A 53,696-nucleotide genomic window follows, 5' to 3' on the forward strand; every position below is an offset into this window, starting at 1 on the left:
GCGGAATCGGGGCCGGCGAAGCAGCTGAGCGACAGCATCCTCGCCAACGGCTGGGCGATCGACGGACCGGGCCGCGCGAACACCGTCGTGATCGAACGCCTCGGAGTGGTCGCCAAGCTCGGCGCCGAGGGCGTCATGGTGATGGCGACTCCGGACGGCGCCTCGGTGGCGGTGAAGATGCTCGACGGCAGCCTCCGCGCCGCGTCGCTCGTGGCCCTCACACTGCTCGCGCGCCACGGCTCGCTGACGGCCGAGGAGGTCGAGGGCATGACCGCCGAGCTCGAGCTCACCGTGTACGGCGGGTCGGCCGCGGTCGGCACGATCAGGGTGTCGCCGGGCCTCTGAGGTTCGGGGCTCAGGTCGGGCTCGAGCACGCGCTCGGCTCGGCTCGGGTTCGAGCGAGCTCGCCGGCGGGGTCCCGCGCGGATGACGGGGTCGCGCGCTGGCAGAAGGCCGCACTGGTGGCGAGGTCGCGGCGCGCTGGTGACGGGACGGCTCGGGTCAGCGCACGTCGAAGTACTGGTCGCCGATGCCGACGCGGGTGCCGCGGAAGACGCGCTGCGCACGGCCGGGCACGAGGTCGATCGGCTCGAGCAGGTCGAGGCCGACGCGGGTGCCGTTCGAGGATCCGCGGTCGGCGACCCAGAGCTCGCCCTCGTCGATGCCGAACCGCAGGTGGGTCTTCGAGACGCTGCGCTGGGGGTCGACGATCTGCACGAGGTAGTCGACCCGCTCGCCCGCGTCGGGGACGGGATTGCGGCCGATCAGCCCGCTGCCCGAGACCCGCACGCTCTCGCCGGTGCTGAAGACGAGGTGGAAGAGCGCCTGCTCGTGGCCACGACCCGAGTCGACCGGGGTGATGTCGGGCACGGGCGCCGACGTCGGGATAGGTGCGGGCGACTCCGCGGGAGCGGGGGCCGACGTGGGGAAGGCCGCGGCGTCAGGGGCGGAAGCCGGGGCGGGGGCTGAAGCGGGCGCCGGCGCTGAAGCGGGGGCCGGTGCGGGATCGGGGGCCGGGGCTGCTGAGGCTGCATCAGGCGCCGAGGCTGAAGAAGCGGCAGCAGGCGCCGGGGAGGTCGCGGATGCATGAGCGCTCGCAGATCCGGGAGCCGGGACGGCAGCGGATGCCGGGGCCGGGGCCGCCGAGCCCGCCGCGCGAGCAGCGCGGGCGCGCCCTTCGTCGGCGATCGCGTCGATCAGGGCCTGCCGGTCGTACCGGGCGGTGTCTCCGAGAGTGGGCGCCGGCGCGATGGCCGAGGTGCCGCATTCGCCGCAGAGCAGGGCTCCTGCGCTCAAGGTGGTGCCGCAGGTTCTGCACTTCACTGGATCTTCCGCCTCTTCCTGACTGTGCTCGTCCTGTCCGTGCCATGATACGTGCGCAACGACCTGGTCGACACCCGGGCCCGCAGCCGGGCCAGGAGTCCGCGGTCTCCGAGGAGGCGCTTCCGCTCCCGGTCCGAGGCCTGCCAGATCGCGATGAGCTCGGCCTCGGTCGGGGGCGCGGGCGAGTACAGCGCGCTGTCGACCCACTCGGCGAGCGCGAGGGCCTCGGGGGCACCGAGGGACCGGGCCGCTTCCCGCCGGGTCGCGTGCACCGGGGTCGGGATGGCGCCGTCCCGCGCCGAGTCGACGACCTCGGCCCATCCCCCCGCCGCCCGGCTGCGCGCCGAACCCCTCGTGCGCCGCCGGGCGCGGCGCCGGAGCTTCAGGGCGATCACGGTGAGGAAGGGGGCCGCGAGCACGGCCAGCACCCCGAGAGTGATGCCGGCCACGGCGAGGATGCGGAGCACGAGCGCGAGCACCGCATCCGGAGCCGCCGGCCGGTCGTCATCCTGCTGCGCCGGCGCGGAGTCCGCGGGTCCCTCGAGCTGGTCCGAGGCGGGCGGCACGACCTCGGGCGGCTGCACGGCGGTGGTGCTGTCGTCGGTGGCGCTGTCCGGGATGGGCCGCGGTTCGGGATTCGGGTCGACGGCGACCCAGCCGGCCTCGGCCGTGTAGACCTCGATCCACGCGGTCGCGTCGGAGCCGGTGACCGGGATGGCCGCCGGGGCGCCGGCGGACCCGCCTGATCCGGCGGCTCCGGCGGTTCCGGCGGTTCCGGCTGATCCGGCGACGTCCGTCACGGGGATGTCGAACCCCGTGGCGACCCGTGCCGGGAACCCCACGGTCTCGGCCAGCAGCGCGGCCGCCGCGGCGTACTGCTCGGCGTCGCCGACCATGGGCGTGCTCGTCAGGAACTCCTGCAGCCGGTCGGCACCGTGTCCCGATCGACTGAAGACCTCCCCGGTGAGGCCGCTCGAGACGTACCCGCCATGAAGCCCGTCGAGGATGCCGGCCAGCCGCTCCCCCGGCGAACCCGACGCGGGCGCCCACTCGGATGCGCGGAGGGCCACCGCATCCGGGACCCCCGTCCCCGGGGTGACGGCGAGCGGGCCGGGCGTGAGCGCTGTGAGGCCGGCTGCGGGAACGGGAGCGGGATCGCGCGTGACGAGCCGGTAGCGGTCGCCGTCGGCCAGCCCCACGGGATCGGCGACGGTCGCCACCGCACGACCGATGTAGAGCGCGTCCTGGAGCGCAGAGGCATCGGGCCCGTCGAAGGTGACGGAGACGGGGCTGCCGACCGTGGGCACCCAGACGCCGCGGTAGCCTCCGACCTCGATCTCGAGGGTGCGGTCGGGGCCGACGGGGAGCTCGGCGCCGGGAACGGGGTCTCCCCCGTCGAACCGCTCGGGCACCCGGGTGAAGAGCGCGCCGCCGCCGCTGCCTCGGCCGCTGCCCGAACCGCTGCCGCCCGCGCCGCTGCCTCCGCCTCCGCCGACGTCGAAGACGACGCCGTCGTACCGGTCCATCCGGGCGGTCACGATCCGGTCGCCGGGCTTCGCGCCCGACACGGTGAGCATCACGGTCTGGTCGGCCGGGGGCTTGAGGTCGGCGCGGAACGCCGAGAGCGGGCTGGGCTGGTCGTTCGGGTCGAAGGGCTGGTCGACCGCGTCGCGCGCCACGACCCGATCGCCCGGGGGCACGACGAGGGCGATGCCGCCGGCGACGGCCACCGCTGCGGCGACCACGGCCGCCATGACGATCCACGATCGGCCGCGTGCACTGCGCTCACCGAGCCCACCGGCCCGCCCGTCGCGCTGCCTTCGGGCCAACGGCGGCACCGGAGCCGTCAGGGCGAGCCAGACGACGACCTCCACGGCGAACAGGGCACCCACCACGACCGGCGCGAGGGCGACCGATCCGCCGAAGACGATCCCCGCGACCAGCACCGCCGTCGGGAAGACGACCATCAGCGCCGCCCAGCGCCCGCCGCGCGCGGCCACGGTCGTTCCGACCACCGAGCAGACCAGCAGCAGCACGAACACCGGGACGAGCAGCGCCTGGTAGTCACCGACCGGCAGCTCGATCGTGAGCAGCTGCCGCCACCCCGACGCGGTCGTCACGATCAGGTCGAGGAGCCCCTCCGGCGTCGGGACCACGCCCCAGAGCGCCTTGGCCGGAACCGCGAGCGGCACCCCGAGCACCAGCCAGAGCAGCACGGTGCCCACCAGGACGACGGGCCCGGACCAGCGCCGAGCCGCAGCGAGCACCGCGAACCCGGTGCCGGCGAGCACCGTGACGACCGCGAGCACGACGAAGGGCGCGGCCTCGTACACCGGCCACCAGGCGGCGGAGGCGGTGAGCAGGAGGAGCGCCGACATCAGGCCGGCTCGCAGGATGCGGCCCATCAGACTCCGACCGCCCGGGTCAGGGTGCGCACGAGGTCGTCGAGGTAGCCGATCCGGGTGATGCGCAGGGCGTCGATGCGCACGAGGGAGGCGACCGCTTCCGGGTCGGCGACCACCGCGATCACCTCGACTCCGGTGGCGAAGTGCGAGGCTGCGGCGCGGAGTTCGCGAGCCGTCACGGTCGAGCCGCAGGCCAGGAAGACGACCGACGCATCCGTCGCCGCCTCTCCGGCCGCCCGGGCGACCGCGGACAGCCGCGGAGCGGTCCCCGACTCCTCGATCGTGCTGAGGTCGTCGAGCAGCTGGCGAGGGGTGCGCGTGCGCAGCCGCCCGCCGCTCGCCGCGCCCGGCCCGCGTCGGCGCCGCGTCGACGAACCGCGCGCGGCACTGGCGGCCCGGCCGACGCTGACCGAACGGGCGGCGCTGCCGGCGCGGGCCGCGGAGGCAGCCGGCGCCCCCGCGAACACCGAAACGGTCGTGCCGTCGAGCACGGCGCGGACCCCGAGGGAGGCGACGACGCTCACGACGAGCTCGAACTCCTCGGGCGTGGCGTGGTCGGCCTGACTAAGCGACTGCAGCACGATCAGGTGGCTCCGCCTGGTCTGCTCGAACTGCCGCACCAGGAACGCGCCGGTCTTGGCGGTGCTCCGCCAGTGGATGTGCCGCCGGTCGTCGCCCGGGACGTAGCCGCGAAGGGCGTGGAACGACATGTCGCTGTCGGTGAGATCGCTCGTCGGGATCCCCTCGAGGTCGCGGAGGAGCCCTGTCGTGCTCACACCGAGGGTGACGGTCGGCGGATGCACGAAGAGCTCGGCGGTCTCGGACCTCACCGATTCGCGGCGGGCGAGGCCGAACGGGTCGCGCCGCACGACGGTGACCGGCCCCAGCGGGATCACGCCACGGCGCTCGGTGGGCACCTCGACGACGACCTCACTCGTGCCGCCCGCCGACACCGACGGAAGCCGGATGAACTCGATCCGCCCGCCCACGGCGAACTCGGCCTGTTGCGCCCGCCGGGTCACGGCCGAATCGTTCGAGACCCGCACGGCGACCGACGCCGGCTGCCCGGCCACGACTTGCCGGTCGAGCACCTCGATCGCGATCCGGCCGCTCCCCCGCCCGAGCAGGAAGAGCGCGGAGACCAGCGCGACCACGAGGGCGATCAGCCCGGCCACGAGCAGCTCGGTCCAGCCGAAGCCGAGCCCGGCGCCGATCCCGAGCACGGCGAGCGCGAGCACGACCCAGCCGCCCGCCGAGACGGAGACCGGGAGGCGGGAGGGCCTCATGCGGCCGTGGCGTCCCCGGGGGGCGCGACGTCGAGGAGGATCTGCGACACCACGCCCTGCGCGGTGACCCCGTCGAACTCCGCCTCCGGGTCGAGCACGAGCCGGTGCGCGAGCACGGGGCCGGCGAGCGACTTGACGTCGTCGGGCACCACGTAGTGCCGGCCGTCCGAGGCCGCGTAGGTCTTCGCGGCGCGGATGAGGGCCAGGGCCGCCCGCACGCTGCCGCCCAGCCGGGTCTCGTCGGCATCCCGTGTCGCCTGCACCACGCGCGAGACGTAGTCGTTGATCGTCGGGTCGACGTGCACCGTACGGGCCTCGGCCGCGAGCAGACTCACCCCTTCGGCGGTGATGATCGGCGGGAGGCCCTCGCCGTGGGCCCGCTCGGTCGCGCCCTCGAGGATGCGGAGGGTCGTCGCGTGGTCCGGGTAGCCGATGCTCGTCTTGATCAGGAAGCGGTCGAGCTGCGCCTCGGGCAGGCGGTAGGTGCCGGCCTGCTCGATCGGGTTCTGGGTCGCGATGACCATGAAGGGCTCGCCGACCGGATGCGGGACACCGTCGACGGTGACGCGGCCCTCCTCCATCACCTCGAGCAGCGCGGACTGGGTCTTCGGGCTGGCCCGGTTGATCTCGTCCGCGAGCACGACATTCGCGAACACCGGGCCGCGGTGGAACTCGAACCGCCCGTCGCGCTGGTCGTAGACGCTGACGCCGGTGATGTCGCCGGGCAGCAGGTCGGGGGTGAACTGGATGCGGCTGCTCGTGCCGCGCACGCTGTCGGCGATCGCTCGTGCGAGCGAGGTCTTGCCCGTGCCTGGCGCATCCTCCAGCAGTAGGTGGCCCTCGCTGAAGAGGGCGACGAGCGCGAGCCGGATGACGTGCGACTTGCCGTGCAGGGTGCGCTCGACGTTCACGGTCAGGCGGTCGAACACATCGGCGAATCGCGCCGCCTGATCGGTCGTCATTGTCATCGGTGGGTCACCTCTTCCGTCACCCACGGTACACATAACGGTGGCCGGCGATCTGCACCCAGAGGCCCGCGTCGCCATCCGCCACGGGCGGGTCGGGCCGGCAGCTCGTGGGGGTCGCCGCCGGGGTCGCGCCGCCGGCCGGGTCGACCGCCCGGGTGCCGCAGTAGATCGTGGGGACGAGGGTGCCGTTGGGCGGGTCGTCGGCCCAGCTCCAGGACGTGCCGTCGTAGTCGGGCCTCGTTCCGAACTCGAAGGTGAGCGACGGCTCGGGCGCGGTCACGGGCGCCGAGAACGGCCCGCAGAGCTCGACCCCGAGCCAGTCGGAGCAGGCCTGGATGACGAACCGGTACTTCTCGCCGAAGGCTCCCCCGGTGATCTCCCGCGGGATGCCCCCGAGCGACACCGAGACCGGCGACCCCGTGGGGGCGCCCGAGGAGTCCACGGCCCGCACGCGATACCGGTCGGCCGTCACCGGCACCGAGACCAGCTGCGCCTCGACGCGTATTCCGTCGTCGCGCGGGACCATCCGCACGCCGACCTGGCTCGCGTCGATCGCGGGCGGGACGGGGAAGACGGAGGCCGACACGACCGTTGAGGCCACGCATCCGGCCCCGTTCCAGCCCCAGACCACGAAGGAGCGCGAGCTGTCGGCGAGGGTGAAGCCGCCGAAGGTGGCCGAGAGGCCCGTCGTGGACTGCTGGGCTGCGACCGCGCCGCCCACCGACGGGGCGGAGACGGTGCCGGGCGCGGGCGAGGAGACCGAGCAGGCCTGGGCTCCGCCGGGCACGGTCGTCTGCCCGGGCGCGAGCAGTTGCGCGTAGTAGCCCTTGACCGCGTCGCCGTTGCCGCCGAACGCGGGCCAGCTCACCGTGATCGAGGCGGTTCCGGATGCGGCGGGCGCGTCCGGGGTCGCGACCGCGCTCGGCGGCGAGGCCACGGGAGCGCCGTACGGCGTGCCCACGGTGCTCGTCGACGGCCAGACGGCGAGGGCGGGGAATGCGCCGTTCCGCGCGGTGACGGTGACGGTCGCGGCCGAGCCGTTCACGAGACCCCGGACCGTGGTCCGGCATCCCGAACCGTCGCAAGTGCCGGCATCGACGCTCTGCACCGGCCGGCCGTCGACCGCGACGTCGTACTGTCGCACGGGTGAGCCGCCGGCGGGAACCGAGGACGGCGTCCACCGTGCCTCGAGCTCGCCGTCGCGCGGGGCGAGGCTCAGGGTGGTGGGGGCGGCCGGCACCAAGTCAGACCAAACGGGAGTCGGGGAGACCACTTGGTCGGAGGTGCCGATCGCGTTGCGCGCGATGACGCTCACCGAGACCGCGTTCGAGGGTCCGTTGCCGGGCGTGCCGACGACGCAGCTCGTGCCACCGCAGCGGGTCGTCGTCGCGGCCCCGGCCGCGGTGCGGGCGACGACCTCGAAGCCGGTGATCGCCGAATTGTTGGAGGGACCGGGCGAGAACGAGACCGTGAGGGTGCGGTCGCCGAAGCCCGTGACGGTGAGTCCGGTGACGGGGCCGGGCCTGTCCTGCACCGCGATCCGCACCGTGCCCCAAGTGGCCCGATCCGGTTCGCCGGTGCCGTCGAGCACCTGGTACTGCACGCTCACGTCGGTCGGAGGAGCGTCGGGCGCGACGGTGATCTGCAGCCGGCTCTTGTCGTCGCTGGGCGTGATCACCACGCCAGGCGGCAGTGCTCCGGCGTCGGCGCCGCGCACGGCGATGACGGTGAGCGGGATCTGCGGGAACGGGTTCGTGGCGGCGTCGTTCGCCAGGACGTCGACCGTGGTGGTCTGCCCGCGCGGCGCGACCACGGTGTCGGTCGCGGGCGCTGCGAGCGGCTTCGTGGAGGAGACCACGGTCACGTCGATGCGCCCCGACTTGCCGGCGACGCCGCCCGAGGAGACGCCGATGACGAAGCCGCCCTGCGCACCCTTCTTCGTGCCGACGTCGACCGAGATCGTGAGCGCCGTTCCGAGGAGGACGGCGGAGAAGCCCGCGGGCCTCGGATCGAGGATCTGGTAGCCGACAGCGGGCGACCCGGCCGCGGCAGCCGTGAGCTTGGCGAGGTCGATCGTCTTCTGCTGGCCGGGTTCGAACTCCAGCACCGCTCCCGTGAAGACGGGGGGCTGGTTCTCGCGCGGAGTGACCGTGATGGGCAGCACCAGAGTCGCCGTGCGGGCGCCGGTGCCCTCGCCGTCGGCGACCTCGAACGAGATCGAGGCGGGGCCGAAGTACTGATCGGCGCTCCGGAAGACGAGGGTGCGGCGGTCGGAGACGAGCGAGGAGCGGTCGGCGTGGGTGGCACGCACGGAGTTGGGGTCGGTGATGACGACCGGCCCCGAACCCACGGCGACCACGTAGTCGGCCAGCGGGATGGTGAGTTCCGCGCCGGAGGTCACGGTGAGCTTCGGGGCTCCGGTGCGGAGCTGCGGGAGTGCGTCGTCCGTTCCCGGCACCCAGATGAAGCCGGTCGAGGTGATCGACGGATCCTCCGGGTGGGCGACGCTGAAGGGGATCAGCTGGCGCTCGGGCCGCACGGTGACCCGCACGATGCCGTCCACGACCTCGGCCGATCCGGAATAGGCCGGGAGCACCGAGAGCCGGAGCGCCGCCGACGGCCCTTCAGCGAAGAAGACGTTGTCGAGCACCGGCACGTCGACCGTGCGGACCCCGAGGATGTCCGACAGCGAAAGCACCGTGTCCGACACCTGGGGCCGGGCGAGTGGGGCGTCGGCCGAGACCTCGACGGTCGCGAAGCTCGACGAGGTGCCGCCCCGCTCGTTGGCGATCGTGTAGATGAAGCCGTACCGGCCGGGTGCCGCGGGAGCGGTGACGGCGAGCAGGTCGTCCTGCACGACCGCGGTCGCCCCGGCGGTGAGGGGCGAGACCTCGGTGATGGAGAGGGGGCTGCCGTCGGGATCGGAATCGTTCTGCAGCACCCGGATGAACACGGTGCGGCCCGGCCGGACGGTCACTTCGTCGGGCGTCGCGACGGGGTTCCGTGCGCCGTCGAGCCGGGCGCTGATGCCGACCCGCACGGTGCCGGTGGCACGCGCGCCGAGCCGGTCGACGACCGTGTACGTGAAGGAGTCGGTGCCGGTCGAGTACTCGCCCGCCTCGAAGTCGATCCAGTCGGGCCCGGTGTCGGTCACCGTGCCCTTGTCCGGCACCGAGTCGATGCCGAGGAACTGCACCGAGTCGCCGTCCGGGTCGATGCCGGTCAGGGGCACCGGGATGCGCACGGTCTCCCCCGCGATCACCCGCGCGGTCAGGCGGCCGGGCACCGGCGCGGCGTTCGCCGTCGGGTCGGCCTCGCGCACGCTGATGGTCACGTCGGCGGTCGCCCACTGCCCGTCGGGCGCGTCGACGCGGTAGACGGCCGTGAAGTCGCCGGGGGTGTCGGGTGCGAGGTACCGGAGCACCTGCCCGGAGGTGAAGAGCAGCCCGGCATCGGCGCCGAGGCCGCGGACGAGCTCGGGATGCAGGCTCAGCGCGTCGCCGTCCGGATGCACGTCGTTCGCCAGCACCGGGATGTCGACCACGTCTCCGACGCGCACCGACGCCGAGTCCGGCAGCGCGATCGGCGGCTGCCGCTGGGCGGGTTCGGGGATCTCGACCACCGTGACCGAACCGCGCGCCTCGGCCAGACCGTTCGTGACGGTGTAGCCGAACGCGGTGCGACCGCCGGGCAGCGGTTTCGTGAGGGTGACCCTGATCATCCGCTGTTCGATCACCTCGACGCGCACGCCGTCGGCCACAGGCACGCCGTCGACTCCGCTGACGATCAGCACGCCGCCCGCCGGATCGAAGTCGCCCGCGAGCACGTCGACGAGCACCGCGGCGTTCTGCCGGGCGAAGGCCGAGTGCGGCACGGTCACCGGGCGGGTGTTGGCGTCGGGTGCCGGGGTCGCGATCACGCGGATCACGCCGGTCGCCGTCCTGGCGCCGTCGACCACGGCGTAGTCGAGGAGGGTGGAGCCCGCCGACTGCGCCGTGATCCTGACCGTGCCCCCGGCGTAGTCGGGCGCGATGGAGAAGCCGTCGCGGGTGGGCACGTTCGACAGGCGGAGCCCCGGTCCGCCGCCGGTCACCCGCTCGAGCGGGGCGACCTGCACCTCCTGGCCGACATGCACCGGCACGACGAATCCGGACGCCACCAGGGGGACCTCCTCGGCCGGATGGACCCGCACGAGGATGGACCCGGTCGCGGTGTCCTGCCCGTCGCCGACCGTGACGGTGACCTCCTTGGCACCCGCGGCCTGCCCGGAGTCGGTGTAGGTGACGACTCCGTCGGGGGTGAACGTCACGGCGTCCGGAGCGGGGACGGCGGCGCTCTGCACGAAGAAGGCGTCGCCGTCGGGGTCGTACCAGTCGCTCCGGATGTCGGTGCGCGCGCGCCCGCCGAGCGCCACATCGATCGCGGTGCGGGTGCTCTGCACGGGCGCCGAGTTCTGGTCGGGGGTGCGCACCGTGACGGTGACGGTCGCCTGGTCGGTGCCACCGCGGCCGTCGGAGATCGTGTAGCCGAAGGCGAGCTCTCCCGAGGCGGTGGGCGGCAGGGTGAGCTGGAGCTGCTGGCCGTCGGAGATGGCGTCGACGGTGCAGTCGACACCATCGGGCAGTTGTACCGAGTCGATGACGATCACGTCGCCGTTCGGGTCGTAATCGTTGAGCAGGACGGGCAGCACGCTGGACCGGCCGGGGCGTGCGCCGAGCTGGTCGTCGGTCGCGACCGGGGGCCGCTGTTCCGGATCGGCCTGGGCCGGCTCGTCGGTGACAGGGGCCTCGGACTGCTGATCGGCGGTCGTGTCCGGCAGGAGGGCGTCCCAGTCGTCGATGACCGCGTTGCCGCGGGTCACGTCCCAGGAGCGGCCGGTCGAGGCGTCGCTGAGGAGGATGCCGCCGGTTCCGTTCGTGCGGAAGGCGAGGGTGGCACCGGCGGAGGCGCCGGGGAGGGTGGATTCGGTGCCGGACGCGGGGTCGTCGGTGCCGGTCGTGCCGTTGGTGCCGGCTTCGGCGCCGTTTGTGTCGGCGGTGCCGTTCGTGCCGGCTTCGTTGCGGCCTGTCCCGTTGCCCGCGCCGTCGGCGCAACGGCTCCACGAGCGCCCGTCCGTCCAGGCGGCGTGCCAGCATCCGGCCGCCTCGACCGGCGAGACGGAGGTGCCGCTGTGTCCGGAGGAGAGCGTGCGGACGTCGCCGCCCGCCAAGGGCACGGAGTAGAGGGCCTGGCCCGTCGCGACGAGGACGTCGGATCCGGCCGGCGATGGCTGCTGCAGCCAGGCCGCGGTGCCGGATGCGCGGGCGGGGCCGGCGCCCGCCGTGCCGTCGCCGGTGCTCGTGCCACTGCCCGTGCTCGTGCCGACACCCCCGCTCGTGCCGGTGCCGCCGCCGGAATCGCCGCCCGCCGATGCGCCGTCTGAACCCGCCGCCCCTGACGCCGTCAGGCCATCGAGCGGGATGACCCCGTCGCGGGTGATCAGGCGGCCCGTGCTCCGGTCGAGCACCGCCCAGCTGTCGCCGACAGCCGTGATCGAGACGTCCGCATCGGTCGCGACGTCGATCGGCCGGGGATCGGCGGCATCCCCGGTGCGTGCCTGGCCGGCCGCGGCCGGGTCGAGGGAGACGACGGAACCGGTCGCGGGCGAGACGCCGACCACGGCTCCGGATGCGGTCAGCACGGCTTCCCCGCCGGCCCCCAGCGTGAGGTCGGCCGGTGCAGCCGGGTCGAACGACGGCAGGGCCGCGGGGGTCGTGACCCAGACGTCCCCCGTCGTCCGCGAGGCGATCAGCACGGTCGTGGCCGACATGGTCACGGAGACCTCGCCGACCGGCAGGGTGACTGTGTCGGCGACGGTCGCGCCCGAGGTGTCGATCAGCTGCGCCTCGCCTCCCCCGAGGTCGACGACCGCGACGGTCTGGCCGAACTGGCTCACCGAGAGCGAGCCGGACGACATCCTGACCGCCGTGTTCAGCTCGCCGATCTGCGGATTCGCGCGGGCCGCGGCCTGATGGAGATCGCTCGTGACCCAGACGGCCGCGTCGTCGAGCTGCACCTTCTGCGCCGGGTACCCGGTCGAGACGACGGCGATCGTGGCCACGAGGGCGCCGACGAGGCTCGCGCCCGTGACCGTCCCGAGCAGCGACTTGCGGGCCGCCGCCCAGGCGAGGAGCCGGGAGCGGGCGATCATGACGGGGCCGCGCACTTCTCGGTGCTGGCCTCGCCGACCCGGCCCGAGCGGACGACGGCCACCGAGATGCAGACCGAGCCGCCGTCGGTCGGGTACACCGCGAACTCGCGGCCGCGCTGCACCGAGCTCTGGCCGGTGCCGCTCTGCAGCCCGCTTTGACTGCCGTTCTGGCCGGAGCTGTTCTGGCCGCTACCGTTCTGGCCGGTGCCGCTCTGGCCGGCGGTGGTCACGCGGTAGCTGTCGCCCTCCTGCAGCCCGGGGTCGGCCCAGGAGAAGAGGATGCGGCCGGCCCCGACCTCGGCCGTGATCTCACCGACCTGCGGGATGTCCGGGGTGGACAGCTGGCGGCCGAGCAGGATTCCGCCGCCGGTGAGCACGACGAGGAGGAGCGCGGAGGCCCCGATGATCCAGGCCCGACGGTGGCGCGAGCCACCTCGATGAGGGCTCGGGTCGTAGCCCAGCGCGGTGTCGCCGCGCCGGGTCATGGTCGCGGAGGTTCGCGCGGTGCCGCCCGTGGTGGGGGTGCGGGAGTGGCCGTGGCCGGCATCCGGCATCGCGCCGGAGCCTGAGCCCGGCCCGCGGCCCGGGCCGGAACCGTCGGTGCGTCCCGCTGACGCCGGTGCGCGGCGGCGGCGCGCTCGGCCGCCGGCCCCGCCGAGACGAACGCGGTCGCCGGTAGTGGAGCTTCCCCCGGTTCCGCCGGTTCCGTGCTCGCCTGTTCCCCGCGCGCCGCTCGTGCCGCCGCCGTTCGAGCCTCCGCCCGTGCCACCGGTGTGGAGGATCGTCCGCTCATCGGTGTCCCGGCCGAAGCCGCTCGCCCACTCGGCCATCGCGATCTCGGCGCCGGTCTGCGTGAGCCCGAGCTCGGTCTCGACGGCCTGCAGCTCGCGCAAGAGTTCGAGCGCGGTCGCGGGGCGTGCGGCCGGGTTCTTCGACAGCCCGCGGGCGAGGACGGCCTCGAGCGACCCGGGCACGTCGGCGCGGCCGATGGGAGGCAGCTTGCCCTTCATGATGCGCTTCGCCAGCTCGCCGGGAGCCGAGGCCCCCGCCTGCTCGAACGGGGAGCGGCCGGCGAGGAGGGAGTAGAGCGTCGCTGAGAGCGACCAGACCTCGGAGGCGACGGTGCCCTGCGTCTGCTCGCCGACGACCTCAGGGGCCGACCAGGGAATCGACAGGCCGACGGCCTCGGCGACCGCCGATCCGCGGGTCGTCGACGAGATGCCGAAGTCGCTCAGCACCGGAGTGCCGTAGGCGGTGAGGAGGATGTTCGAGGGCTTGACGTCGCGGTGCAGGATGCCGCGCTCGTGGGCGGTGTGCAGCGCTCCGGCGATCTTGACGCCGATCCGCAGCACCTCGGCGACCGGGAGGGGCTCGCTGCGGTAGCGCTGGCCGAGCGAGGCCGAGCACAGCTCCATCACGAGGTAGGGCCGGCCGTCGGCCGAGACGCCCGCCTCGTAGACCGTGAGGATCGACGGATGCGCGCTCAGGGTGGCCATCAGATCGGCCTCGACCCGGAACATTCGCCGCACCTGCTCGTTCACGACCTCGGGCAGCATCACCTTGACCGCGACCTGGCGGCGCGGCATGTTCTGCTCGAACAGGAAGACGTCGGCGAAACCGCCCGCGCCCAGCACCCTCACGGAGGTGAACCCCGGGAGGGTGGGAGGCGCTGAGGGCAGTCTCCGGGCCATCGAGCCGCTCAGACCCGTCGGGAAGCGGTCGAACCGGAGGCGCTCGCGCCCGGTGCGGTCGTGCCGGACTCGTCCGACTCGACGTCGACGACGACGACCGTGACGTTGTCACGGCCTCCGTTGGCGAGCGACGCGGTGACGAGCTCGCTCGCGGCGCGCTCGGCCGTGGAGGTGGTCGAGAGGTAGTGGCGGATGCCCACGTCGGTGAGCTCTTTCGTGAGCCCGTCGGAGCAGATCAGGATGCGCTGACCGACCGCCACCGGGAGGGTGGAGTAGTCGGGCAGGGGCTTCTCGTGGAAGCCGACCGCGCGCGTGATCACGTTGCTGTCGGGGTGGTGCTCGGCCTGCTCCTTGGTGATCAGTCCGGCGTCGATGAGCTCCTGCACGACGGAGTGGTCGCGGGTGAGCTGGCGCAGGGCACCGTCTTCGAAGAGGTAGACACGGGAGTCGCCGATGTTGAAGACCATCCAGGCGAGGTCGTCGTCGACCTCCGCGAGAGCGACCCCGGTGACCGTCGTCCCGGTGCCGAGCACGGACTCGTCGCCGACGCGGTCGATGTCGGTCAGCGCCCTGGCGAGGGCTTCTTCGATCGTCTCGGCGGTGGTGACGGCGTCGGAGATCTCGCCCAGGCGCTCGACGACCGCGGCGCTCGCCACGTCGCCCGCGGAGTGCCCGCCCATTCCGTCGGCGACGGCGAAGACCGGCACGTCCGAGATCGAGCTGTCTTCATTGCCCGCGCGCTTGTTGCCCTTGTCGGTCAGGGCGGCCCAGGACAGCGTGACGCGACGGGGGTGCGCTCCGTCACGGGTCACGCTCACACGCGCGCTCGTTCGGCCGATTTGAGTCACGGTGACCAACTCCTGACAGCTTTCCGGAATCCTAAACGGTGATCCCGGAGTTTCCCCGGTCTCGCGGCGAGATGTGGATAACGTTCCCGTCGCCGATTTCGACGATAGCCGCTCCGGTTGCCACCACCGAATCCCCCTGCCGGAGCCGGATCGGCGGACGCCCGGGCAGCACGACGGTCGTGCCGTTCGAGGAGCGGAGGTCGGTCACGACGACCGTGCGCCCGCTGCGGGCGATCTCGACGTGTGTGCCGGAGACCCGGAGGCCCGGGGAGTCGACACGGACGAGGGTCTGCGGGAGTGCCGTGGGCGACCGCCGCGCCCTCGGATCGCGCCCGAACACGACCGCCCCGACGAGGTCGATCGGCGGGCCGTCGTTGACGCGCAGGTCGAAGGCGGGGTGGGCCGGGGTGGGGTGGGCCGAGTCGGGGTGCTGCGGGTCGGGATGCGCCGGGTCGGGATCGTCTTCAGGTGACGGGATGACGGTGCCGGCACCGACGCCGGGTCGGGTACGCGTGATGACGGTGTCGTCGGCGGCGGCGGCGGCATCGTGGTCGTCGTGGGACTCGGAGGCGTTCTCCCCCGAACCCTCTTGGGCCACTCGAGATGCGGGAGCGGGTCCGGTGGTGAGCAGGTCGGGTGCCGAGGCCCAGACGACCCGGGATGCGGCGGCGACCCCGTGGTCGAGACGGCGCGCGTCGGGCGGGATGCGCAGCACGGCTTCCGGAGCCTCCGGCAGCGATCCGGTCGAGACCCCGATGATGTCGGAGAACTCGGCAAGCGCCCACGGCTCGATACCGGACGAGGCGAACCGCCGCGAGCCGCCGACCGACAGCAGGTCGACGACCGCCGCACCGCGCGTGACCACGGTCGCCCGCCAGGTGGACGTGTCTGGGTTCTCCGAGCCTGCGTCCGGCACCGGTTCCGAGGCGTCAGCGCCGGGATCGAGACGCAGCACCGAGAAGTCGCGCACCGCATCCGTTCCGCGCAGCGGGATCGAGGAGACCACCCGCTCGAGCGTGACGCCTTGCAGCCCCAGGGTCGACCAGATCGTCTCGACCGTTTCGTCGGCGATCCCCGCCGGCACCGTCACGATCGTCGGCCAGACCGCGAGCGCGATCCACTGCCCCTCGGCCGGAACGAAACGCAGACTCCCCATGCCGTCACGGTACCGCCTGCCGACTGCCGCGGCGTTCATTCGGCCACTGCCGCAACCAGCCCGCTCGCGTTCTCGACGCCGACCTCGACCACCCACCCGGCACCGGTCGTTCTGAATCCTCTTCGGACGACGGTTTCCGCAGCCACGGAGCCGAGAAGATGCGGATTCCCTTGTGGGAGGCCTGATCGCCTGTCAGGATCGCTATATGAGCACGAAGAACCGCCCTGCGAACCTCGACGCCACGTCGAAGGCGATCATCGAGCAGTTGCAGGTCGACGGCCGCCGTTCCTATGCCGAGATCGGCAAGGCCGTGGGGCTGAGCGAAGCGGCGGTGCGGCAGCGCGTGCAGAAACTGACCGAGTCGGGTGTGATGCAGATCGTCGCGGTGACCGATCCGCTGCAGCTCGGTTTTTCCCGGCAGGCCATGATCGGCCTCAAGGTGTCCGGCGACACCCGCCTCGTGGCGGATGCCCTGGCCGCGATGCCCGCCGTCGACTACGTGGTGCTCACCGCGGGCACCTTCGACATCCTGGCGGAGGTCGTCTGCGAAGACGACGACGACCTCATCGCCCTCCTCAACTCCGAGATCCGCAGCCTCGACGGCGTGCAGTCGACGGAGACGTTCGTCTACCTGAAGCTGCGCAAGCAGCTCTACGACTGGGGCACACGATGACCACCACCGAACAGCTCGTCACACCTCCTCCCGGCCGCGGCTCGCGCTCGGAGGCCGAGCTCCAGAAGATGGCGAAAGACCATCTCTGGATGCACTTCTCCCGCCAGTCCGTGATGGAGTCCGGCGCCGGCGTGCCGATCATCACCAAGGGCGAGGGCCACCACGTCTGGGACTCGCAGGGTCGGAAGTACATCGACGGGCTCTCGGGCCTGTTCGTCGTGAACGCCGGCCACGGCCGCCGGCGTCTCGCCGAGGCGGCCGCGAAGCAGGCCGAGGAGCTCGCGTTCTTCCCGATCTGGTCGTACGCGCATCCCTCCGCCATCGAGCTGGCCGACCGGCTCGCCGACCTCGCCCCGGGGGATCTGAACCGGGTGTTCTTCTCGACCGGTGGTGGCGAGGCTGTCGAGACGGCGTTCAAGCTCGCCAAGTACTACTGGCGTCTGCAGGGCCGGCCGACCAAGCACAAGGTCATCTCGCGTTCGATCGCGTACCACGGCACCCCGCAGGGCGCGCTCGCGATCACCGGCATCCCCGCCATGAAGGAGATGTTCGAGCCGGTCACTCCCGGTGGCTTCCGGGTGCCCAACACGAACTACTACCGGGCCCACGAGATGGGCTTCGAGGGCACGGAGGAGGCCTTCGGGTTGTGGGCGGCGAACCGCATCGAAGAGATGATCCAGTTCGAGGGCCCCGAGACCGTCGCCGCCGTGTTCCTCGAGCCGGTGCAGAATTCGGGCGGCTGCTTCCCGCCCCCGCCCGGTTACTTCCAGCGCGTGCGCGAGATCTGCGACAAGTACGACGTGCTCCTCGTGAGCGACGAGGTGATCTGCGCCTTCGGCCGCATCGGCAACTACTTCGCCTGCGACACCTACGGCTTCGAGCCCGACATGATCACCTGCGCGAAGGCGATGACGAGCGGCTACTCCCCCATCGGCGCCACGATCGTGAACGAGCGGGTCTACGAGCCGTTCAAGCACGGGCAGACCTCGTTCGCCCACGGCTACACCTTCGCCGGGCACCCGGTCTCGGCGGCGGTCGCCCTGGAGAACCTCGACATCTTCGAGGAGGAGGGGCTGAACGCGCGGGTCCGCGAGAACTCCCCCATCTTCCGCCAGACGCTCGAGCGGCTGACCGATCTGCCGATCGTGGGAGACGTGCGCGGCGACGGCTACTTCTTCGGCATCGAGCTGGTGAAGGACAAGACCACCAAGGAGACCTTCGACTCGGACGAGTCGGAGCGCCTGCTGCGCGGCTTCCTCTCCAAGGCACTGTTCGAGGCCGGCTTGTACTGCCGGGCGGACGACCGGGGCGACCCGGTCATCCAGCTCGCTCCCCCGCTGACCATCGGGCCGGCCGAGTTCGACGAGATCGAGCAGATCCTCCGCGGCGTGCTGTCGGAGGCGTGGACGAAGCTCTGAGCCGGCGCGCCGGTCGCTGACCCGGGTCACGGCGCCGAGGCGTCGAGCCAGAGCGGCGTCGCCCCACCATCGAGCAGCTGCTGGAACAGCCGTGCCAGCAGATACTCCGGATCGGCGGCCAGGGCGGCATCGAGGTAGCCCGAGGCCGCCGTTCCGCGGCCCCTCGTCCACTCGAGCCACGCCAGGATCGTGAGGGGCGCCGCACGGAGCGTCTCGGGCGCGACCTCGGCGATGCCGCGCAGTGCGTCGATCGACTTGCGGAGCCGCGCGGGCAGCGGAGCGACGTCGCCGATGCCGAGGAAGCTCGTCGCGACGGCCGAGTCGACGTCGTCGCCCTGAGGCGCGGCGGAGTCGCCCGCTCCGTCGGACCGGCCGCGCTCTGTCGCGCCCGGTGCGTGACTGTGCTCGGCGCCGGATGGGACGCGTCCGGCCGCGGCCGGTGCCTGACCTTGCTGAGCCTCGGGCGACACCGGCGTTGGTGGTGGCGACACGAGATCGCTCAGCGCGAGCAGTCCGGCGTCGAGGCCCCAGGCGCACTGCATCAGCACGCAGTCGCGGACGGTCTTGTGCCGGAGCGACCAGGCGAGTGCGATGCACCGGGCGTCCGACGGGGGTGGGGCCGAAGGCGAGAGCACCGACTGCCACCGCAGCAGCACGTCGATCGCGTCGGGCTCCTTGCCCGACTCAGGGCGCTGAAGCTCAGCCAGTGCAGCCAGGGCCCGCGTGCGTCGCCGCTCGGAGGCGGGCGGGATCGGCACGAACGCACCGCGGTGCGGATCAGCGCGTCCCCCCGCGCCGGAGGCTTTGACGGTCGGCAGAGGATGCCAATCGGGTACGGCGGGCGCTGCGCCTCGAACCGGCGCCCAGCGGTCTCCCGACACGATGAGCGACCGACCGTGGAAGAACCCGGCCCGGCCGAGCGAGCGCTCGATCCCTTCGACCACCGACCCCAGCCGCCATCCGGCTTGCGCAGCACTGGTCGCACGAGCTGCAGCACCAGCGGAGGAGTCCGTCGCGGCAGCGGCACCGGAGGTGGCGCCGGAGAGGGAGGTGGAGTCGACCGTGGTCTCGGGCGTCATGGGCGAGGCCGGATAGTCGATCGGCACGGGATGGTCGATCGGCATGGGATGGTCGTAGGCGACGAGATCGACCGCCTCGGCGCCGGGCACCCGCGCGAGAAGCCCCGTGACGGCGCGACCGAGCCCGCCCACTGCGGGGTCGTCGAGCGGCGGCAGGTCGATGCGCATGATCGCGAAGGGTCGTCTGTGCCGCCGGACCCGCAGGGCGATGCTCGACAACGGCCGATAGCCGAGCGCGCCCTCGACGTCGAGGATCAGGCCCGGCGGATCGGGCACCGGCCCCGCTCCACCGCCTGAGCTGGGGGCGCGGTGCGGCGGGGCTGGCACTCTCGCCGCCGGCGCCGGCGCGGCGTCCGCCAGTGCTGGCACCTTATTGGCGGGCGCTGACGCGATCTCGGCCGAAGTTGACGCGATATCCGCCGGCGCGGTGTCGGACAGCGCCGGGGCCGTGTCGGCCGCGTCGGGCGGGCTGACGTGCACATCGGACGCTTGGCTTGCCGGCGCGGAAGTCCCGGCCGCGGCCGTGGGCACTGTGCCTGACCGACGGCCGGCTCGCCTTCCGGGCGACGCTTCGGACGTGCGGTGGGGCGATGTTGCGGGAGAGGTGGGGATGGAGATCGTGGTCATGCCGGAAGTGTGCTCCGGGAGGGCGTGGCAGCGGGCGTGCATCCGCAGTTCTGTGGACGACGGGTCACCGAGCCCGTGCTGTGCAGAAACCGATGAGTCCAATCGCCGGCAATGCCGGCAGCTCCCCTAGACCACTAGACCACCCTCAAACGACGAATCGCCGACCGGGAGGACCCGGCCGGCGATCGACGCTCGGCGAGACGAGAAGAGTCTCGCTGAGAAGAGGGAAGGACTACGGCTGCAGAACGGCCTGGATGTCGAGCGTGATGGTGACCTTGTCGCCCACCAGGACGCCGCCGGTCTCGAGCGCGGCGTTCCAGTTCACGCCGAAGTCGTTGCGGTCGACCTCGGTCTTGGCCTCGAAGCCGGCCTTGTAGTTGCCGTACGCGTCGGTGCCGAAGCCACCGAACTCGAAGTCGAACGTGACGGGCTTGGTGACACCCTTGATGGTGAGGTCGCCGTCGACCTTGAACTCACCCTTCTCCTGGCGGACGCCGGTGGAGACGAACTTGAGCTCGGGGTGCGTGGGGGCGTCGAAGAAGTCGTTGGTCGCGAGGTGGCCGTCGCGGTTCTTGTCGTTGGTGTTGACCGAGGCGACATCGGCGGTCGCGGTGACCTGGGTGTCGAGCGGGTTCTCGCCGGTGACGAAGGTGGCGTCGAACTTCTCGAACTTGCCGCGCACCTTGCTGATGAGCATGTGGCGGACGCTGAAGCCGACCTCGGAGTGCGAGGGGTCGATGGTCCAGGTGCCGGCCTTGTAGCCGGGGATCTCGATGGTGTCAGTCATGTTCGTCTCTTTCGTGAGGCTGGAGGGGCGGCGGATTCGCCACATGGATACAAAAGCATAGAAAACGGGGAATTATTCCGAACATTCAGGGAAATGTCTCAGCGAAGGATTTCGACCATCAGCACCCAGGCGTTCAGCATCGACACGATGACGATAGCGATGAAGCCGGCGGCGACCAGGTACAGCCCCGACGACTCCCCCACGATCAGGATCGCGGCACCGATCAGGAGCGGCACGATCTGCCCGATGCTCAGGATCGCGTTGCCGACTTTCTGCGACTGGCTGACGCCCACCCGTGTGCCGAACGCCGCGGCGGTTGCACGCACCTGCAGCGCCAGGGCCAAAATGCCGAAGAGGGCGATCTCGACACCGAGGAGCCAGAGCGGCTGATCCGGGACGAGCATCGCTACCGCCGCCACCACGATCACGACGACCGCGGCGATCGTCGAGCCCGCCCGGCCCGGGAGCCCCGGCCCCGAGATGATCTCCTTGATGTTGACCGAGATCGCGACCATGATCAGACCGGCGAGAGCCGCGGCGGCACCCGCTGACGCGACTGCGAAGTCCTGCCAGCCCTCGGGAACGATGGTCTCCATGGCGGAAGCGTAGCGGGGACGCGCCCGGGCGATCTGCTCAATTTTCACTCTCGTCACATACTCTGGAAGCCATGTGGAAGCCGACCCGCCGCAGCTGGGGAGTCGCGATCGTCGTCGCGGCGCTCGTGGCGGTGCCGAGCCTGCCCGCTTCGGCGCTGTCGCATGCGCCCTCCGACGTCCTGTCCGTGTTGCCGGCCTCGGTGCCCCGCGATGACTACCCGACCTGGGACGAGGTCAACGCAGCCAAGGCGAACGAGGCCGCGGCTCAGGCCAAGGCCACGGAGATCAACGCCCAGCTCGACACTCTCGAGGCGGAATTGGCGGACGCACAGAACCAGGCCTTCCAGCGGGGTCAGGAATATCTGACGGCCAAGGCCAACCTCCAGGGAGCGACCGACTACGCGAACGCCCTCTCGGCCCAGGCCGACGAAGCGACCGTCAAGGCGGATCTCGCCAACACCCAGGTCGGCCAGATCGCAGCCCAACTCGCCCGCTCGGGCGGCGGAGACGCGACGCTCGGCCTCATCCTCAACCAGGGCAGCTCTGAGTCGTTGCTCTATCGGCTCGGCACGATGTCGAAGCTCACGGAGCAGACCGCGGGTATCCGCGACGCCGCCGTCGCGGCGCAGAACACGGCGAACGCGCTCACGGAACAGGCTACGGTCGCCAAGAACGGACTGGCTGCGCTCAAGACCCAGGCCGAAGCGAGTCTCAAGACCGCTGAGGATGCGCAGGCCGCCGCCACCGCTCAGGTCGCCGAGAAGACTGTCGACAAAGACACGATGATCGCTCAACTGGCGACCCTCCAGAACACGACCGCGGACGTCGAGAACAAGTACCGCGACGGCGTCGCTGCGGCCGCCGCTGCCGCTGCCGCCGCCGCTGCTGCCGCGGCCGCTTCGGCCGCCGAGACCGACGCCCCCGGCAGCGCCTGGGTGCCCTCCGGCGACGCGATCATGTCCCCCGGCGAGGCCAAGGCCTACGCTCAGAGCATCCTCGGCGACTACGGCTGGGGCGGCGACCAGTACGGCTGCCTCGTGAGCCTCTGGACCGGCGAGTCGGGATGGCGCGCCAACGCCTACAACGAGTCGAGCGGCGCCTACGGCATCCCCCAGTCGCTGCCGGCCTCGAAGATGGCGTCCGTCGGCGCCGACTACGTCACGAACGCCGCGACCCAGATCGTCTGGGGCATGAACTACATCGCCAACCGGTACGACACCCCCTGCGGTGCCTGGTCGGCGTGGCAGGCGCGTTCGCCGCACTGGTACTGAGCCGCAGCGAACAGCCGGGCGCCCCGGGCTCAGTGCCCGCGATGATCCTGGATCGTCATCCTCGGCCCGTGCCGCGGCGGCCGGAAGCCGCTCGCCAGCACGAGCCGCACGATCCGCTGCCGCTGCCCGGCCCACGGCTCGAGCAGCTCCGCGAGCGCGTCGTCGTCGATCGGTTCGCCGACGAGCGCCCAGCCGATCGTCGCGGCGAGGTGATAGTCGCCGAAGCTCACCGCATCCGGATCGCCGTGCGAGCGCTGCGTGGTCTCGGCCGCCGTCCACGGGCCGACCCCGGGGATCGTGCGGAGCAGCCGCCAGGCCTCGGCACCGCCGGCATGATCGCGGAGCGTTCGCTCGAGCCCTCGGGCCACGGTCGCCGCCTGGATGACGGTCTTCGACCGCCGCGGGTCGACGCCCGCCCGGTGCCACTCCCACGACGGGATGCGACGCCAGGCCTCGGCCGTGGGCGGCACCCGGAGACCTCGCGGAGCGGGGCCCGGAGCCGGTTCCCCGTGCGCCGTCACGAGGATGCGCCAGGCCCGGAAGGCCTCGGTCGAGGTGATCTTCTGCTCGATGATCGCCGGCGCGAGCGCGTCGAGCACCCGGCCCGTCCGGGTGAGCCGGAGCCCCGGATTGCGGTGCGCCGACGACGCGATCAGGTCGTGCGTCGAGGTGTCGAGGGCGCTCCAGTCGTCGCCCGCGCCGAGCAGCCCCGGCACCAGGTCGAGGGCTGCGGCGGCGCCGCTCCCCCAGGCACGGATGCGCACGCGATTGCGGACGGCCGAGACGTGCAGCGTGGCCGTGCCCTCCTCGGCCGTGCCCGTGTGCGTGCGGAGCGCCATCCAGATGCCGTCGTCGCCGAAGCGTACGCACGGGTCACCCGCACCGCGGCGGAGCGGGCCGAGGGTGGCGTGGACGTCGAGGTCGTGGGCGGGCTCGTAGAGCAGTTCGAGCGGAGGCGCATCGGGCAGCGCCGCGGGGTGGATCGCCGCGGGAAGGCCCGGAGCTCTGCTCGTGATCGTCATCTCGCGATGAACCCTACGTCAGGCCGCCGACAGCGATCGAATCGGGAGCGGTCGCAGCCCCTGAAGGGGCGCGAAAGGGCAGCTCAGAGCCCGTCGTCGTCGACCGCAGCGCCCGCGGACGCGCCGTCGAGAAGTCCGAGGAACCAGCCCGGCCCGCGCACCTCGGCGCCCACGGCCTCGACGCGCCCGGACAGCTCGCGATCGGCGGTCACCACGACGGTCGTGCCACCGAACTCGGTCGCAGCCTCCTCGGCGATGGCGTCGTCACCAGAACCGTGAGCCCGCACCACCACGATCGCCGCGGAATCGAGCGGGACCTCGACGTCGGCAGCCCCGGCCGGCTGAGCGGCATCCGGCGCCTCCGCTTCCCGCGCCTTCCCCTCGACGACGACCCGGTACGAGGGCCAGACACGGCCGGGAGGGCCGCCGAAATCGGCGGCATCCACTCCCACAGCGCTCAGCCGGTCGACGCGCGCCAGCAGTTTCTCGGCTGCTCCCGCGCGATCGCGCCACCAGCCGTCGGGCCGGGAGCCCACGACGTTCGCAGCATCGACGATGATCCGCACCCGCTCCGACAGCCGGGCGCGGAGTTCCGGCCAGGCCGACCCGAAGCCGGGGTGCAGCGGCAGCGCCTCGACCTCGTCGACCGGCACCCACCGGAGCTCCAGGCTCTCGGCGTCGCCGATCTCGGGCTCGAAGGGCACGGCGGCGCGCGTGACGACCGTGACGTACGACCAGTAACCGAGGTCGAGCACCGAGGTGAACGCGATCTGCAGCGCCTCCGCCGGCACGCCGGCCTCTTCGCCCGCCTCGCGGATGGCGCCGTCGACGGCGGATTCGCCCTCGTGCCGGGCGCCGCCGGGCAGCCCCCAGGTTCCGCCGAAGTGGCTCCACTCGGCGCGGTGCTGGAGCAGGACTCCCGCGGACTCGTCGTGCACGAGAAGACCGGCCGCACCGTAGCGCCCCCAGAAGCGGCGGCCGTCGGGGCCTTCGACCCAGGCGTCTCCGCTGTCGCGCGGCACGAAGGGGGGCGGGGCCTCAGGCATGGCTCCAGCTTCTCACGCCTCGGCCGGACGCGAACGCGGAAACGACCATGATGGACACATGACCGTGCTGCCCCCGCTCCGCGATCCCGTGCGCCGGTTCGGTTCGCGCGTGATCGACTTCGACCGGCGGATCGCCGTGATGGCGATCGTCAACCGCACGCCTGACTCGTTCTTCGACCAGGGGGCGACCTACGCGCTCGACCAGGCGGTCGCGGCCGGGCTCGCAGCCGCCGAGGCCGGGGCCGACTGGGTCGACATCGGTGGCGCGAAGTTCGCCCCGGGCCCCGAGATCCCGGCCGAGGAGGAGCTGGACCGTGTGCTCCCGGTCGTCGAAGCGCTGGCCGCGCAGAGCGACGTGACGATCTCGGTCGACACCTTCCGCGCCTCCGTCGCGGCCGCCTGCCTGCGTGCGGGCGCGCACGTCGTCAACGACACCACGGGCCTCAGCGACCCCGAGCTCGCCGCTGCGGTGGCGGAGGCTCCGGGGGCGTCGCTCGTGATCACGCACAGCCTGGCCGAACCGCGGAAGCCCTACCCGCATCCGCGGTACGACGACGTCGTCACCGAGGTGCGCGCGTTCCTCGAGGAGCGCGTCGGGCGGGCGGTCGCGGCGGGCGTGCCGGAGTCGGCCCTGTTCGTCGACCCCGGTCACGACCTCAACAAGACCACCCGGCACAGCCTCGAGCTGACCCGCCGTCTCGACGAGATCGCGACCCTCGGCTTCCCGGTGCTCGCGGCGGTGTCGAACAAGGACTTCGTCGGCGAGACCCTCGACCTGCCGAAGGCCGAGCGGCACGACGGGTCGATCGTCGCGGCGACGGCCTGCGCGATGCTCGGCGCCCGCGTCGTCCGGATGCACGACGCGCGGTCGGCCGTGCAGGCGATGCGGATGCTGGAGGGCATCCTGGGATTCCGCGAACCGATTCTCGAGGTGCACAACATCTGAGCCCGGCTCCCGGATGCTCTTCCTGGTTTCTGCCGTCCCCGCCCGCCCGTAGATTCGAGAACCCCATGACCGAGATCGCGCAGCTTTTCCCCCACCCCGGCACCGGCCGGCTCGACCACGACGAGCTGCTCGCCCTGTACACGCCGCTGCGGCGGGGCGAGCCGCGACTGCGCGTGAACTTCATCGAGAGCCTCGACGGGTCGGCCACCCTCGACGGGCTCTCGGGCGGGCTGGGCGCTCCCGCCGACAAAGAGGTCTTCGACATCCTCCGCGGCCTCGCCGACGTTGTGCTGGTCGGCGCCGGCACCGCACGGGCCGAGGGGTACGGAGCCTTGACGGTCGACGCCGCGACCGTGGCCCGGCGCCGCGCCGCCGGCCTGTCCGACCACCCCGCGATGGCGCTGGTGAGCGGCCGGCTCGACTTCGATCCGGCGAGCGCGCTCTTCGCCGAGGCGCCGACGAAGCCGCTCGTGTTCACGACCGCGAACGCACCAGTGGATGCACGGGGCCGGCTCGCCGGGGTCGCCGACGTGATCGAGGCGGGCACCGACCGGGTCGAAGCCGCACAGGTCGTGCGGGCGCTCCACGAGCGCGGGCTGGTGCAGATCCTCTGCGAGGGCGGCCCGTCGTTGTTCGGCGAGCTGATCGCCGAAGATCTCGTGGACGAGTTCTGTTTGACCCTGAGCCCGGTGCTGGAGGGGGGCTCGGGGCCGCGGATCACACGGGCGGCCGGCCCCTCGGCACCCGACCCCTCGGCACCCGGCCCTTCGGCACCCGTCGTGCCCCGCGGGATGGAGCTCGGCCACCTGCTGCACAGCGGCAGCATGATCCTCACCCGATGGGTGCGCGGGGCGGCCGCGTGAGTGCCGACGGTCCCGCCGGTGCCGACACAGCAGCGGGGAGCGTCGCCAGGACACGCGGGATCGCCCGGCTCGAGGCGGCCTCGCGCGCCCGGGCCGCCGGCATCGCCTTCACGACGGCCGACATCCTTGCGACGCTGCTGTTCGCCCTCGAGGGCGCGCGCCTCGCCGCCGAGTCGGGCCTCGACGTCTTCGGCGTGATCGTGGTCGGTGGGGCCTCGTCGGTGGTGGGCGGGATCCTCCGCGACGTACTGCTCGGCGACGTGCCGCCATTCGCGTTCCGCACGCCCTCGCGCATCCTCGTCGGCCTGATCGGCTCGCTCGCCGCCTTCACCCTCGTCGCGACCGGCGCCCCGACGCCGGACGAGCTGTTCGGCGTGCTCGACGCCCTGGGGCTCGCCCTGTTCGCCGTCTCCGGCGCCCGGAAAGCCCTCGACCACGGGTCGAACGGCTGGGTCGTCGTGATCCTCGGCACGATCGCCGCGGTGGGCGGCGGGATGCTGCGCGACCTGCTGCTCGGCCACGTGCCCACGGTGCTCACCTCGAGCGTCTACGCCTCGGCTGCGGCCGCCGGGGCGCTGACCGTCTTCCTCGCCTCGCGGGCACGGGTCACGCCGGTCACCGGGATGGCGCTGGGGTTCGTCGTGTGCGCGACCATCCGCATCCTCGCGCTCGCGTTCGACTGGCACCTGCCCGTGCTCGTCGCGCGCTGACTCGCAGGTCGGCAGCCGCAGCCGCGACGACCCGCGACCCGGCTGACTCGCACCCCCGTCGCCTCACGATCGCGCTGACACGCGGCCCCGTCGGCCTCAGAGCTGGTCGACCCCGATGATCCGCACCACCGCCACGCCCTCCTCGTTCGACGCCGCGAGGTCGATCTCGGCCGTGATGCCCCAGTCGTGGTCGCCGGCCGGGTCGTCGAAGATCTGGCGGGCGCGCCAGACGCCGGGGCCCGCATCCGAGGTGCCCTCCTCGAGGATGAGGAGGGCGGCACTGCGGGCGTGCGGCCCGATGCCGACCGAGTCGTGCACGTCGTAGTACTCGTCCATCGCCTCGGCCCACCGGTTCGCACCCCAGCCCGAGAAGGCGTCGAGTTCGCCGAGCTCGTCCCACGCCTCCCGCGCCGCCAGCGTGACGCGGCGGAAGAGCTCGTTGCGCACCAGAACCCGGAACGCCCGCGGGTTCGAGGTGAGCAGCTTCGGCGCCGGCGGCACGATCGGGGCCTCGTCGGCCTGCTCCCGCGCGGCGGCGGCGAGCACCGCATCCGGGTTGATCAGGGCCTCCCACTCGTCGAGCACGCTCGAGTCGGTCTGGCGCACCAGTTCGCCGAGCCACTCGATCAGGTCGATCAGGTCGTCGTTCTTCAGCTCGTCGGGCACCGTGCTGCGCAGCGTGCGATACGCGTCGGAGAGGTAACGAAGCACCAGCCCCTCCGACCGGGCGAGGCGGTAGAACGCCACGTACTCCCCGAACGACATCGCCCGCTCGTACATGTCGCGGATCACCGACTTCGGCGAGATGTCGAAATCGCCGATCCACGGCTGCGAGGCGCGATAGGTGTCGAAGGCCTCTCCGAGGAGACCCGCGAGCGGCTTCGGGTAGGTCACCTCGTCGAGCAGCTCCATGCGCTGCTCGTACTCGATGCCCTCGGCCTTCATCGCCTGGACGGCCTCACCGCGGGCCACGAACTGCTGGGCCGAGAGCACCGGTCGCGGATCGTCGAGGATCGCCTCGGTGACCGAGACGACGTCGAGCGCGAAGGTCGGCGAGTCTTCGTCGAGCAGGTCGTAGACCGCGAGCGCGAACGGCGACAGCGGCTGGTTGAGGGCGAAGTTGGGCTGGAGGTCGACGGTGAGACGGATGATCGTGTCGCCCGTGGTCGCATCGGTCACCTGCTCGACGACTCCGGCCGTGCGGAGCGTGCGGTAGATGGCCAGGGCCTGCCGGATCAGGTCCCGCTGCTTCGCCCGCGGCTCGTGGTTGTCTTCGAGCAGGGCCCGCATGTTCGCGAACACGTCGCCGCCGCGCGCGATCGTGTTGAGCACCATCGCGTGGGTGACCGTGAGGTGCGAGGTGAGCTTCTCGGGCTCGGCCCCGATCAGCTTCTCGAAGCTCGGTTCACCCCACGAGACGAAGCCCTCCGGGGCCTTCTTGCGGATGAACTTGCGCCGCTTCTTCGGGTCGTCGCCGATCTTCGCGAGCGCCTTGAGGTTCTCGGTCTCGTGCTCGGGGGCCTGCACCACCACCGTTCCGGCGGTGTCGTAGCCCGCACGCCCGGCCCGCCCCGCGATCTGATGGAACTCGCGCGCGGTGAGCTGCCGCATCCGCGTGCCGTCGAACTTGGTCAGCGCCGAGAGCAGCACGGTGCGGATGGGCACGTTGATGCCCACTCCGAGCGTGTCGGTGCCGCAGATCACCCGCAGCAGCCCGCGCTGGGCGAGCCGCTCGACCAGGCGGCGGTACTTCGGCAGCATGCCGGCGTGGTGCACGCCGATGCCCATGCGGATCAGCCGGGAGAGTGTCTTGCCGAACGCCGTGGTGAACCGGAACGGCGCGATCAACTCGGCGATCTCGTCGCGCATCTCGCGGGTGGCCACTTTGATGCTCGACAGCGCCTGCGCGCGCTCGACCGCCGCGAGCTGGGAGAAGTGCACGATGTAGACGGGGGCGCGCTGGGTGGAGAGCAGCTCTTCGACGGTCTCCTGGATCGGCGTCGTGGCATAGGTGTAGCTGAGCGGGACGGGGCGCTCGACACCGGTGATGACGGTCGTCTCACGACCGGTGCGACGGGAGAGGTCGGTGGCGAGCCAGTCGACGTCGCCCAGCGTCGCCGACATGAGCACGAACTGCACCGCCGGCAGCGCGAGGATCGGCACCTGCCAGGCCCAGCCGCGGTCGGCCTCGGCGTAGAAGTGGAACTCGTCCATCACCACCTGACCGACCGGGGTGTCCGGCCCGTGCCGGAGAGCCAGGTTCGCGAGGATCTCGGCCGTGGCGCAAATGATCGGCGCATCCGGGTTGACCGAGGAATCACCCGTGACCATACCGACGTTCTCGGCCCCGAAGATGCCGACGAGGTCGAAGAACTTCTCGGAGACCAGCGCCTTGATCGGCGCCGTGTAGTAGCTGCGCTGCCCCTGGGCGAGCGCGACCGCGTGCGCACCCACGGCCACGAGCGATTTACCGGTGCCGGTGGGGGTCGAGAGGATCACGTTCTCGCCCGAGACGATCGCGACGATCGACTCGTCCTGCGCCGGATAGAGCGGTGTGCCGCGCTCGGCGGCCCACTCGGCGAAGGCCTCGTAGGCCGCGTCGGCGTCGAACGGGGTCGGCATCGCCGGGCGGGAGGAGGAGATGGGGTTCGGCACGTCTCAAGACTAGGTGCGCGGCGCGCGCGGGGATCCGTGGCCGCGGATCTGTGGATAACCCGGCCCCGTGCATCCACCCTGTGGACTGTCGGATGCCTGTGCCAGGCTTGCCGCATGGCAGGAACGGGCGTGCGGATCGACAGCTGGCTCTGGGCCGCGCGCGTCTACAAGACGCGCTCGCTGGCGACCGCCGCGTGCCGCGCCGGCCATGTGAGATTGAACGGAGAACGCGCCAAGGCCGCCCAGCCGGTGCGCGAGGGCGACGAGGTGCGGGCGAGGATCAGCGGGTTCGACCGCATTCTCAAGGTCGCGGGCCTCGGCGTCAAACGGGGCTCGGCCTCGGTCGCGGCGCAGTACTTCGTCGACCTCACACCCCCGCCGCCGCCCCGGGAGACCGTGGCGGCCGTGCCCGTCCGCGACCGCGGCACCGGGCGTCCCACCAAGCGAGACCGTCGAGAGATCGAGCGTCTGCGCGGACTCAGGGACGACTACTAACCTTGTCCATGCCGGGCGGCGACGACGAGCGCCCGGCCGCCTTCCCCCCCCGACACCGCGAGGCCATCAGGAGCATCATGTCCGAAGCCAGCACCCCCGCCGCGAGCGGGAACCGCACCCCCGACGGCACGCCGAACGCGGGCCCGAACGGCGCACCGGCCCCCGACCAGACTCTGGAAGAGCTGGTCGCCGAGAGCATGCAGGACGACCAGGGCGTGCGGCACGACCAGACCGGGCAGTACGACCAGACGGCGCAGTACCCCGCCGGTCAGCCGTTCTCTCCCGATCCCGGGTGGGCAGGTCCCGACGGCGCTCCGACCCAGGGCGGATCCGCCGGCAACGGCGACAACTCCACCAACCCTGGCAACTCCGGCAACCCCGGCCCCGCCGCTGCCCCGAACCAGGGTCAGGACGGCGCGGCCTTCCGCCCGGGCCAGGACCCGGAGGGCTATCAGCTCACCGGCCGCGACCGCACCGCGCTGCGCTTCATCGGGGCCTCGGTCAAGATCGGCACGCCCGAGTTCCGGGTGCGTTACGACGCGATCGTCGACGAGCTCTATCGCCACCACTTCATCGATCCCACGGCCCGCCCCGCTTACGAGGCGCCGGTCATCGTGCCCGCCGAAGAGGTCGAGGGCGACGACGACCCGCTGGAGATCATCCGCTCGCAGCTCGGTCTCGTGATCGACGACCGCCGCGTGCGCGACACGGCGCGGACGGATGCGGAGCGGCAGCTGGCCGAGACCTCCGAGCGGCTCGCCGTGATGACGGCGCGCTACGAGGACACGCAGGCCCGGCTCGACGCCACCGCCGCGGCGCTCGCCCAGCGCGACGCCGAGCTCGCGGCGCTGCAGAACCGCCTCGTCGCCGACACCACCGCCCTCCAGACGCAGCTGGCCGACGAGACGGGCCGGCTGCAAGCCGAGCTCGCCGACACGACCGCGCGCCTGATGGCCGACCAGCAGGCGTCCGCCGGCGGCTACGAGGCCCAGATCGCCGGCCTGCACGCGGCTCACGCGGCCCAGCTGGACGAGATGAGCACCGCTCACGCCGCGCAGCTGCAGCAGCTCACCGCAGCCCACGCGGCGCAGGTCGAGCAGCTCAGCGCCTCGCACTCCTACCAGGTCGACGAGCTGCGGGCCTCGCACGCGGCGGAGAGCGAGCAGCTGCGGGCCGGGCACGCCTCCGAGTCGGATCAGCTGCGCCTGCACGACGAGCAGCTCCGCGCCGCTCACGCCGCCGAGCTGGAGCAGCTGCGGGCCGCGCACGCGGCCGAGATCGAGCAGCTGCACGCCGCTCATGCGGTCGAGCTCGACGGGCTGCTCGCGTCCTCGGCCGCCGAACTCGACCAGGCGCGCTCCGAGGCTGCCGCCGAGTCGGCCCGGCTGACCGCCGAGAACGACCAGCTCCGCGCCGAGCAGGCGGGCCTCGTCGAGCAGCACGCGGCCGAGCTCGACTCGGTGCGCACCGAGCACGCCTCGACCCTGTCGGCCCTCGCGGCCGACGGCGACGGTGCTGCCGCGACCGCTGCCCAGACGGCCGCCGACCTCGACGACACGCGTTCCCGGGTGGCCGAGCTCGAGACCGATCTCGCCGCGAGCCGTGAGCGGATCGACGCGCTCGAGTACGAACTGGCCGTCGCGCAGGAGGCGGCCGCAGCGGCCGTCGAGTCCGAGTCGGCCTCCGACGACGCAGCCACTGCAGCGATCACGGCGAATGCCGCGAACGACACCGAAGCCGGCACCGACGACACCGACGCAACCGCAGCCGACGCAACCGCAGCCGACGCCGACGCCCGGGCCACCACCGCACTCGCCGAGCTCGCCGAGGCCCGCGCACGCCTCGCCACCCTCGAGGAGGAGCTGGCGCTCGCCCGCGAGGAGGCCGCCATCGCGGTCGAGACCGCCGGCACCGCGACCGCCGCAGCCGCCGCGGCGGAGGCCGACGCAGCCTCGGTCCGTGCCGCCTCCGACTCCCTCCCCGCCGACGAGAGCGGCATCGAGTCGCTCGGCTTCGAGACGGTCGACGACGAGGCCCTGGTCGAGGCCCGGTCCCGCGTGGCCGTGCTGGAGCAGGAGCTGGTGGATGCGCGCACCGAGATCGGCATCCTGGCCGATGAGCGTGACCGCGCGCTCTCGGATGCGGCGATCTCGCTCGACGACCGCGAGCGCCTGAGCGACGCGCTCACCGCGCTGCAGTCCGGCAAGATGAAGGCCGCGGATCAGGTCGAGGCCGAGCTCCGGGCCGCGCGGGCCCTCGTCGCCGAGATCGAGGACATCGCGACCGGCCAGCTCTGCGCCGAGGACGAGACGAACGAGTACGCGATCGGCGCGAACGACTCCGCCGTGCTCGTGCTCAACGCCATCGCCGAAGCCGAGTAGTCCCGGGGCCTGCGGTCAGTAGCCTGGGGCTACGCGGCCGCGGCCCCGGCCTCGGCCGGCGGCAGGTCGAGCGGATGCTCGAGTTCGTCCCGAGGCATCCGCGCCGCGAGGATCGCGACCACAGCGATGACGACCGGCACCGCGCCCGCCACGACGAAGGCGGGCGCGACGCCGATCGCCTCGCCCACGGGACCGGCGATCGCCATCGACAGCGGCATGAACGCCAGCGACACGAAGAAGTCGAGGCTCGACACCCGCCCGAGCATCGCCGGCGGAACCCGCCGCTGCAGCAGGGTTCCCCAGATGACGGTCGCGGCCGAGAACGTGAATCCGACCACGAACAGCGCGATCACCATCACCCAGAGCTCGCTCGTCAGCCCGATCACCACGAGCGGAAGGCAGCCCGCGCCCCAGAGCATCACCATCACCGTGAGGTAGCGCCGTGGCAGCGGGAACGACGCCACCAGGATCGACCCGATCGCCCCGCCGATGCCGAAGGCGGCCAGCGCGACGGCGAACGACCCCGCGCCTCCCCCGGTCTGATCCCGCACGGCGAACGGAAGCAGCACCTCGATCGGGCCCATGATCACCAGCACGAGGATGGTCGCGAACAGCAGCGTGCCGAGCAGCCACGGCGTGCGGCCCATGTAGCGGAAGCCTTCGCGCAGGTCGGCGAAGACCGCCCGCACCGGATGCGCGGACGCCACCTCCTCCGCATCCCGTCGCAGCGGCATCGGTTTCAGGAACACCAGCCCGGTCACCGCGAGCAGCTGCGACCCGGCCACCACGGCGAAGGCCAGCCCGGGGGTCGCCGCCGCGATCACGGCGCTCGCGACCGCGGGGCCGGCCGCCTGCATCACGGCGGGACGCAGCACGCCCTCCACCCCGTTGGCGGCCAGGAGGTCGTCGGCAGGCAGCACGGAGGGCAGCATCGCCGAGTAGGCGGGGTAGAAGAAGCCCGCTGCGGCTCCGAGCACCAGCGACACCGCGACCAGGTGCCAGAGCTGCAGCGCCTGGGTCAGTGCGAGCACCGCCGTGAGCGCGATCACGGCCGTCTTGACGGATTCGACGACGATCAGGATGCTCCGCTGCGGCACCCGGTCGGCGATCACCCCGCCGAAGAGCACGGCGGCGACCAGGCCGAGGCTCGAGGCCGCGGCCACCAGCGAGAGGTCGGCCGGCCCTCCCCCCACCCCGATGACCTGCCAGACGATCGCGACGAGCCACACGCCCTCCCCGAAGAGCGAGAGCGCGAGGGCTACGATCAAGACCCGGTACTGGCGCACGCGGAACGGGCGCAGCGCCCGTGGGCTCTCGCGCCTGCCGCTCACCGCCCACCTCCGCTCACGCCGACCGGTACACACCGATCCCTGATGTGTACACTGTCCACAACCCTACAGGCTCACCCTACAGACTCCTGGAGACGATCGCTTGAGCGTCACCCCCGCATCCCAGCCTCGCAGAACCTACCGACACGGAGACCTGCGCGAGGCCCTCCTCGATGCGGGGATCGAGATGGCCCGCGAGGGCGGGCCGGATGCCGTGGTGCTGCGCGAGGCCACCCGCCGCGCCGGGGTCTCGCCCAACGCCGCCTACCGCCACTTCGCCGATCGCGAGGCGCTCCTGCACGCCGTCTCGGATGCCTGCCTCGGCTTCGCCGCCGACCGGATCGAGCAGTCGGTGGCCGAGGTGCCCGAGGGTGACCCCGTCGACACCGCCCGGGCACTACTCCGCGCGGTGGGCACGGGCTACATCGCGTTCGCGCGTGAGGAGCCGGGCCTGTTCCGCACGGCGTTCTCGGTGCCCGACAACCTGCAACGTGCCGCGGAACCCGCGAAGGCGGGGCGTAACGGCCGCACGCCGTTCCAGCTCGTCGGTTTCGCCCTCGACGCCCTGGTCGATGCGGGTGTCCTGCCGCGCGAGCGCCGGGAGAACGCGGAGTTCCTCGCCTGGGCGACCGTGCACGGCCTCGGGATGCTCGTGATCGACGGCCCCCTGCGCGGCCTCGACGACCGGATGATCGACTACGCCACCGCCCGGCTCCTCGACATGGTCGACCGCGGCCTCTGACCCGGCCCCGGCACCGTTGACCATTCCGGGCACCATGAACCCGTCCGGGCATGGTGAACCCATCCGGGTACCATGAACCCATGAGCGACGCCCACGCCAGCTCGGACGAGCGGATCGTGCAGGCCACGCTCCGCCTGCTCCGCGATCGCGGGCCGGCCGGGGTCAACGTCGAGGCCGTCGCGGCCGCATCCGGAGTCGCGAAGACGACGATCTACCGCCGCTACGTAGACCGCGAAGCGCTGCTCACGGCCGCCATCGACGCGGCGACAACCGAGGTCACGCTGCCCACCGGCATGTCGACCTACGACACGCTGCACTGGCTGCTGGGCGCCGCTCGCGTGCGGGTGCAGGAGATCGTGGGGCGCGGCACGGTCGCCGCCATCCTGATCGACGACGACGCACCCTTCACCGATCAGCTGCGCGACATGATCCGGATGCGGAGCCACCAGCTGGTGACGTTCCTCGAGACGGCCGTCGCGCGTGGAGACCTGCGGTCGGGCCTCGACGTCAAGCTCGTGGTGAGCGTGCTGCTCGGCTCGGCCGTGGGCCACGTCATCCGCGGCGGCGAGCCCGACGAGGTGTGGGCCGACCGACTGCTCACCCTGCTCTGGCCCGCGCTGGCGCCGCCCGGCGCCCCCGCCGAGCGCGCGGCCACCCGCCCGACTGCCCTCGACCCGTCACCGACTGCCCTCGACCCGTCACTTGTTGACGCTAAACCCGAGGAATAGCGACAACAACTGACGGATCGCGGACAGGGGTCAGGCGGTCGGGACCTTCGGGGTCGCGCGAGGGGTCGCCCGGGGCGCCGCCGCCACGAGCGCCGCCACGTCAGCCGCCGTGACCTGCTTCGGCCCCAGCACCTTCCCGGGGTTGAACAGCTGCGCCGGGTCGGCCGAGTCGAACAGGCCCTGCATGAGCGCCACGCCCCCGGCCGAGATGTCCTGCTCCATCCACGGGGCGTGCTCGACGCCCACGCCGTGGTGGTGCGACAGGGTGCCCGAGGCATCCTGGAACGCCTGCTGGATCGAGTGCTTCACGACCTCGTACTGCGCGATCGGGTCGTCCCCGTGCACGAAGGCGAAGGTGAAGTACAGGCACGCTCCCGAGTGGTACGAGTGCGAGAGGTGGCACATGATCCAGCCGTGCACACCCAGCGCGTCGTACGCGTTCTGAGCGGCTGCGACGGTGGAGTCGTAGACCTCCTGCAGCTTCGACCAGGGCGCCGCGGTCTCTGACACGTCGGCGGCCGCACCCCGGTCGAGCAGGAAGTCGCGGAGGTAGGGCGTGTCGAACTTCTTCTGGTCGTAGAGGGCGCCCGGGCCCTTGCCCACGCCGAGACCGCCGTGCTTCTTCACGATCGCGCCGACGAGCTTCTTCTCGTACGACACGTGCGAAGGCGAGCCCTCGAAGCCGATGAACGAGAGGCACATGTCCTCCAGCACCCAGCCGCGGCGCTTCAGCACCGACATCAGGATGTTCTGGGCCGCCCCTGAGACGCCCTTGGACGCCTTGCGGGTGGCCAGCGAGAAGCCGCTCTCGCGGGCGTCGGACACGCGCGTGATCGAGGGCGAGGCGTCCGACTCGGCGATCTCGTGCATCGCGGCCAGGCCCGCCTTCCAGTTCGGGAAGAAGTAGGCCTGCACCTCCCGGAGCTCCGGCGTGCGGTGCACCTGGACGGTCACCTCGGTGATGACGCCGAGGCGCCCCTCCGAGCCGATGATCATCTCGCGCACCGAGGGGCCGGTCGAGGTCGACGGCAGGGCGCGCAGTTCGACGATCGTGCCGGGACGCACCATCCGGAGTCCGCGGGCGATGTCGGCGATGTCGCCGTACTTGTCGCTCTGCATGCCCGAGGAGCGCGTCGCGACCCAGCCGCCGACGGTCGAGTGGGTGAAGCTGTCGGGGAAGTGCCCCATGGTCCAGCCCTTGGCGTTCAGCTGCTCCTCGATGTCGGGGCCCTGGGCGCCGGCCTCGATGCGGGCGAGCCCGGATCCCTCGTCGATGTCGAGCACGCGGTTGAGGCGCCCGAGGTCGAGCGAGACGATCGTGCGGGTCTCGGACTCCAGCGGCTCGAGGCTGCCGGCGATGTTGCTGCCCCCGCCGAAGGGGATGATGACGGCGCCCTCGGCGACGGCGGCGTCGACGATCTGCTGCACCTGCCACTCGTCACCGGGGTAGACGACGATGTCCGGCACCCGGGCGATCTCGTTGCGGCGGATGCGCAGCAGGTCGCGGATGCTCTTGCCGTAGGTGTGGATGACGCGCACCTGGTCGTCGGTCGACGCCGACTCCTCGCCGACGATCGCGACCAGCTCGGCCTCGAAGGTGGGCGAGAGCCGCGGCGGTGCCACGGTCAGCTGGTCGAAGTCGAGCGGCGGCACCGGAGGCGTCCGCACGTCGAGCGCCACGGCCTTCTGCACGAAGGGCACGAACTCGGGCTTGTCCTCGAAGTGGAAGCCGACGCCCTCGACGCCCCACCCCCACCACTTCATGTGCTTGACGTCGGTCATGCGGCTCCCTTCATGGAATTCCTGGTGGTCGAGCGCACCGGCAGGGCCGGGATGCTCGAGGTGCCCGCGGCGTCGGAGTGCAGTCTGCGCACTTCCCGCGCGATCCGGGCGGAGAACTGGTCCGGCGTCTCGCCGGGCCGGCCGAGCATGGGCTCGCCGAACACGACCGCGACCGGCGGACGGCCCGGGATCGGCCAGTTGCGGCCTCGCGGCATCGCGAGGCTCGCGCCCACGAGGGCGATCGGCACGCACGGCACGTCGCAGGCGATCGAGAGCGCCGCGGCACCGGCCTTGAAGTCGGCCATCTCGCCGGTCTTCGAGCGCGTGCCCTCGGGGAAGACGAGCAGCGGCACCCCGCGGGCGAGCAGCTTCTTCGACACCCCCTGCTTCTGGGCGGTGCCGGTGCGGTCGATCGGGAAGGCGTTGAAGAACAGGGCGGTGAGGATGCGCCGCCACCAGATGTCGAAGAAGTAGTCGGCAGCGGCCCCGGCGGCGAGGTAGCGGCCGAGCCGGCGCGGCAGCGCGCACATGATCAGCGGGGCGTCGAGATGGCTGGAGTGGTTCGCGACGGCGATGAACGCGCCCTGGACGCCCTTCACGGCGTCGTGCCCGCGCACGCTGACACGCGTGATCGACCAGACCACCGACTTCAGCACGACCCGCTGCGCGATGAACCGCATGCCGGCCATGACGGGCGAGGTGAACCGGTCCTTGGGCGGGTGGACGAGCTGAGGATGCTTCTCGGTCATCGGTCTGCCTTCGATCTGTCCTCGGTGTTCGGCGCCGCGGGCCCGGACGGTTTGTTGCGGCTGGACGAGATCCGGCCCGAGATCCAGCGGATGACGCCCCGGGGAAGGTGGCGGGTGAAGAAGAACAGCACCTTGAAGCGCTTCGACGGCACCGAGAGCACCTTGCCGCGCGCGACGTCGCGGAGAGCCTCCTCGACGAGCTGGTCGACGTCGATCCAGAGGAAGTCGGGGATGGACTTGGTGCGGATGCCCGCGCGGTCGTGGAACTCGGTGTGCACCCAGCCCGGCAGCACGGCACTGACCTGAACGTTGGTGTTCCGCAGCTCCACCGCCAGCGACTCCGTGTAGGCCGTCGTCCACGCCTTGACGGCCGAGTAGTCGCCGGTCGCGATCGTGCCGGCCACGCTCGAGACGTTGAGGATCGTGCCACGGTGGCGGGCGGTCATCGCGCGGCCGGCCGCTCCTCCCAGCACGAGGACGGCGAGGCACATCACGGCGAGCGCCCGTTCGTGCACCGCGACGTCGTGGTCCAGCAGCGAGCCGTGCATCCCGAAGCCCGCGTTGTTCACGAGGAAGTCGATCGGATCCTCGGTGCTCTCCAGGCGCGCCGCGACGCGATCCATGTCCTCACGCACCGCGAGATCGGCGGAGATCGTCTCCACGCGCGTTGCACCGTCACGACCGAGTTCCTCGGCCATCTCCCGGAGCCGGGATTCGTCGCGGGCCACCAGCACGAGGTCGAAGCCCCGGAGAGAGAGTGCCCGGGCGAATGCCGCACCGATACCGGAAGTGCCACCGGTCACCAGAGCCGTCGCCATCTGCTTAGGATACGCTACGGAGTGCGTAGCGACCGACGTGCGCATCCCACCACGAACCCAGGTACCGCCGTCACCACGGAGGAATTCCGTTGTCCGGAGAGAACACCATGACTGTCGACGAGACCGACCCCATCCGGCCCCCGGCGACCCGGTTCGACGTCCGGGACTTCGCCCGCACCGCCGTGGGAAGCCACCGCGACGAGATCGACCTCGAGGCCTTCGCCGCGAATCCGCTGAACCCCGAGACGGTGCGTTCGCTCGCCTATCTGCGCGAGCTCGAGCGCTCCACCATGACGTACCTGCGGAACGTGCTCGTCACCCCGACCCACAAGGATGCGCGGGTCACCGCCTTCCTCACCACCTGGGCCTTCGAGAAGTACTGGATCGCCGACGCGCTCGAGCAGATCGTGCTGGCCCACGACTTCGATCCGGCCTCGGTCGTCGACCTCTCCCGGTTCCGCGCCTTCGCCCTCGAGTTCGCCGAGCGCACCACCCCGATCGTGGAGTCCTTCCGCGCCAACGCGATCGGCCCCGACGTGGTCGGCGTGCATCTCGCGACGGTCGCCGTCGACGAGTGGGTGGTCGAGGCCGCCTACCTCCAGCTGATCGAGGCCGACCCGAACCCGGAGCTCGTCTCCCTGCTCGAGCGCGTGCTCGAGGTGAAGAAGCGGCACCGCTCGTTCGTCGAACCCGAGACCGATCGCCGGCTGGCCGACTCGGCGCGCGCCCGCAAGCTCGCCCGACGCGCGCTCCGACGCACCGCCTGGCCCGTCGGCGCATCCAGCCTCGCGAAATCCGAGACGGCCGTGTTCTACGAATCACTCTTCGACGCCGGGCTCGCCGAGCGGATCGACGTGCGCGTCCGCCGCATCCCGGGCCTGGACGACCTCCACCTGATCCGCACCGCCCGCCGCCAGGCGCTGGCGCGCGGGAACCGAACCCGCTCCTCCCAGGGCACCGACACGAAAGGCGGCACGAACGGATGACCGACCCCACCCCGCTCGATGAGCCCACCACGCCCGCGAACCCCGACTTCACGCTGGGCTCCTCGCACGTGCTGCTCACCGGCGCGACCGGTTTCGTGGGTCAGGCCGTTCTCGAACGCCTGCTGTCGACGCATCCGGACACCCGGATCTCGTTGCTGATCCGCCCGAAGTCGCGCACCACCGGCGAGACCCGCCTGCAGACCCTGCTGAAGAAGCCCGTGTTCCGCTCCTGGCGCGAACGCGTCGGAGAAGACGAGGTCGAGCGGGCCATCCGCGAGCGCCTCACCGTCATCCAGGGCGACCTGGCGAACCCGGGCGAGCTGCCCGGCGACATCGACGTCGTGCTGCACGGCGCCTCGACCGTCTCGTTCGACCCGCCGATCGACGACGCCTTCCAGACCAACGTCGACGGAGCCACCGGCCTCTACGGCGCGCTGCTCGCATCCGGATCCGACCCGCACGTCGTGCACGTCTCGACCGCGTACGTCGGCGGCATGCGGAAGGGCGTCTCGCCCGAGGCCTCCCTCGTGCACGACATCGACTGGCGTGCCGAGAACGCCGCCGCGAAGTCGGCCCGCCGCCGCGTCGAGATGGCCTCCCGCCAGCCCGAGGTGCTGCGGAAGCTGCTGGCCGCCTCGCGCGCCAAGCTCGGCAAGGTCGGCCCCCAGGCCGTGGCCCAGGACGCGGAGGCCGCTCGCATCGAGTGGGTCACCAAGCGCCTGATCGACCACGGCCGCATCCGCGCCGAGTCCCTCGGCTGGACCGATGTCTACACGCTGACCAAGGCGTTCGCCGAGCGGGCCGCCGAAGAGCTCTGGGGCACCGCGGGCCACCGCCTCAGCATCGTGCGCCCCTCGATCATCGAGAGCGCCCTCAAGCACCCGCAGCCCGGCTGGCTCGACGGCTTCAAGGTCGCCGACCCGCTGATCATGGCCTACGGGCGCGGTCAGCTGCCCGAGTTCCCGGGAGTGCCCGACTCGATCCTCGACGTCATCCCGGTCGACTTCGTGGTCAACGCGATCCTCGCCGCCGCCGTCACGCCGGCCCCGGTCGACGAGCCGAACTACTACCAGGTGGTCTCCGGCGCGCGGAACCCGCTGCCCTTCCACACGATGTACGAGAACGTCAAGGAGTTCTTCACGAAGAACCCCATGCCACACGTCGACGGCCCGATCCAGGTGCCGTCGTGGCGCTTCCCGGGCGGGCGCTCGGTCGAGCGCACTCTCCGCATGCAGGAGCGCCTGACCTCCGCCGCCGACGACACCGTCGCCCGGATGCCCTCCACGATCCGCACGCGGAAGTGGACGCAGTCGCTCCACCAGCGCCAGCGCGGCCTCGACCAGCTCCGCTACTTCGCCGAGCTGTACCGCGCCTACGTGCAGACCGAGCTGATCTTCGACGACAAGAACACCCGGGCCCTCAACCAGTCGATCCCCGAGGCGCTCCGCGACGACCGCGGCTTCGACGTGGTCGAGATCGACTGGCACGACTACTTCCAGAACATCCACTTCCCCTCGATCACCGGCCTCACCAAGGCCTACGCGAACCGGCCTGCCGGCAAGGCCCGCGCCAAACGCGCGCTCCCGGTGCGCAGCGACGTCGTCGCCGTGTTCGACTTCGAGGGCACCCTGGTGGAGTCGAACCTGGTCGAGCAGTACCTCTGGGTGCGCCTCGCGATGATCCCGAAGGCCCAATGGCCGCAGGAGTTCGCGAGCCTGATGCTCTCGGTGCCGAAGTTCCTGCGGGCCGACCGTCGCGACCGAGGCGAGTTCATCCGCACCCTCGTCCGCCGCTACAAGGGCATCCGCGTCGACGAGCTGCAGCAGCTGGTCGAGGGCCGCTTCGGCGCCGCGATGCTCAGCCGGGCGATCCCGGATGCGCTGGACCGCGTCGCCCAGCACCGTGCCGCCGGTCACCGCACCGTGCTCGTCACCGGCGCGACGCGCTCGGCGGCCGAGCCGTTCGCCGCGTTCTTCGACGACGTCGTGGCCGGCGAGATGCACTCCTCGAAGGGCGTGCTCACCGGGTACCTGGCGACTCCCCCGCTGGTCGACGAGGCGCGGGCCGCCTGGCTCCGCGAGTACGCCGACCGTCACGGCATGAATCTCAGCCAGTCCTACGGCTACGGCGACAGCCTCGCCGACGTCGCGTGGCTCCAGCTGGTCGGCAACGCGACCGTCGTGAATCCCGATACCGATCTGTATCGGCACGCGCAACGAACTAAGTGGACGGTGGAGGACTGGACCAGGCGTTCATCCGATCACCGACCCGGCCCCGGTAACCTGTCCCTGTTGCCCGAGGCATCCGCAGCACCCGAGGAAGGAGACCGGTCCGGCGCTCGCGACGCGCGCTGACCGACAGTCCCATGGCATTCGACATCGACAAGTACACGGAGACCTCGACGAAGGTCGCCTGGCAGGATCTGGACTTCTCGGAGTTCCGCGACAACCCGCTCCCCGAGGGCACCCTCCGGAGCCTTCGCTACATGTGTGACATCGAGTACCACACGGTCTGCTACCTGCGGGACATGCTGGTCACCCCCTCGCACAAGGACGAGGACGTCACGGCGTTCATGACCATGTGGAACCGCGAGGAGTTCTGGCACGGCGAGGCTCTTGCCGCGGTGCTCGCCGAGCACGACGTGATCGTCGACTTCGACGAGCTGAAGGCCACGCGCCTCAAGCTCGGCTGGAAGGACCGCCTCGACCCGGTCAAGCAGTCCCTGCTCGGCAACATCGTCGGCTCGGGCTTCATCGCCGTGCACATGGTCTGGGGCGCCGCGAACGAGTGGTCGGCGGTCGCCGCCTACAACCGCCTCGCCGACATGGAGAAGCACCCGGTGCTCGCCGAGCTGCTCCGCCGCATCGCCAAGCAGGAGGCCCGCCACGTCGCGTTCTACGCGACCCAGGCCCGCGAGCGTCTCGGCAAGAGCAAGAAGGCCCAGGTGCTGGCGCGCTTCGCGCTGAAGAACTTCTGGGGCCCCGTGGGCTCCGGCGTGATGACCGACGACGAGGTCAAGCACGTGATGGGTCACCTGATGGGCGGACCCGAGGGCCGCAAGGAGGCCGCGAAGATCGACGCCCACATCGCCAGGATGCCGGGGCTGGCCGGTCTCACGATCGTGCAGGACGCCCTGGACGCGCGGGGCATCGCGGCCTGAGCTCGCGGCGTGATCTCGCGCTTAGCGCGGGTGATCTTCTGCGCCTGACGTCTCGCGCCGGGCCGTGGCGCTACGCTTCCTCCATGAAGTTCACCACCACGGTCCTCGCGAGCGGCAAGACGGCGACCGGGCTGCCTGTGCCCGAGAGCGTCGTGACCGAGTTGGATGCCGGCAAGCGCATCCCCGTCGTCGTCACGATCGGCGACTACAGCTACCGCAGCTCGATCGTCTTCTACGGCGGGCAGTACCTGATCGCGCTCAGCGCCGAGAACCGCGAGGGCGCGGGGGTGGCGGCTGGCGACGAGATCGAGGTCGACGTCGCGGTCGACGACCAGCCGCGCGAGGTCGAGGTGCCGGCCGATCTGGCCGAGGCCCTCGCGGGCGATTCGGATGCGGCATCCGCGTTCGCCGCGCTGTCGTACAGCAACAAGCGCCGCATCGTGCTCTCGGTCGAGGGTGCGAAGACCGAGGCGACGCGTCAGCGCCGGGTCGAGAAGGCTCTGGCCGAGCTCGTCTCGTAGAGAGGCTGGAGGGCCGTCCGCCGTTGCGGGAGCCCGGGCCGCCTAGTGGCGGCGCTGAGTGGGCAGCAGGTGGAACGCGATGGCCAGCGAGCCCGACACGCAGAGGATGCCGCCGAAGAAGACCCAGGCGTTCTCGAGGGTGCCGAACAGGAACATCCCGAACAGGAAGAGCACGATCGCTCCGATCGCAGCGAGCACGTTCATTCCAGGGGTCCTCCGATTCAGTGGGCTTACTCAATACTAGACGGTGTGGGCGAGACGGCAGACGTGATCACGGGCGAGGACGGGCTGGCGCGCCCGCCCTGGGCGGCGGTGGATCCCCTCCTCCGCGAGTACTACGACACCGAATGGGGCATGCCGGTGCGCGACGAGCGGGGGCTGTTCGAGCGGGTGAGCCTCGAGGCGTTCCAGTCCGGGCTGTCCTGGGCGACCATCCTGCGGAAGCGGCCCGCGTTCCGCGCCGCCTTCGACGACTTCGATCCGGATGCGGTGGCGGGCTACGGCGACGACGACGTGACGCGCCTGCTGGGCGACGCCGGGATCATCCGCAACCGGGCCAAGATCACGGCCACGATCGGCAACGCGCGGGCGACCGTCGCCCTGCGCGACGACCCGGAGTACGAGGGGCTCGCCGGCCTCATCTGGTCCTTCCGGCCGGCGCGGACGCCCGAGCCGCGCACCTTCGCCGACATCCCGACCACCTCGCCGGAGTCGGTCGCGCTCGCGAAGACACTGCGCGCCAAGGGCTTCCGCTTCGTCGGGCCGACGACGATGTTCGCCCTGATGGAGGCTGCCGGGCTCGTCGACACGCATCTGCTGGGCAGCCATCGGCGCGGGAGTTCTGGCGTGTGGTGAACCCGGGCGCGGCGGCTGGCGGCCGGTGGCGCCGAGCTGCCGTGCCGGCCGGCTTTCGAGACGTTTGACGGATGGCGCCGGGGGCCGGAGTCTGATTCGCTAGGGGCATGAGCGAGAACAGCGAATCCCCGTCGACCGAGGTCGTGCACCACCCCCACCGCCACCGCTACGTGCTGCTGGCCGACGGGCGCGAGCTCGGCTTCACGCAGTACATCGACAGCGGCGACGACCGGGTGTTCGTGCACACCGAGATCGACCCGGCCGAGGAGGGTCACGGCTACGGCTCGACCCTGATCCGCGGTGCGCTGCAGCAGGTGCGCGAAGAGGGCCTCCGCATCGCGGCGACCTGCCCGTTCGTCACGGCCTGGCTCGAGAAGCACCACGACTTCGACGACATCGTCGACCCGGTCTCGATCGAGATGCGGGCGTCGCTCCGCGAGTGAGGCCGGCGGGCCTCCCGCCCTACTCCCCCATCAGGGAGAGCACGTTGCCGGACGGGTCGAGGAACCACGCGATGTCCGGACCCTGGTTCGCCGCCTTCCCGCGCATCACGCCTTTCTCGTCCTGAGGCATGCCCTCGTAGCGCTCGAAGACGATCCCACCGGCGGTGAGCTCGTCAATCGCTGCGTCGATGTCGGGCACGACGAGGTTGAGGATCGTGAAGCCGGCCGGCTCGTGATCGGCCTTCGGGTAGGCGATCACGTGACCGCCGCCCGGAAGCGACACGTCGAGGATGCCCATCTCGTTCATCGTCGCGTCCAGGCCCAGGCGGTCGCCGTAGAAGGCGCGCGCCTCCTCCGTGTCGCGAACACTGAAACCACTGAATGCACTGCGGAAATCGACCATCAGGCGAACACCTCCGTGAGGAAGCCCTCCAGCGCCGCCCAGCTCCGGGCATCCGCTTTCGGGCGGTAGTTGGGGATCATCGGCAGGGTGAACGCGTGCGGCGCACCGCTGTAGATCACGACCTGCCAGTCGAGGTCCGGAGCCTGCCGGAGCTCGTCCTCGAACGCCACGACGGCCACGTCCGGCACCACCGGATCGGAGCCGCCGGTGAGTACGAGGAGGGGCGCCCGGAGGGCACCGACGTCGGCGGGGTCATGCGTGATGAGCCCTCCGTGGAACGAGACGACCCCGGCGAGCGGAGCACCGGTGCGGGCGAACTCGATCGAGGCGGAGCCGCCGAAGCAGTAGCCGATCACGGCGATCCGTGTCGGGTCGACCCGCGGATCGGCCGCGAGCACGTCGTAGCCGGCCTGCACCCGCGCCCGCAGCGTCGGCAGATCGGCGTAGTAGACGCCGGCCAGCTCGGCCGCGTCGTCGCCCTCGGGCCGGATGCCGGTGCCGTACAGGTCGGCGGCGAAGGCCACGTAGCCCAGCCGGGCGAGCATCTCGGCCCGCGCGCGGACGTATTCGTTCTCGCCGGTCCAGTCGTGCAGCACCAGCACGCCGGGGCGCCGGTCGTCGCGGGCGGTGTCGAGCACGAGCGCTCCCTCGAGCGCGGTGCCCGATTCGTCGTACGCGACGCGTGAGGTCTCGATCACCGCGCCCTCGGGCAGCGGGACGGAGTCGATCAGGGTCTGGTGCGCGGCGGAGAAGCTCATGGTCCCGGTCTACCAGACCCGGCTAGCCGACCGCCGCATGCCGGCCGACCTTCGACCGCAGATCCTTCCGGAGGATCTTGCCCGACGTCGACTTCGGGATCACGTCGATGAACTCGACCAGCCGCACCTTCTCGTGCGGGGCCACCCGTTCGGTCACGAACGCCATCACCGCGGCCTCGTCGAGCTCGTCGCCGCGGCGCACGACGAAGGCCTTCGGCACCTCCTGGCCGTCGTCGTCGGCGACCCCGATGACCGCGCAGTCCACGACATCCGGATGCGACAGCAGCACCGCCTCGAGAACCGCGGGCGCCACCTGGTAGCCCTTGTACTTGATCAGCTCCTTGAGGCGGTCGACGATCGTGTAGACCCCGTCGGCATCCACCGTCGCGATGTCGCCCGTGTGCAGCCAGCCCTCGTCGTCGATGGCGTGGTGCGTGGCCTCCTCGTCGTCGAGATACCCGGTCATCACCTGGGGGCCGCGGACCAGGAGCTCGCCCGGGGCGCTCGGGCCCTCCTCCGGCACCTCGACGTCGGCGCCGGACTCGAGGTCGATCAGACGGCACTCGGTGTTCGGGAGCGCCCGGCCGATCGAGGAGCGGTCGAGCTCGGTCGCCCCCACCGGGAGCACGTGGGTCACGGGGCTCGTCTCGGTCATCCCGTAGCCCTGGCAGACGATGCAGTCGAGCCTCGCGGCGACGGCCTCGGAGAGCGAGCGGTCAAGCGGTGCCGCGCCCGAGAAGATCACCTTGACCGCCGACAGGTCGTACTCGTCGACCAGCGGATGCTTCGCGAGGGCCACCGCGATCGGTGGCGCGATGAAGACCCAGCTGCAGCGCTGCGCGCTTGTGATGCGGAGGAACTCGGCGAGGTCGAACTTCGGCATCGTGACCAGGGTCGCCCGGCGCAGGAGGGCGAAGTCGAGCAGCACGGTCATCCCGTAGATGTGGAAGAACGGCAGCACCGCGAGCACGCGGTCCTCGCGGGTCAGCGGGATCAGCTCGGCCGACTGCAGTACGTTGGCGACGATGTTGCGGTGGGTCAGCTGCACGCCCTTGGGGCGGCCGGTCGTGCCCGAGGAGTACGGCAGCACGGCGAGGTGGGTGGCGGGGTCGAAACTCACCTCGGGCGGGGCCGCCCGGTCGAAGAGCAGGTCGTGGAGCGACGGATGGCCCTCGGCTCCGTCGATCACGACCAACCGGTCGTCGGGGATGCCGGCGGCCTTCGCGGCCTCGGCGGCCTGCGGGAACAGCGGCGAGACGGTGAACAGCCAGGTCGCTCCGGCGCTGGTCAGCTGGTTCGCGATCTCGCCCACGGTGTAGAGCGAATTGATCGTGGTAGCAGTGCCGCCGGCGCGGAGGACGCCGTGGAAGACGGTCGCGAAGGCGGGGATGTTCGGGCACAGGATGCCGACGCGGTCGCCGACCGCGAGCCCCCGGGCGGCCAGTGACCCGGCGAGGGCGTCGATCTGGGCGATCAGCTGCCGGTAGCTGGTCTCGTCTCCGCTCGTGCCGTCGACCAGGGCGACCCGGTCGAGGTCGGCGTCGTCGAGGCCGCCGAAGAGCACCTCGTACACGCTGGCGGAGGGGATCTCGATGTCGGGGTAGGACGATCGGGCCATCAGCTATCTCCTTCGATAGTGGTTCCGCTCATTTGACCCTGTCGCCCGCTCCTCCCGCAAGTGCGGCGTAGCGTAGGACGGATGAGAGCCGTCCTGATCACCGCCCCCGGCGGGCCGTCCGTCCTCCAGCCCGGCGAGGTGCCGGACCCCGTCGCCGGGCCGGGTGAGCTCGTCATCGACGTCGTCGCCGCGGGGCTGAACCGGGCCGACGTGCTGCAGCGGCGCGGGGCGTACCCGTCGCCGGCGGGGTGGCCGGAGTGGCCGGGACTCGAGGTGTCGGGGATCGTGTCGGAGGTGGGCGTCGGGGCTGAGGGTGTGCCCGACGGGTCCGGTTTCGGCGGTGCCGGCGGTTTCGGCGGTGCCGGCGGTGCCGGCTTCGCGGTCGGGGACCGGGTCTGCGCGTTGCTGGGCGGCGGAGGGTATGCCGAGCGGGTCGCGGTTCCGGCCGCGCAAGTGCTCCCGGTGCCCGACGAGGTCGACCTCGTCGACGCTGCCGGTCTGCCCGAGGTCGTGGCGACGGTGTGGGCCAACGTGTTCCTGCTCGCCGGGCTGCGGGCAGGCGAGACGCTGCTCGTGCACGGGGGCTCCAGCGGCATCGGCACGATGGCCGTGCAGCTCGGCCGTGCCTTCGGAGCGCGAGTGGCCGTGACCGCGCGCTCGGCCGAGAAGCTCGAGGCCTGCCGGGAGCTCGGCGCCGACATCCTGATCGACTACACGACCTCGGACTTCGCCGAGCGGATACGCGCCGAGGGCGGGGCCGACGTGATCCTGGACGTGGTGGGCGCCGACTACCTCGAGCGCAACATCGATGCGCTCGCGACGAACGGCCGGATCGTGACCATCGCGAACCTGGCCGGCGGCCCCGCGGCGATCGACCTGGGCGCGCTGATGGCCAAGCGCGGAACGCTCAGCGCGACGAGCCTTCGAGCACGGCCCGCCAAGGAGAAGGCGGCGATCATCGCGAGCGTGCGGGAGAACGTGTGGCCGCTGGTCGAGAACGGCACGGTGCGGCCCGTGGTGGCCGCGCGGTTCCCGCTCGCCGAGGCGGGCGAGGCGCAGCGGCTCTTGGAGGGCTCCACCCACATCGGCAAGATCCTCCTCACGGTCTGACCCGGCCCCCGCGCCCACCACCCCACCCACCCCTCCTCGCGCCACACCCCACCTCGCGCCACCCTCCCACCTCGCGCCACCCCACCCCCACCTCGCCGAGAAGTCACTTTCACGTCCAAAACGCGGGATTTGGACGTGAAAGTGACTTCTCGGCGCCCGTGGGGTGGGTGGGTGGGGCGTCGGGATGGCCCGAGCGGGGGGCGGGGTGCCCCGGGACGGGCGGGAGGGGCCTCAGGCGAGGCGGATGGACTCCTGGAGGCGGGTGCGGAGCTCGAAAGCGCGGTCGATGCTCGTGCGGTCGGGAGCGCTCTGCCCCAGACCGTTGCGGAGCAGCTGCGGCAGCACCGAACGACGCACGACGACCGACCCGGCGAGGCGACCCCGCTCGACGACCTCGGCCGGCTCGGCGAGTGCGGCATCCGGAACCACCACGACCAGCGCCGTGAACGTGACCCGCAGCTCGCGGCGGAGCGACTTCGCGGCGCGGTGGAGTTCGTGCAGCGGCTCCTCGTCGGGGGCGATGCCCTCGCCCACGAGCTCGTCCTTCTTCAGGCGCACCTCGCCGCCCCAGTCCTCGGACTGGATAGCGAAGAGGCCGGCCGGGCCGAGCACGACGTGGTCGATGGTCTCTGGGACGCCCCCGAGCATCCGGCCGGTGAGCACGTTGTTCCAGATCGTGAAGCCGATGCCGAGGGTCGAGACGATGGACGCGGTCGACTCCTCGGCGATCGCCTTGGCGAGCCAGCCGCGGATCTCGCGCGGGGCGGAGCGCACGAGCGCGGGGTCGTAGGGATCGGCGACGCTGACGCCACGGCCGACCCATTCGCGCAGCAGCGTCAGGTACTGCTCGCGCTCCTGGCCGCCGGGGTGGCCGTAGCTACGGGCGCGCACCGACGAGCTCGCGGCCCGGCCGCCGGGGCGGGAACCGGCGCCGCCCGACGGGGGCCCGAAGCCGCTGCCGGAGGTCGAGGCCGAACCGGAGGCCCCGGCCGCGTGGGCGGATGCGCCTGCCGCCGCGCTGTCCGAGCGGCCGTGCCCGCGGTCGTACGCCGCACGGTCTTCAGGGGTGCCGATGCGCTCCCAGGCCTGCTGCACCGCGACGAAGCGGGCGGCCGAACCACCCGTGTCGGGGTGCGTCTCGCGAAGGAGGCGACGGTAGGTGCGGCGGAGTTCGTCGTGAGGTGTGGCCGGGTCGACTCCGAGCACCTCGTACGGCGTTCGGGCGGCGGGACTCTCGGACACCCGACCACGATACCGGGCGCCGGCCGGGAAGCGGCCCGGAGCCGACTGGGTGGCGGCTCCGCGTCAGTGCGACTCCCCCGGCGTCAGGCCTTGTCGGTGACGCGGAGCACCAGGGTGGGCCCCGGCGCGTGGATCAGCACGTCGTGGCTCACCGAGCCGAGCAGGAACCGGCCGATCCCGTGCCGGCCGTGGCTGCCGACCACGAGCAGCGAGGCCGAGCGTGCGGCCTCGATCAGGGCTGCCGCGGGCGGCTCGAGCGGGGTCTCGGTTCGGATCTCGAGGCGGCCCCCGTCGGCCTCCCGCTCGCCGACGACACCGGCCTCGGCCAGGGTGTCGGCGATCACGCGGTGGGCGCGATCCTCCAGGGCGTCGGTCAGGTCGGGCAGGTCGGTGAAGTCGGGTTCGGCGAGCGGAGGCAGGGTCCAGGCGCTGATGACGCGCAGGGTCTCGTCGAGCCGGGACGCCTCGGCGGCAGCGATCTCGACCAGGCGCACCGAGCTCGGCGATCCGTCGATGCCGACGACCACGCCCGATCGGCCCTCGACGGGGAGATCGGGGATGACGGCGACCGCCACCTTCGCCGCTGCGGCGACCCGGAGGCTCACCGCACTGGTCGTCAGCCGGTCGTAGAGGTCTTTGCGGTAGCTGCCCACCACGAGCAGACGGGCGCCGAGCGCTTCGGCCTCGGCGCAGAGCACCTTGACCGGCTCGCCCTTCCTCGTCAGGGGCGTGACGGTGACGTGCGGGGCGGCGCGGTCGGTGCGGAACGCCTCGTTCGCGAGCATCACCTCGCCGCGCTCCTGCAGAAGCGGTGCGGCGGTGTACCCCGGCGAGTCCCACGACGTGTCGGCGACGTAGAGCACGACGACGTCGGCCTCGACCGCCGCGGCCCGGTGGAGGGCCCAGGTGAGCGCGGTCTTGGCGGCATCCGAGCCGTCGAAGCCGACCAGGATGGGGCCGGTCTCGCTGGTGGTGGTCATCGTCTCCCCCGGTTCCCCGGTGCGCGGAGGCTAGCCGGTGATGTCGACGCGGGAGATCAGATCGCCCGCCAGTGCGAACGCCAGAGTACCGCCTCCGTTGTAGCCGCCGCCGGTCACGTGCACGGCGACCGCGTACACGCCGTTGTTGACGGTGAAGCCCGGCACCTCGAAGTGGCTGCCGACACCGATGTTGTCGGTCTCGTTCCAGCCGGCGATGGCCTCGCGACCGGTGTAGGTGTGGCCCCAGTCGTCGAGCACGGCGTCGTCGGTGAATGCTGCGAGGAAGCGCTCGCGATCGGAGTCGTTCGTCGCCTCGAAGAAGGAGGCGATGGCGGGTGGCAGATCGTCCGGCACGCTCATGGGTCCATCCTGCGCTGATGGTGGGCGGGCGCGCCAGAGGACTGGGCGGCCTCTCAGCAGGTCTTCATCTGGGGCGTGCGGCGGCTGTGGGCTGCGGGCGCGGCGGTCGCGATCTGTGCGTGCGGCGGGGACACCCTCGGCGTGGCGGCCGGAGCGGTCGACACGGAATACTCGGCCGTGATGGACTGTTCCAGGGTTCATACGTTCGCATGCAAAGAGGGAGGCCGCGATGGCCGAGGACACCGATCAGACCACTCCGACGGAGAAGGACTTCAGCACCGTGCAGTTCGGCCTCGACACCTTCGGTGACGTCACGGCCGACGACGAGGGCAATCCGCTGCCGCCCGCGCAGGTGCTGCGCAACCTGGTCGAGCAGGGCGTCAAGGCCGATGAGGTGGGGATCGACTTCATCGGGTTCGGCGAGCACCACCGCGACGATTTCGCCGTGACCGCACCCGAGGTCGCTCTGGCTGCCGTCGCGGCGCGAACCTCGCGCATCCACCTCGGTTCGGCCGTCACCGTGCTGAGCTCGGACGACCCCGTGCGGGTGTTCGAGCGGTTCTCGACGCTGGACGCGCTCTCGGGCGGGCGGGCCGAGGTCATCCTCGGGCGTGGGTCGTTCACCGAATCGTTCCCGCTGTTCGGGTTCGAGCTGCAGGACTACGAGCGGTTGTTCGAGGAGAAGCTCGAGCTGTTCGCGGCGATCCGCGCCGGCAACCCCGTGACCTGGGAGGGCACCACCCGGGCGTCGCTGACGAACCAGAGCGTGTACCCGCCCATCGAGCACGGACTGCTGAAGACCTGGGTCGGCGTCGGCGGGAGCCCCGAGTCGGTCGTGCGTGCGGCGCGGTACGGCTTCGCGCTGACGCTCGCGATCATCGGCGGTGAGCCCGAGCGGTTCGCCCCCTTCGTCGACCTCTACCACCGTGCCATGACCCAGTTCGAGCAGCCGCCGCAGCCGGTCGGCGTGCACTCCCCCGGGCACATCGCGGCGACCGACGAGGAGGCCAAGGAGCAGCTGTGGCCGCACTACTCGGCCCAGATGAACCGGATCGGCCGCGAGCGCGGCTGGTCGCCGATGGGCCGTGGGCACTTCGAGCAGGAGGTCGCGCGCGGGTCGCTCTACGTCGGCTCGCCCGAGACCGTGGCGCAGAAGATCGCGTCCACCGTGCGGGTGCTGGGCGTCGACCGCTTCGACATCAAGTACGGCAACGGGGCGCTCTCGCACGAGAAGCTCATGACGAGCATCGAGCTCTACGGCACCGAGGTCATCCCCCGGGTGCGGGAGCTGCTGGCGTCGTAGGCTTCGGCTCGCGGAGCGATTGAGCGGGTAGGTACCTAATTTGGTACCTGCCCGCTAGTATTGTCGGCATGGTCGCTCTGAATGTCACGTTCTCCGACGAGGAGATGGATGAACTGCGCGCCGTGGCGGCACAGCTCGACACCTCGTTGAAGACGCTGGTTCGTGATTCGGTCCTTTCGGCCGTGCGCAACCGCAAGCACCTGGTCGAGCAGATGGCGACTGAAGTGGCGACCACCTCGGCAGAGCTGAACCGTCGGCTGGCGTGAATCCGTATTACCTGGATCGTGACGACGTTCTGACGGCCTCAGCCGCAGCACTCGGCTCCATGCCTGTCGTTCGCGACTTCGGTTTGCTGGATGCGGCGGTCGCCCGCCCCCGGAGCACGGTGTTCGGCGTCGACTCCTATCCTGGTCTGCCCGAGAAAGCTGCGGCTCTGCTTCACTCGCTCGCCCGGAACCACGCGCTCCTCGACGGTAACAAGCGCACGGCATGGGCGGCCGCCTGGGTGTTCCTGCGGGTGAATGGATGGCGTCTGGATCAGGGATTCGACGTCGATGCTGCAGAGAAAATGATGATCGAAGTCGCAGTCGGAGAGCTCGACGTCGCACACATCGCCGCGCTGCTGGGGACCTTCGCTGCGAACGAACAGCCCTGACGTCAAAGGCGATTTCCGCTCGACCCACGATGGCCGAGCCGTGCAGGCTCAGTTCTTTACGGCGGCGGCTCAGGATTCTCGGGACAGGAGGGAGCGCTTGACGTCGGTGCCCCAGGCGAAGCCGCCGAGGGTGCCGTCGGTGCGGAGCACCCGGTGGCAGGGCACGAAGAGCGCAGGCGCATTGCGCGCGCAGGCGCTGGCCGCTGCGCGGACCGCTGTGGGGCTGCCGAGGACGGCCGCGAACTCCTGGTAGCTGAGGGGGTGGCCGGGCTCGATCGTGCGGAGCGCCGTCCAGCCGCGCTGGTGGAACTCGCCGCCCCGCTGCACGACCTCGACGGTGTCGATCGCCGTGACGTCTCCGGCGTAGTAGGCCAGGGCCGCGGCGGCGGCGCTAGTGGTGCCGGGCACGACGTCGGCCGGGCGGATGCTCGGGGTCAGGCGGGCGAGGAGCGCGTCGACGTCGGCGGTCCAGCCCGAGGCGAGCACGCGGTCCTCCTCGTCGGCGATGATGCCGAACGGGCCGTCGGGCGTGTCGACGAACTGCACGGTGGCGGTCATGGGGTCTCCTCGGGGGTCGTGGGTGGGGCTTCGGGGGTGGATGCGGCGGGCTCGGCCGGCAGGCGCGAGCGAGTGGATGCGGCGGGGTCGGCGGTCGGGCGGACTCGGGCAGCCGCGGACGTGGTGCCGGGGCGGGCGCGCACGGCGGCGGTGCGGCGGGT

47 protein-coding genes (1 of these 47 only partly in view) are annotated in these 53,696 nt (G+C 71.7%); 21 read left to right on the forward strand and 26 right to left on the reverse strand.

The window, feature by feature from the left end; genetic code table 11:
* A protein-coding gene (locus HSO01S_RS02955) for an asparaginase (protein ID WP_084361254.1) crosses the window boundary here: on the forward strand, positions 1 to 345 show its end. 645 nt of this gene lie to the left of the window's left edge; only the last 345 of its 990 coding nucleotides appear in the window; its start codon lies off the left edge, out of view; it ends in the stop codon at positions 343 to 345.
* Positions 346 to 501: 156 nt separating this feature from the next.
* Here the strand turns inward: HSO01S_RS02955 and HSO01S_RS18965 are convergent, their stop codons facing one another.
* From HSO01S_RS18965 to HSO01S_RS02995, 8 genes are all read right to left on the reverse strand, one after another.
* Positions 502 to 870: an FHA domain-containing protein gene (locus HSO01S_RS18965; protein WP_066039048.1), complete on the reverse strand. Its 369-nt coding sequence runs from the start codon at positions 868 to 870 to the stop codon at positions 502 to 504.
* Positions 871 to 1,319: 449 nt separating this feature from the next.
* Complete coding sequence (locus tag HSO01S_RS02965) at positions 1,320 to 3,728, reverse strand: transglutaminaseTgpA domain-containing protein (protein ID WP_066039049.1); 2,409 nt, start codon at positions 3,726 to 3,728, stop codon at positions 1,320 to 1,322.
* Positions 3,728 to 5,014: a DUF58 domain-containing protein gene (locus tag HSO01S_RS02970; RefSeq protein WP_066039050.1), complete on the reverse strand. Its 1,287-nt coding sequence runs from the start codon at positions 5,012 to 5,014 to the stop codon at positions 3,728 to 3,730. The genes HSO01S_RS02965 and HSO01S_RS02970 overlap by 1 nt, the downstream gene beginning before the upstream one ends.
* Positions 5,011 to 5,982 carry an AAA family ATPase gene (locus HSO01S_RS02975; RefSeq protein ID WP_066039051.1) on the reverse strand — a complete coding sequence of 324 codons (972 nt, stop codon included), beginning with the start codon at positions 5,980 to 5,982 and terminating at the stop codon, positions 5,011 to 5,013. The genes HSO01S_RS02970 and HSO01S_RS02975 overlap by 4 nt, the downstream gene beginning before the upstream one ends.
* A 19-nt stretch (positions 5,983 to 6,001) precedes the next feature.
* Positions 6,002 to 12,187 (reverse strand): Ig-like domain-containing protein, encoded by a 6,186-nt coding sequence (locus HSO01S_RS02980; protein ID WP_066039052.1) that lies wholly within the window; start codon positions 12,185 to 12,187, stop codon positions 6,002 to 6,004.
* Complete coding sequence (locus HSO01S_RS02985; RefSeq protein ID WP_245635861.1) at positions 12,169 to 13,812, reverse strand: serine/threonine-protein kinase; 1,644 nt, start codon at positions 13,810 to 13,812, stop codon at positions 12,169 to 12,171. The genes HSO01S_RS02980 and HSO01S_RS02985 overlap by 19 nt, the downstream gene beginning before the upstream one ends.
* A 59-nt stretch (positions 13,813 to 13,871) precedes the next feature.
* Complete coding sequence (locus HSO01S_RS02990) at positions 13,872 to 14,681, reverse strand: PP2C family protein-serine/threonine phosphatase (RefSeq protein ID WP_245635862.1); 810 nt, start codon at positions 14,679 to 14,681, stop codon at positions 13,872 to 13,874.
* 61 nt (positions 14,682 to 14,742) lie between these two features.
* Positions 14,743 to 15,867 (reverse strand): FHA domain-containing protein, encoded by a 1,125-nt coding sequence (locus HSO01S_RS02995; protein ID WP_066039054.1) that lies wholly within the window; start codon positions 15,865 to 15,867, stop codon positions 14,743 to 14,745.
* 205 nt (positions 15,868 to 16,072) lie between these two features.
* Between HSO01S_RS02995 and HSO01S_RS03000 the strand changes: the two genes are divergently transcribed.
* Both HSO01S_RS03000 and HSO01S_RS03005 read left to right on the forward strand, forming a co-directional pair.
* On the forward strand, positions 16,073 to 16,540 hold the full coding sequence (locus HSO01S_RS03000; RefSeq protein ID WP_066039055.1) for an Lrp/AsnC family transcriptional regulator: 468 nt from the start codon (positions 16,073 to 16,075) through the stop codon (positions 16,538 to 16,540).
* A complete protein-coding gene (locus HSO01S_RS03005) occupies positions 16,537 to 17,958 on the forward strand; it encodes an aspartate aminotransferase family protein (protein ID WP_066039056.1) in 1,422 nt (473 codons plus the stop codon). Before HSO01S_RS03000 ends, HSO01S_RS03005 begins: the two co-directional genes overlap by 4 nt.
* Positions 17,959 to 17,984: 26 nt before the next feature.
* On the opposite strand, the gene HSO01S_RS03010 is transcribed toward HSO01S_RS03005, so the two are convergent.
* The 3 genes from HSO01S_RS03010 to HSO01S_RS03020 all read right to left on the reverse strand — a co-directional run bounded on the left by HSO01S_RS03010 (position 17,985) and on the right by HSO01S_RS03020 (position 21,047).
* Positions 17,985 to 19,313, reverse strand: a complete 1,329-nt coding sequence (locus HSO01S_RS03010; RefSeq protein WP_066039057.1) for a DUF4192 family protein — start codon at positions 19,311 to 19,313, stop codon at positions 17,985 to 17,987.
* 583 nt (positions 19,314 to 19,896) lie between these two features.
* Entirely contained in the window at positions 19,897 to 20,451 is a 555-nt protein-coding gene (locus HSO01S_RS03015) for a YceI family protein (RefSeq protein WP_066039058.1), read from the reverse strand.
* Between the two features lie 98 nt (positions 20,452 to 20,549).
* Complete coding sequence (locus tag HSO01S_RS03020; protein ID WP_066039059.1) at positions 20,550 to 21,047, reverse strand: hypothetical protein; 498 nt, start codon at positions 21,045 to 21,047, stop codon at positions 20,550 to 20,552.
* A 71-nt stretch (positions 21,048 to 21,118) separates the two neighbouring features.
* Here HSO01S_RS03020 and HSO01S_RS03025 point away from each other — a divergent pair, with 71 nt between their 5' ends.
* Complete coding sequence (locus tag HSO01S_RS03025; protein WP_066039060.1) at positions 21,119 to 22,318, forward strand: coiled-coil domain-containing protein; 1,200 nt, start codon at positions 21,119 to 21,121, stop codon at positions 22,316 to 22,318.
* Positions 22,319 to 22,347: 29 nt separating this feature from the next.
* Here HSO01S_RS03025 and HSO01S_RS03030 read toward each other — a convergent pair whose 3' ends face one another.
* On the reverse strand, positions 22,348 to 23,340 hold the full coding sequence (locus tag HSO01S_RS03030) for a DNA-3-methyladenine glycosylase family protein (RefSeq protein WP_245635863.1): 993 nt from the start codon (positions 23,338 to 23,340) through the stop codon (positions 22,348 to 22,350).
* Between the two features lie 83 nt (positions 23,341 to 23,423).
* A complete protein-coding gene (locus HSO01S_RS03035; RefSeq protein ID WP_066039061.1) occupies positions 23,424 to 24,386 on the reverse strand; it encodes an NUDIX domain-containing protein in 963 nt (320 codons plus the stop codon).
* Positions 24,387 to 24,444: 58 nt separating this feature from the next.
* On the opposite strand from HSO01S_RS03035, the gene folP reads away from it, so the two are divergent.
* The 3 genes from folP (at position 24,445) to HSO01S_RS03050 (ending at position 26,905) form a co-directional block, all read left to right on the forward strand.
* Complete coding sequence (gene folP / locus HSO01S_RS03040) at positions 24,445 to 25,332, forward strand: dihydropteroate synthase (protein WP_066039062.1); 888 nt, start codon at positions 24,445 to 24,447, stop codon at positions 25,330 to 25,332.
* 65 nt (positions 25,333 to 25,397) lie between these two features.
* Positions 25,398 to 26,195 carry a pyrimidine reductase family protein gene (locus HSO01S_RS03045; RefSeq protein WP_066039063.1) on the forward strand — a complete coding sequence of 266 codons (798 nt, stop codon included), beginning with the start codon at positions 25,398 to 25,400 and terminating at the stop codon, positions 26,193 to 26,195.
* Positions 26,192 to 26,905: a trimeric intracellular cation channel family protein gene (locus tag HSO01S_RS03050; protein ID WP_218003756.1), complete on the forward strand. Its 714-nt coding sequence runs from the start codon at positions 26,192 to 26,194 to the stop codon at positions 26,903 to 26,905. The genes HSO01S_RS03045 and HSO01S_RS03050 overlap by 4 nt, the downstream gene beginning before the upstream one ends.
* A gap of 96 nt (positions 26,906 to 27,001) precedes the next feature.
* Here the strand turns inward: HSO01S_RS03050 and HSO01S_RS03055 are convergent, their stop codons facing one another.
* Positions 27,002 to 29,527, reverse strand: a complete 2,526-nt coding sequence (locus HSO01S_RS03055) for a DEAD/DEAH box helicase (RefSeq protein WP_066039151.1) — start codon at positions 29,525 to 29,527, stop codon at positions 27,002 to 27,004.
* A gap of 147 nt (positions 29,528 to 29,674) precedes the next feature.
* On the opposite strand from HSO01S_RS03055, the gene HSO01S_RS03060 reads away from it, so the two are divergent.
* Together HSO01S_RS03060 and HSO01S_RS03065 are read left to right on the forward strand one after the other, a co-directional pair.
* Complete coding sequence (locus HSO01S_RS03060; RefSeq protein ID WP_066039064.1) at positions 29,675 to 30,055, forward strand: RNA-binding S4 domain-containing protein; 381 nt, start codon at positions 29,675 to 29,677, stop codon at positions 30,053 to 30,055.
* Between the two features lie 77 nt (positions 30,056 to 30,132).
* Positions 30,133 to 32,436 carry a hypothetical protein gene (locus tag HSO01S_RS03065; protein ID WP_157078859.1) on the forward strand — a complete coding sequence of 768 codons (2,304 nt, stop codon included), beginning with the start codon at positions 30,133 to 30,135 and terminating at the stop codon, positions 32,434 to 32,436.
* A 29-nt stretch (positions 32,437 to 32,465) separates the two neighbouring features.
* Here HSO01S_RS03065 and HSO01S_RS03070 read toward each other — a convergent pair whose 3' ends face one another.
* The gene (locus HSO01S_RS03070; protein ID WP_066039066.1) at positions 32,466 to 33,767 is read right to left on the reverse strand and encodes an MFS transporter; all 1,302 of its coding nucleotides are present in this window, start codon (positions 33,765 to 33,767) and stop codon (positions 32,466 to 32,468) included.
* Positions 33,768 to 33,867: 100 nt separating this feature from the next.
* Between HSO01S_RS03070 and HSO01S_RS03075 the strand changes: the two genes are divergently transcribed.
* Entirely contained in the window at positions 33,868 to 34,506 is a 639-nt protein-coding gene (locus HSO01S_RS03075; protein ID WP_066039067.1) for a TetR/AcrR family transcriptional regulator, read from the forward strand.
* An 80-nt stretch (positions 34,507 to 34,586) separates the two neighbouring features.
* Positions 34,587 to 35,234, forward strand: coding sequence for a TetR/AcrR family transcriptional regulator (locus HSO01S_RS03080; RefSeq protein ID WP_066039068.1), 648 nt, complete (start codon positions 34,587 to 34,589; stop codon positions 35,232 to 35,234).
* A 30-nt stretch (positions 35,235 to 35,264) separates the two neighbouring features.
* On the opposite strand, the gene HSO01S_RS03085 is transcribed toward HSO01S_RS03080, so the two are convergent.
* The 3 genes from HSO01S_RS03085 to HSO01S_RS03095 are packed head-to-tail and all read right to left on the reverse strand — an operon-like array spanning position 35,265 to position 38,583.
* Positions 35,265 to 37,016, reverse strand: coding sequence for an FAD-binding oxidoreductase (locus tag HSO01S_RS03085; RefSeq protein ID WP_066039069.1), 1,752 nt, complete (start codon positions 37,014 to 37,016; stop codon positions 35,265 to 35,267).
* A complete protein-coding gene (locus HSO01S_RS03090) occupies positions 37,013 to 37,765 on the reverse strand; it encodes a lysophospholipid acyltransferase family protein (protein ID WP_066039070.1) in 753 nt (250 codons plus the stop codon). The genes HSO01S_RS03085 and HSO01S_RS03090 overlap by 4 nt, the downstream gene beginning before the upstream one ends.
* Positions 37,762 to 38,583 carry an SDR family NAD(P)-dependent oxidoreductase gene (locus HSO01S_RS03095; protein WP_066039071.1) on the reverse strand — a complete coding sequence of 274 codons (822 nt, stop codon included), beginning with the start codon at positions 38,581 to 38,583 and terminating at the stop codon, positions 37,762 to 37,764. Before HSO01S_RS03095 ends, HSO01S_RS03090 begins: the two co-directional genes overlap by 4 nt.
* A 107-nt stretch (positions 38,584 to 38,690) precedes the next feature.
* Here HSO01S_RS03095 and HSO01S_RS03100 point away from each other — a divergent pair, with 107 nt between their 5' ends.
* The 4 genes from HSO01S_RS03100 (at position 38,691) to HSO01S_RS03115 (ending at position 43,250) form a co-directional block, all read left to right on the forward strand.
* Positions 38,691 to 39,569 carry a hypothetical protein gene (locus HSO01S_RS03100; protein ID WP_174522961.1) on the forward strand — a complete coding sequence of 293 codons (879 nt, stop codon included), beginning with the start codon at positions 38,691 to 38,693 and terminating at the stop codon, positions 39,567 to 39,569.
* The gene (locus HSO01S_RS03105) at positions 39,566 to 41,923 is read left to right on the forward strand and encodes an HAD-IB family hydrolase (RefSeq protein WP_066039072.1); all 2,358 of its coding nucleotides are present in this window, start codon (positions 39,566 to 39,568) and stop codon (positions 41,921 to 41,923) included. The genes HSO01S_RS03100 and HSO01S_RS03105 overlap by 4 nt, the downstream gene beginning before the upstream one ends.
* Positions 41,924 to 41,934: 11 nt before the next feature.
* Entirely contained in the window at positions 41,935 to 42,729 is a 795-nt protein-coding gene (locus HSO01S_RS03110) for a ferritin-like domain-containing protein (RefSeq protein WP_066039073.1), read from the forward strand.
* Between the two features lie 83 nt (positions 42,730 to 42,812).
* Positions 42,813 to 43,250 carry a YdeI/OmpD-associated family protein gene (locus HSO01S_RS03115; protein WP_066039074.1) on the forward strand — a complete coding sequence of 146 codons (438 nt, stop codon included), beginning with the start codon at positions 42,813 to 42,815 and terminating at the stop codon, positions 43,248 to 43,250.
* 42 nt (positions 43,251 to 43,292) lie between these two features.
* On the opposite strand, the gene HSO01S_RS18575 is transcribed toward HSO01S_RS03115, so the two are convergent.
* Entirely contained in the window at positions 43,293 to 43,454 is a 162-nt protein-coding gene (locus HSO01S_RS18575) for a hypothetical protein (protein WP_157078860.1), read from the reverse strand.
* 45 nt (positions 43,455 to 43,499) lie between these two features.
* On the opposite strand from HSO01S_RS18575, the gene HSO01S_RS03120 reads away from it, so the two are divergent.
* Positions 43,500 to 44,105: a DNA-3-methyladenine glycosylase I gene (locus HSO01S_RS03120; protein ID WP_066039075.1), complete on the forward strand. Its 606-nt coding sequence runs from the start codon at positions 43,500 to 43,502 to the stop codon at positions 44,103 to 44,105.
* Positions 44,106 to 44,212: 107 nt separating this feature from the next.
* The gene (locus HSO01S_RS03125; RefSeq protein ID WP_066039076.1) at positions 44,213 to 44,548 is read left to right on the forward strand and encodes a GNAT family N-acetyltransferase; all 336 of its coding nucleotides are present in this window, start codon (positions 44,213 to 44,215) and stop codon (positions 44,546 to 44,548) included.
* A 19-nt stretch (positions 44,549 to 44,567) separates the two neighbouring features.
* Here the strand turns inward: HSO01S_RS03125 and HSO01S_RS03130 are convergent, their stop codons facing one another.
* Genes HSO01S_RS03130 through HSO01S_RS03140 form a run of 3 tightly spaced genes read right to left on the reverse strand, consistent with a single transcriptional unit; the run spans position 44,568 to position 47,327 of the window.
* Positions 44,568 to 44,951: a VOC family protein gene (locus tag HSO01S_RS03130; protein WP_066039077.1), complete on the reverse strand. Its 384-nt coding sequence runs from the start codon at positions 44,949 to 44,951 to the stop codon at positions 44,568 to 44,570.
* Positions 44,951 to 45,709 carry a dienelactone hydrolase family protein gene (locus tag HSO01S_RS03135; protein WP_066039078.1) on the reverse strand — a complete coding sequence of 253 codons (759 nt, stop codon included), beginning with the start codon at positions 45,707 to 45,709 and terminating at the stop codon, positions 44,951 to 44,953. Before HSO01S_RS03135 ends, HSO01S_RS03130 begins: the two co-directional genes overlap by 1 nt.
* Before the next feature lie 22 nt (positions 45,710 to 45,731).
* Positions 45,732 to 47,327, reverse strand: coding sequence for an AMP-binding protein (locus HSO01S_RS03140; protein WP_066039079.1), 1,596 nt, complete (start codon positions 47,325 to 47,327; stop codon positions 45,732 to 45,734).
* 81 nt (positions 47,328 to 47,408) lie between these two features.
* On the opposite strand from HSO01S_RS03140, the gene HSO01S_RS03145 reads away from it, so the two are divergent.
* Positions 47,409 to 48,437, forward strand: coding sequence for an NAD(P)H-quinone oxidoreductase (locus tag HSO01S_RS03145; protein ID WP_066039080.1), 1,029 nt, complete (start codon positions 47,409 to 47,411; stop codon positions 48,435 to 48,437).
* A gap of 231 nt (positions 48,438 to 48,668) precedes the next feature.
* Here HSO01S_RS03145 and HSO01S_RS03150 read toward each other — a convergent pair whose 3' ends face one another.
* From HSO01S_RS03150 to HSO01S_RS03160, 3 genes are all read right to left on the reverse strand, one after another.
* Entirely contained in the window at positions 48,669 to 49,679 is a 1,011-nt protein-coding gene (locus HSO01S_RS03150) for a nuclease-related domain-containing protein (RefSeq protein WP_066039081.1), read from the reverse strand.
* An 83-nt stretch (positions 49,680 to 49,762) separates the two neighbouring features.
* Positions 49,763 to 50,659, reverse strand: coding sequence for a universal stress protein (locus tag HSO01S_RS03155; protein WP_066039082.1), 897 nt, complete (start codon positions 50,657 to 50,659; stop codon positions 49,763 to 49,765).
* 30 nt (positions 50,660 to 50,689) lie between these two features.
* Positions 50,690 to 51,019 (reverse strand): nuclear transport factor 2 family protein, encoded by a 330-nt coding sequence (locus tag HSO01S_RS03160; protein ID WP_066039083.1) that lies wholly within the window; start codon positions 51,017 to 51,019, stop codon positions 50,690 to 50,692.
* 229 nt (positions 51,020 to 51,248) lie between these two features.
* On the opposite strand from HSO01S_RS03160, the gene HSO01S_RS03165 reads away from it, so the two are divergent.
* The 3 genes from HSO01S_RS03165 (at position 51,249) to HSO01S_RS03175 (ending at position 52,977) form a co-directional block, all read left to right on the forward strand.
* Positions 51,249 to 52,322 (forward strand): LLM class flavin-dependent oxidoreductase, encoded by a 1,074-nt coding sequence (locus HSO01S_RS03165; RefSeq protein ID WP_066039084.1) that lies wholly within the window; start codon positions 51,249 to 51,251, stop codon positions 52,320 to 52,322.
* Positions 52,323 to 52,390: 68 nt separating this feature from the next.
* The gene (locus tag HSO01S_RS03170) at positions 52,391 to 52,588 is read left to right on the forward strand and encodes a hypothetical protein (protein WP_066039085.1); all 198 of its coding nucleotides are present in this window, start codon (positions 52,391 to 52,393) and stop codon (positions 52,586 to 52,588) included.
* On the forward strand, positions 52,585 to 52,977 hold the full coding sequence (locus HSO01S_RS03175; protein ID WP_245635864.1) for a type II toxin-antitoxin system death-on-curing family toxin: 393 nt from the start codon (positions 52,585 to 52,587) through the stop codon (positions 52,975 to 52,977). The genes HSO01S_RS03170 and HSO01S_RS03175 overlap by 4 nt, the downstream gene beginning before the upstream one ends.
* 69 nt (positions 52,978 to 53,046) lie before the next feature.
* Here the strand turns inward: HSO01S_RS03175 and HSO01S_RS03180 are convergent, their stop codons facing one another.
* Positions 53,047 to 53,535, reverse strand: coding sequence for a methylated-DNA--[protein]-cysteine S-methyltransferase (locus HSO01S_RS03180; RefSeq protein WP_066039087.1), 489 nt, complete (start codon positions 53,533 to 53,535; stop codon positions 53,047 to 53,049).
* Positions 53,536 to 53,696 lie beyond the last annotated feature (161 nt).

Origin of the sequence: Herbiconiux solani NBRC 106740 (assembly GCF_001571005.1) — a bacterium.
In the GTDB taxonomy this organism is placed as follows: domain Bacteria; phylum Actinomycetota; class Actinomycetes; order Actinomycetales; family Microbacteriaceae; genus Herbiconiux; species Herbiconiux solani.

What these genes read in the sequence shown, in the direction of transcription:
- HSO01S_RS02965 (WP_066039049.1), bottom strand. Translation starts at nt 3,728, where the DNA reads ATGGGCCGCATCCTGCGAGCCGGCCTGATGTCGGCGCTCCTCCTGCTC.
- HSO01S_RS02970 (WP_066039050.1), bottom strand. Translation starts at nt 5,014, where the DNA reads ATGAGGCCCTCCCGCCTCCCGGTCTCCGTCTCGGCGGGCGGCTGGGTC.
- HSO01S_RS02975 (WP_066039051.1), bottom strand. Translation starts at nt 5,982, where the DNA reads ATGACAATGACGACCGATCAGGCGGCGCGATTCGCCGATGTGTTCGAC.
- HSO01S_RS02995 (WP_066039054.1), bottom strand. Translation starts at nt 15,867, where the DNA reads ATGGGGAGTCTGCGTTTCGTTCCGGCCGAGGGGCAGTGGATCGCGCTC.
- HSO01S_RS03000 (WP_066039055.1), top strand. Translation starts at nt 16,073, where the DNA reads ATGAGCACGAAGAACCGCCCTGCGAACCTCGACGCCACGTCGAAGGCG.
- HSO01S_RS03005 (WP_066039056.1), top strand. Translation starts at nt 16,537, where the DNA reads ATGACCACCACCGAACAGCTCGTCACACCTCCTCCCGGCCGCGGCTCG.
- HSO01S_RS03015 (WP_066039058.1), bottom strand. Translation starts at nt 20,451, where the DNA reads ATGACTGACACCATCGAGATCCCCGGCTACAAGGCCGGCACCTGGACC.
- HSO01S_RS03020 (WP_066039059.1), bottom strand. Translation starts at nt 21,047, where the DNA reads ATGGAGACCATCGTTCCCGAGGGCTGGCAGGACTTCGCAGTCGCGTCA.
- HSO01S_RS03025 (WP_066039060.1), top strand. Translation starts at nt 21,119, where the DNA reads ATGTGGAAGCCGACCCGCCGCAGCTGGGGAGTCGCGATCGTCGTCGCG.
- HSO01S_RS03030 (WP_245635863.1), bottom strand. Translation starts at nt 23,340, where the DNA reads ATGACGATCACGAGCAGAGCTCCGGGCCTTCCCGCGGCGATCCACCCC.
- HSO01S_RS03035 (WP_066039061.1), bottom strand. Translation starts at nt 24,386, where the DNA reads ATGCCTGAGGCCCCGCCCCCCTTCGTGCCGCGCGACAGCGGAGACGCC.
- folP (WP_066039062.1), top strand. Translation starts at nt 24,445, where the DNA reads ATGACCGTGCTGCCCCCGCTCCGCGATCCCGTGCGCCGGTTCGGTTCG.
- HSO01S_RS03045 (WP_066039063.1), top strand. Translation starts at nt 25,398, where the DNA reads ATGACCGAGATCGCGCAGCTTTTCCCCCACCCCGGCACCGGCCGGCTC.
- HSO01S_RS03055 (WP_066039151.1), bottom strand. Translation starts at nt 29,527, where the DNA reads ATGCCGACCCCGTTCGACGCCGACGCGGCCTACGAGGCCTTCGCCGAG.
- HSO01S_RS03060 (WP_066039064.1), top strand. Translation starts at nt 29,675, where the DNA reads ATGGCAGGAACGGGCGTGCGGATCGACAGCTGGCTCTGGGCCGCGCGC.
- HSO01S_RS03065 (WP_157078859.1), top strand. Translation starts at nt 30,133, where the DNA reads ATGTCCGAAGCCAGCACCCCCGCCGCGAGCGGGAACCGCACCCCCGAC.
- HSO01S_RS03080 (WP_066039068.1), top strand. Translation starts at nt 34,587, where the DNA reads ATGAGCGACGCCCACGCCAGCTCGGACGAGCGGATCGTGCAGGCCACG.
- HSO01S_RS03085 (WP_066039069.1), bottom strand. Translation starts at nt 37,016, where the DNA reads ATGACCGACGTCAAGCACATGAAGTGGTGGGGGTGGGGCGTCGAGGGC.
- HSO01S_RS03090 (WP_066039070.1), bottom strand. Translation starts at nt 37,765, where the DNA reads ATGACCGAGAAGCATCCTCAGCTCGTCCACCCGCCCAAGGACCGGTTC.
- HSO01S_RS03095 (WP_066039071.1), bottom strand. Translation starts at nt 38,583, where the DNA reads ATGGCGACGGCTCTGGTGACCGGTGGCACTTCCGGTATCGGTGCGGCA.
- HSO01S_RS03100 (WP_174522961.1), top strand. Translation starts at nt 38,691, where the DNA reads ATGACTGTCGACGAGACCGACCCCATCCGGCCCCCGGCGACCCGGTTC.
- HSO01S_RS03105 (WP_066039072.1), top strand. Translation starts at nt 39,566, where the DNA reads ATGACCGACCCCACCCCGCTCGATGAGCCCACCACGCCCGCGAACCCC.
- HSO01S_RS03110 (WP_066039073.1), top strand. Translation starts at nt 41,935, where the DNA reads ATGGCATTCGACATCGACAAGTACACGGAGACCTCGACGAAGGTCGCC.
- HSO01S_RS03115 (WP_066039074.1), top strand. Translation starts at nt 42,813, where the DNA reads ATGAAGTTCACCACCACGGTCCTCGCGAGCGGCAAGACGGCGACCGGG.
- HSO01S_RS18575 (WP_157078860.1), bottom strand. Translation starts at nt 43,454, where the DNA reads ATGAACGTGCTCGCTGCGATCGGAGCGATCGTGCTCTTCCTGTTCGGG.
- HSO01S_RS03125 (WP_066039076.1), top strand. Translation starts at nt 44,213, where the DNA reads ATGAGCGAGAACAGCGAATCCCCGTCGACCGAGGTCGTGCACCACCCC.
- HSO01S_RS03130 (WP_066039077.1), bottom strand. Translation starts at nt 44,951, where the DNA reads ATGGTCGATTTCCGCAGTGCATTCAGTGGTTTCAGTGTTCGCGACACG.
- HSO01S_RS03135 (WP_066039078.1), bottom strand. Translation starts at nt 45,709, where the DNA reads ATGAGCTTCTCCGCCGCGCACCAGACCCTGATCGACTCCGTCCCGCTG.
- HSO01S_RS03140 (WP_066039079.1), bottom strand. Translation starts at nt 47,327, where the DNA reads ATGGCCCGATCGTCCTACCCCGACATCGAGATCCCCTCCGCCAGCGTG.
- HSO01S_RS03145 (WP_066039080.1), top strand. Translation starts at nt 47,409, where the DNA reads ATGAGAGCCGTCCTGATCACCGCCCCCGGCGGGCCGTCCGTCCTCCAG.
- HSO01S_RS03155 (WP_066039082.1), bottom strand. Translation starts at nt 50,659, where the DNA reads ATGACCACCACCAGCGAGACCGGCCCCATCCTGGTCGGCTTCGACGGC.
- HSO01S_RS03160 (WP_066039083.1), bottom strand. Translation starts at nt 51,019, where the DNA reads ATGAGCGTGCCGGACGATCTGCCACCCGCCATCGCCTCCTTCTTCGAG.
- HSO01S_RS03165 (WP_066039084.1), top strand. Translation starts at nt 51,249, where the DNA reads ATGGCCGAGGACACCGATCAGACCACTCCGACGGAGAAGGACTTCAGC.
- HSO01S_RS03170 (WP_066039085.1), top strand. Translation starts at nt 52,391, where the DNA reads ATGGTCGCTCTGAATGTCACGTTCTCCGACGAGGAGATGGATGAACTG.
- HSO01S_RS03180 (WP_066039087.1), bottom strand. Translation starts at nt 53,535, where the DNA reads ATGACCGCCACCGTGCAGTTCGTCGACACGCCCGACGGCCCGTTCGGC.